The sequence below is a fragment of the Polaromonas sp. P4_F9 genome, from assembly GCF_056401235.1.
On the sequence record NZ_JBFUJT010000044.1, the window covers coordinates 1 to 42101 of the forward strand.

The 42101-nt window shown below is 57.6% G+C and carries 40 protein-coding genes and 2 pseudogenes; 35 read left to right on the forward strand and 7 right to left on the reverse strand.

The window, feature by feature from the left end:
- From AC1DUB_RS25540 to AC1DUB_RS25580, 9 genes are all read left to right on the forward strand, one after another.
- Positions 1–438: LysR substrate-binding domain-containing protein (locus tag AC1DUB_RS25540; RefSeq protein ID WP_477731933.1), on the forward strand; the 438-nt coding region annotated here is incomplete at its 5' end.
- 982 nt (positions 439–1420) lie between these two features.
- A complete protein-coding gene (locus tag AC1DUB_RS25545) occupies positions 1421–2548 on the forward strand; it encodes an NAD(P)/FAD-dependent oxidoreductase (RefSeq protein WP_477731934.1) in 1128 nt (375 codons plus the stop codon).
- Positions 2529–2825, forward strand: a complete 297-nt coding sequence (locus AC1DUB_RS25550; RefSeq protein WP_477731935.1) for a (2Fe-2S)-binding protein — start codon at positions 2529–2531, stop codon at positions 2823–2825. The genes AC1DUB_RS25545 and AC1DUB_RS25550 overlap by 20 nt, the downstream gene beginning before the upstream one ends.
- On the forward strand, positions 2822–4222 hold the full coding sequence (locus AC1DUB_RS25555) for an FAD-dependent oxidoreductase (protein WP_477731936.1): 1401 nt from the start codon (positions 2822–2824) through the stop codon (positions 4220–4222). The genes AC1DUB_RS25550 and AC1DUB_RS25555 overlap by 4 nt, the downstream gene beginning before the upstream one ends.
- A gap of 208 nt (positions 4223–4430) precedes the next feature.
- Positions 4431–5525, forward strand: a complete 1095-nt coding sequence (locus AC1DUB_RS25560) for an NAD/NADP octopine/nopaline dehydrogenase family protein (RefSeq protein WP_477731937.1) — start codon at positions 4431–4433, stop codon at positions 5523–5525.
- Complete coding sequence (locus tag AC1DUB_RS25565; protein WP_477731938.1) at positions 5516–6910, forward strand: L-serine ammonia-lyase; 1395 nt, start codon at positions 5516–5518, stop codon at positions 6908–6910. Before AC1DUB_RS25560 ends, AC1DUB_RS25565 begins: the two co-directional genes overlap by 10 nt.
- A gap of 103 nt (positions 6911–7013) precedes the next feature.
- Entirely contained in the window at positions 7014–7169 is a 156-nt protein-coding gene (locus tag AC1DUB_RS25570; protein ID WP_477731939.1) for a hypothetical protein, read from the forward strand.
- Positions 7170–7372: 203 nt separating this feature from the next.
- Complete coding sequence (locus AC1DUB_RS25575; protein ID WP_477731940.1) at positions 7373–7597, forward strand: DUF3363 domain-containing protein; 225 nt, start codon at positions 7373–7375, stop codon at positions 7595–7597.
- Positions 7598–7982: 385 nt separating this feature from the next.
- Positions 7983–8360: a LysR substrate-binding domain-containing protein gene (locus AC1DUB_RS25580; RefSeq protein ID WP_477731941.1), complete on the forward strand. Its 378-nt coding sequence runs from the start codon at positions 7983–7985 to the stop codon at positions 8358–8360.
- 170 nt (positions 8361–8530) lie between these two features.
- On the opposite strand, the gene AC1DUB_RS25585 is transcribed toward AC1DUB_RS25580, so the two are convergent.
- Entirely contained in the window at positions 8531–9022 is a 492-nt protein-coding gene (locus tag AC1DUB_RS25585; protein ID WP_477731942.1) for an Lcl C-terminal domain-containing protein, read from the reverse strand.
- A 376-nt stretch (positions 9023–9398) separates the two neighbouring features.
- Here AC1DUB_RS25585 and AC1DUB_RS25590 point away from each other — a divergent pair, with 376 nt between their 5' ends.
- From AC1DUB_RS25590 to AC1DUB_RS25635, 10 genes and pseudogenes are all read left to right on the forward strand, one after another.
- Positions 9399–10370, forward strand: a complete 972-nt coding sequence (locus AC1DUB_RS25590; RefSeq protein ID WP_477731943.1) for a Bug family tripartite tricarboxylate transporter substrate binding protein — start codon at positions 9399–9401, stop codon at positions 10368–10370.
- Positions 10371–10804: 434 nt separating this feature from the next.
- The gene (locus AC1DUB_RS25595; RefSeq protein ID WP_477731944.1) at positions 10805–11716 is read left to right on the forward strand and encodes a LysR family transcriptional regulator; all 912 of its coding nucleotides are present in this window, start codon (positions 10805–10807) and stop codon (positions 11714–11716) included.
- A 243-nt stretch (positions 11717–11959) separates the two neighbouring features.
- A complete protein-coding gene (locus tag AC1DUB_RS25600; RefSeq protein WP_477731945.1) occupies positions 11960–13159 on the forward strand; it encodes a M24 family metallopeptidase in 1200 nt (399 codons plus the stop codon).
- Between the two features lie 292 nt (positions 13160–13451).
- A complete protein-coding gene (locus AC1DUB_RS25605; RefSeq protein ID WP_477731946.1) occupies positions 13452–13838 on the forward strand; it encodes a (2Fe-2S)-binding protein in 387 nt (128 codons plus the stop codon).
- Complete coding sequence (locus tag AC1DUB_RS25610) at positions 13835–15235, forward strand: FAD-dependent oxidoreductase (RefSeq protein ID WP_477731947.1); 1401 nt, start codon at positions 13835–13837, stop codon at positions 15233–15235. The genes AC1DUB_RS25605 and AC1DUB_RS25610 overlap by 4 nt, the downstream gene beginning before the upstream one ends.
- The gene (locus tag AC1DUB_RS25615; protein ID WP_477731948.1) at positions 15232–16392 is read left to right on the forward strand and encodes an NAD(P)/FAD-dependent oxidoreductase; all 1161 of its coding nucleotides are present in this window, start codon (positions 15232–15234) and stop codon (positions 16390–16392) included. The genes AC1DUB_RS25610 and AC1DUB_RS25615 overlap by 4 nt, the downstream gene beginning before the upstream one ends.
- Positions 16393–16555: 163 nt before the next feature.
- The gene (locus tag AC1DUB_RS25620) at positions 16556–17626 is read left to right on the forward strand and encodes an NAD/NADP octopine/nopaline dehydrogenase family protein (protein ID WP_477731949.1); all 1071 of its coding nucleotides are present in this window, start codon (positions 16556–16558) and stop codon (positions 17624–17626) included.
- Between the two features lie 2 nt (positions 17627–17628).
- The gene (locus AC1DUB_RS25625; protein WP_477731950.1) at positions 17629–18588 is read left to right on the forward strand and encodes a glutaminase; all 960 of its coding nucleotides are present in this window, start codon (positions 17629–17631) and stop codon (positions 18586–18588) included.
- A 650-nt stretch (positions 18589–19238) separates the two neighbouring features.
- Positions 19239–19622, forward strand: a complete 384-nt coding sequence (panD, locus tag AC1DUB_RS25630; protein WP_477731951.1) for an aspartate 1-decarboxylase — start codon at positions 19239–19241, stop codon at positions 19620–19622.
- Positions 19623–19746: 124 nt separating this feature from the next.
- Positions 19747–19860, forward strand: a pseudogene (locus AC1DUB_RS25635) (DUF3363 domain-containing protein); the annotation flags it as partial.
- 84 nt (positions 19861–19944) lie between these two features.
- On the opposite strand, the gene AC1DUB_RS25640 reads toward AC1DUB_RS25635, so the two are convergent.
- Positions 19945–20082 carry a hypothetical protein gene (locus AC1DUB_RS25640; protein WP_477731972.1) on the reverse strand — a complete coding sequence of 46 codons (138 nt, stop codon included), beginning with the start codon at positions 20080–20082 and terminating at the stop codon, positions 19945–19947.
- Between AC1DUB_RS25640 and AC1DUB_RS25645 the strand changes: the two are divergent.
- Positions 20018–20263, forward strand: a pseudogene (locus AC1DUB_RS25645) (DUF3363 domain-containing protein); the annotation flags it as partial. The gene AC1DUB_RS25640 and the pseudogene AC1DUB_RS25645 sit on opposite strands and share 65 nt — an antisense overlap.
- A gap of 122 nt (positions 20264–20385) precedes the next feature.
- On the opposite strand, the gene AC1DUB_RS25650 reads toward AC1DUB_RS25645, so the two are convergent.
- Positions 20386–21297, reverse strand: a complete 912-nt coding sequence (locus AC1DUB_RS25650; protein ID WP_477731952.1) for a LysR substrate-binding domain-containing protein — start codon at positions 21295–21297, stop codon at positions 20386–20388.
- A gap of 450 nt (positions 21298–21747) precedes the next feature.
- Here AC1DUB_RS25650 and AC1DUB_RS25655 point away from each other — a divergent pair, with 450 nt between their 5' ends.
- The 8 genes from AC1DUB_RS25655 to AC1DUB_RS25690 all read left to right on the forward strand — a co-directional run bounded on the left by AC1DUB_RS25655 (position 21748) and on the right by AC1DUB_RS25690 (position 28946).
- Positions 21748–22965: a M24 family metallopeptidase gene (locus tag AC1DUB_RS25655; protein ID WP_477731953.1), complete on the forward strand. Its 1218-nt coding sequence runs from the start codon at positions 21748–21750 to the stop codon at positions 22963–22965.
- A gap of 129 nt (positions 22966–23094) precedes the next feature.
- The gene (locus AC1DUB_RS25660) at positions 23095–24120 is read left to right on the forward strand and encodes a Bug family tripartite tricarboxylate transporter substrate binding protein (protein ID WP_477731954.1); all 1026 of its coding nucleotides are present in this window, start codon (positions 23095–23097) and stop codon (positions 24118–24120) included.
- A gap of 13 nt (positions 24121–24133) precedes the next feature.
- A complete protein-coding gene (locus AC1DUB_RS25665) occupies positions 24134–24421 on the forward strand; it encodes an FmdB family zinc ribbon protein (RefSeq protein ID WP_477731955.1) in 288 nt (95 codons plus the stop codon).
- 45 nt (positions 24422–24466) lie between these two features.
- On the forward strand, positions 24467–24838 hold the full coding sequence (locus AC1DUB_RS25670; protein ID WP_477731956.1) for a (2Fe-2S)-binding protein: 372 nt from the start codon (positions 24467–24469) through the stop codon (positions 24836–24838).
- Positions 24839–24875: 37 nt separating this feature from the next.
- Complete coding sequence (locus AC1DUB_RS25675; RefSeq protein ID WP_477731957.1) at positions 24876–26243, forward strand: FAD/NAD(P)-dependent oxidoreductase; 1368 nt, start codon at positions 24876–24878, stop codon at positions 26241–26243.
- Entirely contained in the window at positions 26233–27402 is a 1170-nt protein-coding gene (locus AC1DUB_RS25680; RefSeq protein ID WP_477731958.1) for an NAD(P)/FAD-dependent oxidoreductase, read from the forward strand. The genes AC1DUB_RS25675 and AC1DUB_RS25680 overlap by 11 nt, the downstream gene beginning before the upstream one ends.
- Positions 27403–27539: 137 nt before the next feature.
- Positions 27540–27902 carry a RidA family protein gene (locus tag AC1DUB_RS25685; RefSeq protein ID WP_477731959.1) on the forward strand — a complete coding sequence of 121 codons (363 nt, stop codon included), beginning with the start codon at positions 27540–27542 and terminating at the stop codon, positions 27900–27902.
- 87 nt (positions 27903–27989) lie between these two features.
- A complete protein-coding gene (locus AC1DUB_RS25690) occupies positions 27990–28946 on the forward strand; it encodes a glutaminase (RefSeq protein ID WP_477731960.1) in 957 nt (318 codons plus the stop codon).
- Positions 28947–29415: 469 nt separating this feature from the next.
- On the opposite strand, the gene AC1DUB_RS25695 is transcribed toward AC1DUB_RS25690, so the two are convergent.
- Positions 29416–30837, reverse strand: a complete 1422-nt coding sequence (locus tag AC1DUB_RS25695; RefSeq protein WP_477731961.1) for an amidase — start codon at positions 30835–30837, stop codon at positions 29416–29418.
- Positions 30838–31179: 342 nt separating this feature from the next.
- Here AC1DUB_RS25695 and AC1DUB_RS25700 point away from each other — a divergent pair, with 342 nt between their 5' ends.
- The 7 genes from AC1DUB_RS25700 to AC1DUB_RS25730 all read left to right on the forward strand — a co-directional run bounded on the left by AC1DUB_RS25700 (position 31180) and on the right by AC1DUB_RS25730 (position 40540).
- Positions 31180–32229: a LacI family DNA-binding transcriptional regulator gene (locus tag AC1DUB_RS25700; RefSeq protein ID WP_477731962.1), complete on the forward strand. Its 1050-nt coding sequence runs from the start codon at positions 31180–31182 to the stop codon at positions 32227–32229.
- 555 nt (positions 32230–32784) lie between these two features.
- Positions 32785–33990 (forward strand): M24 family metallopeptidase, encoded by a 1206-nt coding sequence (locus AC1DUB_RS25705; RefSeq protein WP_477731963.1) that lies wholly within the window; start codon positions 32785–32787, stop codon positions 33988–33990.
- An 11-nt stretch (positions 33991–34001) separates the two neighbouring features.
- A complete protein-coding gene (locus tag AC1DUB_RS25710) occupies positions 34002–35090 on the forward strand; it encodes an ABC transporter ATP-binding protein (RefSeq protein ID WP_477731964.1) in 1089 nt (362 codons plus the stop codon).
- A 28-nt stretch (positions 35091–35118) separates the two neighbouring features.
- Positions 35119–36168 (forward strand): ABC transporter substrate-binding protein, encoded by a 1050-nt coding sequence (locus AC1DUB_RS25715; protein ID WP_477731965.1) that lies wholly within the window; start codon positions 35119–35121, stop codon positions 36166–36168.
- Positions 36169–36194: 26 nt separating this feature from the next.
- The gene (locus AC1DUB_RS25720; RefSeq protein ID WP_477731966.1) at positions 36195–37970 is read left to right on the forward strand and encodes an ABC transporter permease subunit; all 1776 of its coding nucleotides are present in this window, start codon (positions 36195–36197) and stop codon (positions 37968–37970) included.
- Between the two features lie 182 nt (positions 37971–38152).
- Positions 38153–39316, forward strand: a complete 1164-nt coding sequence (locus AC1DUB_RS25725; protein ID WP_477731967.1) for a mandelate racemase/muconate lactonizing enzyme family protein — start codon at positions 38153–38155, stop codon at positions 39314–39316.
- 216 nt (positions 39317–39532) lie between these two features.
- The gene (locus AC1DUB_RS25730; protein ID WP_477731968.1) at positions 39533–40540 is read left to right on the forward strand and encodes a D-2-hydroxyacid dehydrogenase; all 1008 of its coding nucleotides are present in this window, start codon (positions 39533–39535) and stop codon (positions 40538–40540) included.
- Between the two features lie 151 nt (positions 40541–40691).
- On the opposite strand, the gene AC1DUB_RS25735 is transcribed toward AC1DUB_RS25730, so the two are convergent.
- From AC1DUB_RS25735 to AC1DUB_RS25745, 3 genes are all read right to left on the reverse strand, one after another.
- Positions 40692–41282 carry a hypothetical protein gene (locus AC1DUB_RS25735; RefSeq protein ID WP_477731969.1) on the reverse strand — a complete coding sequence of 197 codons (591 nt, stop codon included), beginning with the start codon at positions 41280–41282 and terminating at the stop codon, positions 40692–40694.
- Positions 41283–41442: 160 nt separating this feature from the next.
- Positions 41443–41703 carry a hypothetical protein gene (locus tag AC1DUB_RS25740; protein ID WP_477731970.1) on the reverse strand — a complete coding sequence of 87 codons (261 nt, stop codon included), beginning with the start codon at positions 41701–41703 and terminating at the stop codon, positions 41443–41445.
- Between the two features lie 53 nt (positions 41704–41756).
- Positions 41757–42101: hypothetical protein (locus AC1DUB_RS25745; protein WP_477731971.1), on the reverse strand; the 345-nt coding region annotated here is incomplete at its 5' end.

A 42101-nucleotide genomic window follows, 5' to 3' on the forward strand; every position in this document is an offset into this window, starting at 1 on the left:
CCATTGGTCTCTGTCGTGCAGCTTGAGACGATACCCTGCGTCGTGGTGTTGCCCAGTGGTCATCCGCTCACCTCCCGCGCTTTTCTGGAGCCCAAAGACTTCACGGAACAAGCCTTTGTGTCCGTCTCGCCGACAATCATGCACCTTCGAATCGACGCTATGTTCGCAGCACATCAGGTGGTTCCAAGAATCGTGGCGCAGACTCCGCAATGCACCGTTGCATGCGCAATGGTCAGCGCCGGGCTGGGGTTGTCGATTGTGGATCCATTCTCCGCCGAGGACGCGATGGCAACCGGTGTAGTGGTAAAGCCCCTCAGACCGTCAATTCCGTATGAGTTCGCGTACGTGCTCCCGGCAAAGAGGGACCCGTTTGCGATGGTCACAGAAACGATGAAGGCGTTAAAGGAGGAGGTGGCGCACATGCGGGCTGCCCAATGACTGTAGTGCATCCGGATCGGGAGCGGCAGGCATTTGGTTTCTCCGTCATCGCGCCAACTGCATGTGAACTGTACTAAAACCTCGATTGCCCGCAACATATGCAGAGATTGTGGAGCGATCACCCATTTGCCACGCATGAACATGGAGGTTCGGCTTCGGGCTGGGTTTGACGCGACTCGTGACCCTGTTGATCGAAACTACCGGAGAGCATGCGGCGGTCATCGCTTGGTTGCAGCACCAGACTGCACTTGGTTAGCGCGCTCATCCGTGCGGACGCTCGATTGATCGCGCAGCGACAAGTCTCGTTGAATCACGGTTTTCTTCTTGGCAGCTGCGACGCGGGGTATCGTCGCATGAACTTGGCCGAAGGGCGCTCCAGTATGCGGCGAAAGCGCGCCTGTCCAGAGCCGATATGGAAGTTGATACCCTTCCGTTCCATGGAGCTATCCGAGTGCGTCGAACTGCTCGCTGGCGCAAGTAGTCGTACCACGTCGGACCGTAATAACGCTCTGTCCACGGTTGAGGATCGGCGATATCACGTCAACAGGCCAACTTAGCGCCGAACTTGGCGACAGCATTGAATGGTGGGCCACCCCTGCTAAGCGGTCATCGAGCGGCTGCGACGTCGGCATTCGGTACCAGGGAATTCGCCCGTGCGGTAGCTCGCTTAAAGCAATCGTTCTTGAGCACATCTAGCTCATCGCGTTGGTCTGTCTCGAAATGACCGACCTTGTGGCTACACCAACTCGCGCCATGCGAGGACTGAGCATAAGGTCCAAGCATATGTACCTCCAATAATGCGATTGGACAGGTGCGCAGTATCGCCAGTACGCTTGACCTATGATTCAATTCGCAAAATATCTGATGCCAAACAAGAGCAAGAATTCTCACGCATCACATTTTCTCAACGGCCGCGCAATGGACGTTTACATCTCCGCGATCACGTACTCAGGCGGTGGGTGCGTTGCAGGTGGGTTCCGGTATGCAGCATGACTATGACGTGATTGTGGTCGGGGCTGGCATGGTCGGAGCCGCGGTCGGGTATGGACTAACCGGAATGAACCGACGGGTGCTGATGTTGGATGGCGCCGACACGGATTTCCGAGCGGCTAAAGCGAATTTCGGCTTGGTCTGGGTCCAAGGTAAGGGGTTGGGGGATCCCGCCTATCAAAGGCTGTCTATCCAGGCCGCGCAGGCTTGGCCGGAACTCGCAAGGAACTTGCAGGCAGACAGCGGCATTGAGCTCGCATACGAGCGCGCTGGCGGCTTGGTCTTCTGTCTCGGAGAGGGAGAATTCTCGGCACGAGCCGCTTTAGTGAACAGATGGAACGCTCAGACTCCGGAATACCCGCCACTGGCGCGCATGCTGGACCGCAACGAACTCCGCCGGCGCTTTCCCTCAATGCGGCTCGGTGATGAGGTTGTCGGAGCGAGCTTCGGGGAGCTGGATGGTGCAGTCAATCCTCTGCGCCTGTTGGCAGCGTTGCAAACCGCATACCTGCGACGAGGAGGGCACCTAAGAAGCAACCATCAGGTCACCGCTATTGACCAGCTGCGGGGCGGTGGCTTTGAGGTGACTGCCGGCTCCTACCGGGCGCGTGGCGAGCGCGTAGTTGTCGCTGCGGGTCTGGGCTCAGCCAAGCTGGGGCCAATGGTCGGTCTTCACGTGCCTATGCGACCGCAGCGCGGTCAACTGATTGTGACCGAGCGTCTGGCGCCGCTTCTGCCGTTGCCGAACAGCGGTCTTCGCCAGACCGCTGAGGGCACTGTCATGATTGGCGCAACACAAGAGGAGGTTGGATACGACCTGACTACGACCTCTGTTGCCGCATCGCGTTTGGCTCGCCGGGCAGTGCGCATCCTGCCGGATCTGGCAAAAGCAAAGGTGGTTCGCCAGTGGTCGTGTTTGCGAATCATGACGCCGGATGGAAGTCCAGTGTTTGCAAGCTCTGATACCCATCCCGGCGCGGACATTGTCACTTGCCATTCTGGTGTGACCCTGGCGTCCATCTTCGCGGGTGAATATGCCCAGGCGCTGGTCTCCGGTTCACTATCCAGCAATCTCAAATTTTTTCACCACGAGCGGTTTAATGTTCAAAAAGTTGCATGAGCCTGGCAAATCGACGCTGACGATTTACATCGACGCCAAACCCGTAGAGGCGGAATCGGGGGAGACCGTTGCGGCAGTTCTTTTGCGGCAACAGAGCCTGGCTAGCCGTACCACCCCTGTACGTGAAACCCCACGTACTCCATTCTGCATGATGGGTGTGTGCTTTGACTGTCTGGTCATCGTGGATGGTGTGGCGTCGACGCAATCTTGTTTGGTTGCGGTGCAGCCAGGCATGAGGGTCGAACGGCAGTTCGGCCGTCGGAGCGTGCTGTCATGACTCGAAAATTTGACGCAATAGTTGTCGGAGCCGGTCCCGCGGGCATGAGCGCTGCTATTCGCATGAGTGGACTCGGCCTTTCGGTAATGGTGTTGGATGAGCAGCCCGCTCCTGGCGGTCAAATCTGGCGTGCGGTGGAGGCCGTAGCAACAACGAGGTTGGGGGCCCTGCTTGGCGACGAATATCGAGCAGGTGCAGAGTTGGTTGCGCGATTCCGAGCCTGCGGAGCAGGCTACGAGTCAAATACTCAAGTCTGGCAGATTGAACCCGGATGGAGCGTCTTCACGAAGCGCGACGGTCAGGTTGAAACGATGCATGCCAACCATATCGTTATCGCCACGGGCGCGCAGGAAAGACCCGCTCCCTTTCAGGGATGGGAATTGCCTGGCGTCCTTACAGTAGGCGCAGCTCAAATCTTGCTGAAGACGTCACGCCAAGTGCCTTCAGAACCGGTCTGGGTCGTGGGCAGCGGACCTTTGCCACTTCTCTACATGGCGCAACTGCTTCGTGCTGGCGGCAAAATCGCAGGTTGGCTGGACACCTCCCCCCGGGACGAATGGCGACGTGCGCTGCCATGGGCCGGTAGAGCGCTTCTGGAGTGGGCCGAGATTCGCAAAGGCTTGGTGTGGATGCGTGAAATTCGGCGTGCAGGCGTTCGGCGAATCCGTGGCGTAACGTCCCTTCGCGCACATGGCGATGGGCGCCTTCAGGAACTAGAGTTTACGCAGGTCGGTGCCGATACGCGGCGTGTAAAGGCCAGTGTGCTGCTTTCTCATGAGGGCGTTGTTCCGTCTATCCACATGACGCACGCATTGGGCTGCGCTCACCAATGGAATGCTCAGCAAGCGTGTCTTGCTCCAGTTCTAGACGAGTGGGGGCAAACCACTGTACAAGGCGTCTATGTCGCGGGCGATGGTGCTGGGATCGGCGGCGCCAAAGCCGCTTGCGTCCGTGGCGAACTGGTCGGCCTGGGAATCGGGTGGCGCGCTGACCGGATCTCGTTGAAAAAGGTGGCTGACGAAGCGAGGCCACTTCGTATTCAACTTGACAAACTTCTGCGACTGCGTCCTATGCTGGACGCGTTGTATCCGCCGCGTGCAGAGATCGCTTGTCCATCCGACGACACCATCGTATGCAGGTGCGAGGAACTTACGGCCGGCGATATCCGAAGAGCGTCCACCATCGGCGCGCCAGGGCTAAATCAGATAAAGGCGATGACCCGAGCTGGAATGGGCCCTTGCCAAGGGCGACAGTGTGGCTACACCGTGGCGAATATTGTGGCCTCAGCCCAGAGCCGTCCCGTATCTGAGGTTGGGTTTTACAGAGTCCGCCCGCCTTTAAAGCCGGTGACATTGGGTGAGCTGGCGTCGATGCGCATCGAGGAAGAAAAGGCGTGACGCCTGCAATTTATGCGTTCGCGCCCCGACACACTACCCGGGCTCGCATCTAAAGTATCGCGGCGGCAAATCCGCGATCATCTTCGTGGCCCCGCCTGCCTGCCAAAAGGGGGGGGCAAACCAAGACTGCATCTCCCCGATCTTGAAGGCACGGGAACGATGCAGAAGGCACTAGCGAATATGGCAACTATGCCGAAAGGAAGTTAACTTGCGCCAAGAAAAGGTTGGAATCGTTGGGTCCGGTGGCATCGGACTCGCCTACGCAGCATGGATAGCAAAATTTGGTCACAGCGTGACAGTTTGGTCTCCTCGAGGGAGCGCGGACGCTTTGCGTAGGGAACCGCTGAGTGCATCGGGGCTTCTAGATGTGACGATGAATGTTGCCTGCGTGGAGAGCGCGAAGGAACTCGTATCGACCACTGAAGTGATCTTGATTGCAGTGCCGATCAATGGTCACAAGACGGTCATGGACGAGCTTTTGCCACATTTGAATTCCGGTCAAATGGTGATCGTGAGTTCAATGGGGTCTCTGTCGTCGCTCTATTTATTCGAGGCGGCCATTTCTCGCGGTCTTAACATTCGCGTAGCAAGTTTCGGTACGACCGTTCTGACTGCACGTCGAAAGCACGCAGCCCACGTCAATGTCACGTCCAGGCGAGCAATTGTTCCTGTGTCATGCCTGCCTCCGTGCGCACTTCCATGCGCACTCGAAGTTTGCAAAACTCTCTTTGGAGACGTATTTACTGCTGAGCAGAACTCGCTGGTGAGCACGCTGGCCAACTCCAATCCCATCTCGCACGTACCGCTGGCACTGCTCAATTGGACACGCATCGAGCGTGGGGAGAGCTGGCCCCAGTATCACTACATGACTCCTCACGTCTCCATGGTCATTGAGAAGCTGGACGCTGAGCGCGTAGCCATAGCAAACGCGTTCGGAATCAGCGTGCCAAGTGTCAGCGAACATCTATCACGATCGTTCAATGTCAATGAGCCGAGCTTGGCGGATATTGCTGCTGAGCTGCACAAGCGCCGTGGCGGGCCTGCCGGTCCGACGGATGTGGAGACGCGCTATCTATCTGAGGATGTTCCGTTTGGACTTGTGTTTCTCCGAGCGCTAGGCGACATCGCCGGAGTTTCCGTCCCCGTAACGACCGCGCTGATTGCCATGTCAAGTTTTGTTGTTGGCGAGGACTTTTCCGCTGGAAACGACCTGATCTCGAAATTGGGATTGTCGTCCGAATCGGTGGATGGATTGCTGGCCCGAGTAAATGATGCAGCGAGTTTGGAGTCTGTGTGGCAGTAAGCGTGTTCGACTTGTTCAAGATAGGCATCGGTCCTTCCAGTTCACACACGGTAGGTCCGATGCGTGCGGCGCGAATGTTTGCGCAACGTCTAGCTAGTCAAGACATGTTGGAGGCCACTGCGGCCGTAAAGTGCGAGCTTTTCGGGTCACTTGGGGCGACTGGCAAAGGGCACGGCAGTGGAACTGCCGTACTGCTCGGTTTGCTTGGCATGGAGCCCGATACGATTGATCCTGATGACATCCCAGGAATACTTGAGCGGATCAGAGTCACCAAGCAAATCGACTTGCTTGGAGCGCACCCGGTTGCTTTCGATGAAAAGCGCGACGTACTCTTCTATCTTTCTAAGGCGCTGCCGTTTCATGCAAATGGCATGACGTTCTCAGCGTTTCATGTATCGGGCGCGCTCCTGTGCTCGTATACATACTACTCAGTGGGTGGCGGATTTGTCGTGAGCGAAGAAGTGGCCGATGATGGGTCTCGACACAAGACCATCGCGCGGGATGCCGCCGTGCTTTCACACCCTTTCCACAGCGGTGATGAATTGCTGACCATCGCGAGCACAAACCATTGCAGCATCGCAGAGATCATGCGACGGAACGAACGGTACTGGCGGACTGACGCCGAGATTGATCGCGGTCTACTTAACATCTGGTCCGTAATGCAAGATTGTGTCGCGCGTGGCTGCCGTGCTGACGGTACACTGCCTGGCCCCTTTAAAGTTCGTCGCAGGGCGGCCATATTACAGCAGACGTTGTCGGCGGCGCCTAAAGCTGGTGCGAAACTAGACCCGCTGAGCGCGATGGACTGGATCAACTTGTATGCACTGGCAGTCAACGAAGAAAATGCGTCTGGTGGTCGTGTCGTCACAGCGCCGACAAATGGCGCCGCGGGCATCATTCCTGCAGTATTGCATTACTACGCCGGGTTCATGCCCGGTGCCAGTGACGCCGGCGTAATTGACTTTCTGCTCACGGCAGGCGCGATCGGTCTCCTCTACAAGGAAAACGCTTCTATCTCGGGGGCCGAAGTGGGATGCCAAGGTGAAGTGGGAGTGGCATGCTCGATGGCCGCGGCTGCGCTATGCGCCGTGATGGGCGGGACGCCTGAACAGATTGAGAACGCCGCCGAGATCGGCATGGAACATCATCTTGGGCTCACATGCGATCCAGTTGGCGGCTTGGTACAGATCCCATGCATTGAGAGAAATGCAATTGCGTCAGTCAAGGCCGTCAACGCCGCACGCATGGCACTGCATGGCGACGGGACGCACCACGTGAGCCTGGACAAAGTGATCAAGACTATGCGCGAGACGGGTGCCGACATGATGACCAAGTACAAAGAGACGTCTCGCGGCGGTCTCGCGGTGAACGTTGTTGAGTGTTGATTGCGGACGGCGCGTCAACCGAGAAAAGTTACATATTTGTTGAGCTGAGGCACGCAGAGGCCGCAAACCACGTTGGAAGGGAATACTAAAAATGGGAGTTCAAATGAACGACGTGAATTTTTCTGTCATTCTCCACGTCGAGCCGAAGCTCGAGCGTGACGGAGGTGTCTTCCAGTTCGAGAAATGCATATATGTGCGCGAAAACGGCGTCGAGTTCCTGACGCCTCTTTGTCCTGAGAAGATGCTGATAATCAATTGAGCAGCATGCGCATCGTCCGTTCGAGCCGGCGCGCCAACCTGAATGATTCACGTTTCGACTCCCATGCGAGAGGCAGTTCCATTCCGCTACTAGCCACTGACCATCGTGCGGGAACCGACTGGTTCTCGCTCCTCGATGCAAAGGCACTGAGTGGTTCGAGGCGGTGTTGAAGCGGGTCCTGGAAAAGCTCGTGGGGAGGAAGAATGTGCTGCGTTTTTCACGAGCGACTTGGCAAAGTTGAGGCTCCAACATGCCCGCTGACGCAGCCATTGAAGAAAGGCGCGACAGAGTCGTCAGTTGCGAGCGACCGTTACGCCGTCCTCGACGATGGCAAGAGTTTCAGCCTTGTACCTTGGCGCAGTGTAATTGAGCACCGGGTAGGACAAGAGATGTCAGCTATGGTGAACGGCCGGACTGCCACTTGGTAGGTTGGCCGGAGTCATGGAGTAGCCATTTGACATCGTGCGACAAGGTCGCTTGTGATAGGGGTGCTAAGCCCAAGTTCAAAGCTCACTAGGTGGGCAAGACTTCCTGTTCGATACCTGGCCTTCCTATATCCGTACTCCTCTCACCGATGGCGAGGGGTTAGATAGGTGGCGGCAGCGTTGGAGTGAGAGATCCGGCGAGACTGCCCCAATGCTGTTCGAAAGTTTCAAAGGACCCAGTGTCGGTCTTGCATCCGGTCGGCGCCGGCGAAGGCAAAAGTTGCTCGCATCTACGTGCGAATGGAATTTGATTGCTTTCCCAACGTTGGGTGTCCCGAACTTCAGGACACCCGGTCTCTGCCCGCTATCGAGTCGCCTGAGCCATCCCATGGTTGGACAGAAAGATCTGAAACTTGCCGATCTGATTCATGAGGAATGGATTTTTCCACTCAATGAGTCTTACACGCATAACGCTGTGGAGAGAATGTTCTATAGCGAGGGGCTTCCGCTTCCGCCGAATCACGTGAAATCGCTGTCGATGCTAACCAATATTGGTTTGTTGCTCGAGGGCAACTTAATTGCTTTAATGCCGCGGGCGGCCGCGTTACAGTTCGTAGAAGCGGGTTTATTCGTCTCTTTAGATCTACCCAACACGGTTAATTTTGGAGATGTTGGCTTCTCGATACGCGCGGACAAAGACGTAAATCCAGCCTGTAAGAACTTCATCAAGTGTCTGAGGGCTGCTGCAGCCGAAATGTTTGGTTAGTAAATCTGGCGCGGTGAGCCAAATCCGTGAATCTTCGGTTCAATCACAGTCTGATCATGCGCTGAGCATTGTGAATGCTTGGGATAAGAATGAGGCACTCGTAGCTCCTTGAAGGCGCAGTTGGCGCAGACTTTCGATTCGTCCGATCGCCGATGCTGACTCGCGGTCGCCTATCTGCCCGTCCGCACCAGTCGTACCGCTCCTGGCGCGACCCGTGGACTTTCGCCCGCCGTACCATCGCTAAAGCCAATATACGTGAAATATCCTTGCGCGGTACTGCTCGCCGTCCAGAAGCGCGCGACAGGTGTACTGGGGAAGACGCCGGGATCGATCGCAGCCTTTCCATCCTGAGCATTACGCACCGAAACGATACTTGAGAGCTCTTTCAATATCGGAAGCCTCCACTCCCCACCGCTTGCCTTTGCGCGTACCGCGGCATCAGGCTGGTTAAAAAAAAGCGCCTGACCAATGCAAACCTTAACCTTCCACGTCATTCCCTCAGCGCATCGCTTCCATATCAACCCCGTCTTGTTGTCCGTAATCTCCTGGCCGTCAGCAGACGCGATGTAGCGCTCCTGCGCTTGAACGCCTTGGACAAAACTAGCTGACAGGAAAACAGCTGCGCTTACGGCAACCGAAAGATACCTAAAAGGTGAGGGCATGATTTTTTCCTTTACGCGGGAGCTTCTGTGGTTGCGCTGAATGCAGTAAGCACAGCAAATCCAGATTGTGTAAATACTTGAGGATCTGCGTTAGGCCATAACCTACGGCGGAGAGCACACCGCTTTCGTTTCTGGTCACCGCCGGAAGCAATTGTGGTCGCATGGAATGCGCAGGACGTATGACATCTATGGATGAATCCTCCCGCAATAGACATAGGTTATATGTTCATTACTCCGTAATATTTACCAGGCGCAACAACAGTTCAAACTGGCGAGGCGACTCCTCAATCGCATCCACTCGCGTGATCTCATGAGAGACATGCCGGACAAGCTGACGGAACAACACTACCCTTAATCATTCTCAAAAGGAATTCATATGCAACCTATCCGTGTAATCCTCCTCGCCATGGGAGTCGTACTTTCCACAGGACTGAGCGCAACCGCTCAAGAGGCGTATCCCAAACAGGTAGTTAAGCTCGTAGTGCCTTTTGCTGCAGGGGGCGCGACAGACCTGCTTGGTCGCGTAGTGGCAGAACGCCTCGGTGCTGTGTGGAATCAGTCTGTGATTATTGACAATCGCGCTGGCGCGAGCGGCGCCATCGGATCGGACTTCGTTGCAAAATCAAAAAATGACGGGTATACCCTCCTATTGGGCACGGCATCGACTCATGCAGTCGCGGAGACGCTGAATCCCAGGTTGCCCTATAACATTACGCGTGACTTCGTTGCTATTTCTGAGGTGGCCACAAGTCCCTTGGTGCTACTTGTTCATCCCAGCGTCCCTGTGAAGTCACTGAGTGAACTTATTGCATTTGCAAAGGCAAAACCAGGAGATCTCGCGTACAACGGAACCCCAGGGGCGGCGCCATTTATGGCAATGGAACTACTAGCAGCACGCGCCGGAACAAAGATGTTGCCAATTGCGTATAAAGGCAGCTCGCCCGCGATGATCGATTTGGTAGCCGGGCAATTGCAAACGGGCTTTAATGACGTTTCGCCTTCTCTTCCATTCATTCGAGAGGGAAAATTGCGCGCACTAGCCGTAAGTAGCGCAAAAAGAATCCCATTGCTGCCCGAAGTTCCCACTGTAGCGGAATCGGGCTATCCGGGGTATGACGCCGATGTCTGGCTTGGGCTTTTCGCGCCTGCCGGCACTCCGCCGCACATTGTGAACAAGATCAGCGCAGATTTGCGAAAAGGGCTGTTTGAGCCGGGTGCTCGTAAAAAAATCGAAGAGAGCGGATTCACCATAGTTACGAGCGATCCGAGCCAATTCGCGATCCGGGTCCGGAATGACATTCAAAAATGGCGCAAAGTTATCGTCGATGCAAATATCAAGGTCGAGTAGTTAGCAGAGACGCCTTGCCGGTGAAAGGAATTGTTAGTCGGGCAAATGATTTGCGTAAGGTCTCTTGTCTTGCGTATTTTTGGGGAGATTTGACCAACTTGCCCGCTTCTAGTGTCTTACCACTAGAAGACAAAGGATGGCTTCGTTCCCTTGCCTCCACGCGAACAAAACGCGCCATTGAGCCCGGAGCTGCTGATTTTGAGTAGAGGTCAGCAGCGAATGCGCTGTCATGCGTAAGTCTGGTAATCCCCCGGGCATCTGTGGGACGCGAGTAAACGTGCATCGCCAGAAACCTGCGGCCTACATAATCTAGAAGTCCTGACCAAAAAACGGTTAGGTCGAAGAGGCGAAGTTTGCAGGAGACTAGCACCGAGATTTCGTCAGTCAGGCTTTATGCACGAACGCCAACAATCGCCCGACAACGGAGGTCTTTTATGCAGAGACAAGCGCTCACATTGCAAATGCTCGAGGTATTCCGCGCTGCCGTTATGAATGGTGGAATCAGCGCAGCCGCTGACGCCTTAGGAACCTCCCAGTCGTCGGTGAGCAGATTGATTTCTGAGCTGCAGCGAGTGGTTGGCTTTCAACTTTTCGTCAAGCACGGACGAACTGTAAGGCCGACCGAAGAAGCGCTTGCTCTTATGACAAAGGTTCAACAGTCTTTTCTAGGACTTGAGGACATCGGCAGGTTTGCCGAGCAGATGAGAAAACAGCGTATGGGACGGCTTTCAATCTGCGCGATACCCGCCATTGCCCACTCGATCATCCCTGAAGCAATCGAATTTTTGCGTCTCAAGTATCCGAATGTTTTGGTGACATTGGACATCGCGTCATCAATCGAAGTCGTGAGAAGCGTCCTAAATCGGAAGGCAGACGTTGGCTTCGCCGCCCACGGGCTTGCGGTCGGCGAGGTGGAAAACGTAGCTGAATTCACAGCGGACTGCATGTGCATAGCTGCGCCTGGAGGGTTACCTAGTGAATGGAAACACGTAGAGCTACAGCAGTTGAGCGGACGGCCTTTTGTGGCCCTGACGGGCACGCTTCAGAAGCGGCTGGAAACGATGTTGAAGGACGCAAATGTCGAAATCGAAATTATGGCTGAGGCATCACAATCACTTTCATGCAGTGAGCTTGTAATGCGTGGAGGTGGGATTTCCGTCGTTGATCCATTCACGGGAAATCTTCATCGCGCTCGTGGCGGCATGGCGCTGCCCCTTAGCCCCGCGCTAGCCTACAGGGTGCAGGCTGTGGCAATGGGCGACACCCGACTCAGCGCGCAAGCCAAAGACTTGGTGAACTACCTTGAGTCAGCAGCTCTTGCGACCAGGAATGCATGCGCCGAGTGAATGAATCAGACTGCCATGAGGTATGGATTTATATGGTTCATTTACATACCATGGCTGTATCGATTCCATAACCGACTTCCGTAGTTAGCTCTGTTCCGGCCAGATCAATCACGCACTTCTTGCGCCTACAGCCGCTAATGACGGTCAGTGACGGCGACACGCAACTGGATTTGTGGCCATCCGTTGGCGCATGAGCAAGGCGGAATTAACGGTGTGGCTTAACTAATCGCAAAAGGAGACGCAATGTACGTGTTTGATCATCAAAAGCGCATCAAGCGCTATCAGGACAGCCTCCAAGCTGAAGGCATTGGCTGTTCCATCGTGATGCTCCCCGCAAACGTCAGGTACCTGACTGGCTTCTGGGGGTATGCGGCCAGAGCCGAATATTTCGAACCAAGAAGACTGCTGTGTTTCGTTGTGCCTCAACAGGGTCAGCCCTTGCTAGTAGTGCCAAAAATTGAGCGTACGTTCGCAGAGGCAGCTACTGATGGTCTAGCTCTTCATATTGAGCATCATGTTGAAGTAAGCGTACCTGGGGAGCGTAAAGACGCATGGGGGATCGTCCGCGAGTTTCTCGTTCGGTTGGGTGCCCAGAACGGACCCGTTAGCGTTGAGAAGGCCCATCTCACTGCCAAGGCATTTCGAGCACTGGAGGAGGGCCTTGAAGGATTTCGCCTAGTCGAAAGTAGTGAAGCAATCGAGCGACATCGGGCCATCAAAGACCCTGTTGAGATCAGGCTCCATCGCGCGTCTGGACACCTCGCCGCGCAAATGTTTGAAATTGAAGTAGCGGCCATCAAGGAGGGCGGATATCGCGAGTACGAGGTTGCCATGAAAGGGTGGGCGCATAACGTGAAAGCCTGTGCCGCCTGCATCCAGTCCGAGACACCCAACAAGCACTACGTCGACTCTCCAATCGGCATGAGCGCACAGCTACTGACTTCAGGCTCGCGACTTAACCGTGCCCACGGAACCGCTTCGACAAGAATGATTGAGCCCTCTGATCTTGTGGCGATCGACTTGTGCCGAGTGCCGTTCCTTTTGGGTGTTCGCACTGGATTCGGGCGGGTTGTTGCGCAGCGCCTGTTGACCTCCACAGAAGAGGATATCGATGCGATCGTCAAGAAGTCGTACGACGCGGCTCTACTTCTGTGCCGTCCAGGTGTCGTTGCTTCGGATGTCAACCAAGCTGTCACCGATACGCTCGTCAGTGCCGGTCTGGGCCCGTACATTGTCCACGGGTGCGGGCGGACTTTCGGCGTAGAAACGGAGATGAAACTCTCAGAAGACAACAAGCAAACGCTTGAGGCAGACATGATTGTGTCGATCGAACCTTCCATCTACATGGATGGGTACCAATCGCGTATTGAGAGCACATTCCGTATCACGCACGAAAAGCCTGAACTACTAACGCCAATTCACGAGGGCGTGATTCGCATTTAAGAGAACCCCGTTGATCGAGCATCATGCACCATCTATTGCGCTGCGCCGGTGTGTCGACGTACCAGGTTAAAGCGCGGCCGGCAAGCGATGGGTCGACCAGTGCTTGCGCCTAGCAAATCCAACACATCCTATTTCGAAATGGGTTCGGCGACCCAATCGCGCAGGGTGTGTAAATGGCCCAATGTGAGTCGTGATGAGGTCTCACTAGTAGCTTTCGCGTTCCCATCGCTGCACTGCTACCTCTGCTCTCAACCTCGATCCCACCAATGTAACTTGAACCAACACCCCCATTATGGATAACTCTCTGTTTCGAAAGCTTGATGACCTAGGCGGCGCGCCACTTGGGCTGAGCCTAACGATTGACGGGCAAGCAGTGCGCGCCGAAACGGGCGACAGTGTCGCTTCTGCGCTGTTGCGTCTTGACCCGCCTCTTTCGCGGACAACTCCAGTCAAGGGTAGTTCGCGCGCACCCTACTGCATGATGGGGGTGTGCTTTGAATGCTTGGCAATTGTTGATGGTGTGGCATCAACGCAAACTTGCCTCGTCGAGGTGCAGCAAGGCATGTGCGTAGAGCGTCAGCACGGGCGTCGGCAGGTCACTTGGTCCTCCGCCCAGGATGCGGCGCCCAACGACTTCGATATTCAGGTCGAACCTTCGATGCGAGCGGTGATTCCATGAATCGCGTTTTCGACCTGGTGATTATTGGTGCCGGCCCAGCGGGGATGAATGCAGCGTTGCAGGCTTGTGCACTAGGTCTCACCGTTCTGGTGGTGGATGATCAATCTACACCGGGCGGCCAGATCTGGCGTTCGATTGAGACGAGAGTCGGCACTCCCGTCGGTGCGTTACTTGGCGCCGAATATTCCGCCGGACTTTCGGTAGCGCAGGCATTCCGCGCTTGCGGTGCGATCTATGAGCCAGGCACCCAGGTCTGGCAAATAGAACCCGGCTGGCAGATCTACATGAGTCGAACRCACCGAGCGGAATGCGTTCAAGCCGCCAATGTCCTTCTGGCAACGGGAGCGCAGGAGCGACCGAACCCATTTCCTGGTTGGACGCTGCCTGGCGTGCTTACCGTGGGCGCAGCGCAGATTCTTTTGAAGAACGCCCGAGAGATCCCACAAACAGCTGTCTGGATTGCCGGGAGCGGGCCCCTCGTTTTACTCTACATGGTGCAGTTACTGCGCGCCGGCGGTAGCATTGCTGGTTGGCTTGATACAGCACCTGTGGATGGTTGGCGTCGCGCCATTCCACATGCATGGGCGGCTCTCCGTGCTTGGAGAGACATTCTCAAAGGACTCGGGTGGACTCGCACGTTACGGCGCGCTGGCTTCCCAATTGTTCGCGGCGTCACTCAACTGCGTGCGCACGGCGCCGATCGTTTATGGCACCTGTCATATCAGACCTCGAGCGGTCAGTCGCGACAGGTTGCTGCTGACCTCTTACTGATCCATGAAGGTGTAATACCATCAATCCACATAACGCAGGCCCTGGGGTGCGACCACACTTGGAATCCCGCCCAGCAATGCTTCGCACCGACCGTTGACGGGTGGGGGGAAACGAGCAAGCCCGGAGTTTTTGTGGCCGGAGACGGCGCGGGAATCGGTGGGGCGCGAGTCGCCTGTATACGTGGCTCATTGGCCGCACTCGGCATTGCCATCCGCGCAGGAAAACTGGACGAAGGTGCAGCGAACCTACTTGCGGAGCCAATGCGGCGGCAGTTGGCGAGCGAACTGGCAATCCGACCACTGCTCGACGCCATGTATCCTCCCCGTGCGGAATTGTTTTCGCCACCCGATGACACTGTTGTATGTCGGTGCGAAGAGCTCACCGCCGGCGAAATTCGTATTGCCGCAAAGACAAGCCGACCCGATGCAAACCAAACCAAATCACTAACTCGAGCGGGAATGGGCCCTTGCCAAGGCAGGCAGTGTGGCTACACCATTGCTCACATTCTGGCCGCATCGCATGGCAGGCCGGTTGAGGAAATCGGGATCTACCGAGCGCGACCGCCACTCAAGCCGCTGACTCTCGCTGAGCTGGCCTCCTTGGACAGCGTGGGTGATTCCGCATGACCAAGCGTGCCTTCGACGTTGCAGTCATCGGTGGTGGTTTACACGGCTTATCCGCAGCTATGCATTTGTGCCGCGCCGGCAAGCGCGTCATCGTTCTCGAGCGAGCTTGGGTTGGCAGGCACGCATCAGGTGCCACGGCCGCCGGGGTGCGGACACTCAATCGTGATTTGTCAGAGCTGGACCTTGCTCTTGAGTCAATGGAAATGTGGCACAGGATAGCCTTGCTAGTTGGCGATAACTGTGGCTTCCAGGCCTTCGGCCAGATATGTGTGGCGGAACAGTCGGAAAACTTGTTGAAGCTCCAACAACGCGTTAGGACCCTGACCGGCATGGGCTACCAGCATGAAGAAATCATCGACAGACATGAGTTACGCAGGCTTGTTCCGGCAATTAGCAGGCACTGCATCGGCGCATCTATTTCACGCGGTGACGGGGCGGCAGATCCTCATCGGACTCTCGCGGCATTTAGGCGCAGCGCTGAAGTGGCGGGCGCCGTTATACGCGAGGGGTGTGGTGTGCGGGACATCGAGCGAGCCGGCCAGGATTGGGCTCTTCAGTTGGAGGGACCGGCTGTTACCGGCCAACACGCTTCAATCGTCGTTCCGCTCGTCGTGAATGCGGCGGGCGCCTGGGCCGGTCGCATTGCGGCGATGGTAGGAGACGAGATTCCGCTTGGCACCAAAGCCTCCATGATGATCGTCACCGAGCGGCTTGCCCCGTTGGTCAGGCCGGTGGTGTCAGTCATGGGGCGCTCCCTGTCTTTCAAGCAGTCGGATCAGGGAACTCTTGTGATCGGCGGGGGCTTGCAAGGCGTCCCTGACTTGGATGGTGAGTCCACCGGCGTCCGGCTGGGTGTTCTTTCGAAAGGCGCGCGCGCGGCGACTGACCTCTTCCCCTGTGTACGCGATGTACGGATGGTGCGTGTCTGGTCTGGGTTGGAGGCAAAAACCGCTGACCTTCTTCCCGTCGTAGGGCCTGCAGTGAATGCCCCCGGGGTATTTCATGCCTTTGGGTACTCGGGCCATGGCTTTGAACTGGTGCCCGTCGTCGGCGCAACGCTGGCTGATCTGATTGTGACCGGCTCAACGCGGCGTGCCATCGGTGCGTTGAACGCACAAAGATTAATGATCGCTTCCTCAAGCGCGCTCGCGGTTTGATGCGCGGCATGGTTCTACTCCTGCTGTGCTCCTGTCCCTCTCGCTCAACGCGAACGTGTTGATATGTGTGTAAGTAAGTGGCGGATGTCACCCCTCTCCGTCACATGACATCGACGAGAAGCGTGTCCCACCAGAACTTGAAGACCCAGAAAGGAATTGCTTGGTGCGAGTCAGTATCTTAGGAGCAGGTGCCATTGCATATGCCACGGCGGCATTGCTGGAAAAGGCAGGACATGAAGTGTGGATTTGGTCGCCATCTGGCAAGCGAACGGTTAACCTGGCGGCGGGTCACCCGCTTGTGGCCAGCGGCGCGATCACTGGCAGCTATAGGCCTAGCATCGCATCTTCCGTTGCCGAAGCCGTTGTTACAGCTGATGTGGTCATATTCGCCCTCCCCGGAAATGGGCACAAGCTCGCATTCGACGCCGCAGTGCCCCACATAAAAAAGTGTCAGCCCATAATTATCAGCTCGCATCTTTCGTTCGGCGCCTTGTACTTAAACAAGTGGCTTGGGGCGCGAGGCATCCAAGCGCCGATCATTGCGCTTGCATCAACCATCTCCACCGGAAGACAGCTGAGTTCAACCGCGGTGCACGTTGGAGCCATACGACTGAAGGTCGACATGGCGACGCTCCCGGCCAGCTCCATGGATCAGGGCCACGCTCTTTGCTCGCGTCTATTTGGTGACCGGTTTGTGAAGCGGGATGGTCTACTCGCGATCGCCCTAAGCAATCTGAACCCTCAAAGTCATCTCGGGATCGCGTTGCTAAACCTAACACGTATGGAACATGCCGAGGAGTGGAGTCAGGCTGGCAACACTACGCCTGCTGTGGGGCGTCTGATCGAGGCGCTGGACGTCGAACGGCTTGCCATCGCCAGGGCCTTTGACCTCGAGGTAAGGACGGTTCAGGAGCATGTCTCGCTTTCGTATAACCTCCCCATGGGCAGCGTCGCCGCAATGAGTCAGGAAAGGCACCGCCAAGGATTGGGAGTGTCCGGACCTAAGACCGTGGAGAGCCGCTATGTTCTGGAAGATGTGCCGTTCGGCCTCCTGCCTACCGTACTTCTTGGACAGCTCACTGACCACAAGGCCACCTTACACGAATCCGGTATGGCAATTCTTTCCGCTGCGTATGGACGAAATTTTGCGGAGGAAAATGACTTATTGCCGGAGCTTGACCTAGAGCGACTGTCAGCCCCGGAATTGCAGCGCCTTACGCGCATCGGATTCTAGACATGGTGGCTACCGATGTCACGAGCCTGTTGTCCCAAATAGCCAAGCAGGTGCGGCCCCTTCTGTCGCAGGGTCAGCTCCCCATATACATTCCGGAGTTGGGGAGAGTGAACAAAATGCAATTCGGTATGGCGTTTGTTTCACTCGATGGTCAGGAGGCATTTTGTGGCGACGCTGACGTTTCGTTCTCGATTCAGAGCATCTCCAAACTCTTTGCTCTCGTGCTGGCTCTCGAGCGCGTGGGAGATGATTTGTGGAACCGGGTGGCGAAGGAGCCGTCCGGGAAGCCATTCAATGAACTGGTTCAAGTCGACCAGGAAGCGGGTGCGGCGCGGAACCCCTTCATCAATGCAGGTGCGCTCGTCATCACTGATGTTCTCTGCTCTAGGTTCGCCCAACCTGAACTCGCGCTGCTCCAAACCCTGAGACAACGCGCAGGTGATGAGCGTGTGGACATTGATCATGCTGTGATGCAATCGGAGCGGGAAACCTGTCACCGCAACGCCGCCATCGCCTATCTGCTTAAGAGCTACGGTCGTATCGACAACTCCGTCGATTTGGTGCTTGATACCTACTGTCGGCAGTGCGCTCTAACCATGAGTTGTCGCCAGATTGCCCGAAGCGCGCTGCCATTGGCAACAGTCGAGGGTCTTTCATCTCACGGTACCCGTGACGGGCTGTCCGCCGCGCAGCGCCATACCGTCACCGCCTTGATGCTGACATGCGGAACGTACAACGCTGCAGGCGATTTTGCTGCACGCATTGGATTGCCCATGAAAAGCGGCGTCGGGGGCGGCATTGTGGCCGTCGTCCCTGGCATTGGCACTTTGTGCGCATGGTCGCCCGGTCTCGACGAAAACGGCAATAGCCTCGCCGCCGGCCGTGCAATCGAACTCTTCGCACAACATACTGGGTTGTCAGTACTAGCCACGCCTGCCAAATGGGGATCTTCGAGACTGTGATATCCGCTTGGCGTCGCGACTGAACAGCTTAAGCCCCCCGTTTTTGGCTAGGGCACAAAGATGCTCGTGACCAAGCTGGAAGAAAATTATCAAGGAGGAAAAACTATGATCTGCCTCGATGTCGATGCTATATGGCCAATTTTTCTCGTCCCCCATGATTCTTACCGTGCAATGATTCGCAGTTCAACGGTCAGCGTCCGGCCATCCCATCTTGAATTGAGATCCAGGTGAGCCGAGGATGGCGTCCACCGTATGCGCGCGGCGAACCCATGTTGGTATGCGCACCTTGGGGCAAATCCGCATGCAGGGCCAGTGAGGCATGAAAAAGCTGCAGGAGAGCACCACACCGATAGCAACAGCTCAAAGAAGCACTGAAGTCCAAAAATACGAAACGGAAGCGCAAAAATAAACCGCTTCGAATTACCTGCGCTGGCGCAGCAGGTAATTCGGCAGTCTCCTAAGCCTATTAAAGATCAACCTATGGCCTTACTACTTCAATGTCTGCGGGAGCTTCGAGTCCGTCAAGGCGACAATGACACACTTTTCCAGGAGTTTCCTGTTCTGACTCGAGGGTGGGGTACATGCGCTTCTTTTGCCGACCAGGCTCCGGCTTGCCAGACTGAAGCATTGACTAACAAGCCCGACCCATCATGTTCCGCACGCTGCTCAAATCCAAGATCCACCGCGTCGCAGTAACCCACTGCGAACTGCACTATGGAGGGGGCTCTTGCACCATCGATGAAGACTTGCTCGACGCGGCCAATATCGACGAGTACGAGCATATCCATATCTGGAACACCAACAACGGCGAGCGCTTTGTCACCTACGCCATCAAGGGTGAGCGCGGCTTCGGCATGATCTCGCTGAACGGCTCGGCCGCACGTCGCGCATCTACTGGCGATTTGGTCATCATTGCTGCCTTTGCTCGGGTCCGCAACGACCAGGTGGCAGGGCATGAGCCTCGGCTGGTGTTTGTCGACGACAAGAATCGGCAAACCGAGTTACCTCACCAGGGTCCTAACCAGCGCTTGTGATGATGCAGGCCGGCCGCCTGCCGGCCAGCTTCCTGATCCAGCGCAGTCTGGCTGGGGTTGGTGCCGTGTTTGGCTGCCCCTAATCTGGCCGTCGTAGCAGCGCGTGGGCGAGGGCACCTAGGCTGTGCCGCCGGATTTGCTGCGAAGGGCTCAGCAGCATGATGCGCAAAGGGTCGCTGGGCCCGTCGTCGAGCTGCGCTCACACATGCCGATCGAGCAGCAGGTCAGGGCGATGGGCGCAACGTGGCTAGTGGCCTGTAACGGAGAAAAGAGAGTGAACTTTTCCCGTGTAGAGTGCTTCCGATTCAATCGTTACAGTCCACTAGATAGGGACCTCGTGGTTGCCAACGCCAAAGGCCAGCAGCCAGCGGTCCAGGGCTTCGGCGCGCAGGTGCGTGGGGCTGTGGCACAGCGCCTGGACTTCCTGGTGGCTGGCGGAACGCCAAGGCCAGCGGGTCATCCTCGTTCGCAACCTGCTGACAACTCTGCGGGACCGCGACCTCTCTGCTGCAGGCAAGACCATGCAGCAGCAGACAGGCCTCACCTATCGATCGACGCAGGACGGCGAACATGTTGGTGGCGTATATCGTCGCAGCGTTGACCTCGCAAGCGGCCGCTACGCACTTTTGGATGGCTTTAGTCTGGTTCCGTGGCGGAGGGTCAGAGCATCACGGCGGTTGTTCGGGGCGGCGGTGTCACTTGGACGCTCGGGTGGGAACGGGGACACGGTATTCCTTAATCTCGCGTGGCCCCTACCCGTCGGCTATCTCATCACCAACCGAGGATCTAGCTGGGCGATCGCAAACTTACGCACATGCGCGATAAATGGCTCGACCAGCTTGGGCGGCATAGCCTGTAAAGGGGTCAGCACCGAGAATTCCAGTGGAACCGATGGCTCGAAGGGAATGAAGCGCAAGTCGCCTCCCTTGTATTCCATCGCCGTGATTGCATCGACCAGTGTGATGCCTTGGCCTGCGGCCACCAAAGAGCAAAGCGCGGCCGCAGTCTGAGTCTCTACCTGGGCTGGCTTGTACTTCACGCCGTGAGCCGCGAACATGGCGTCGATCAGCAGCCGCGTACCCAGATGGGTAGGGTGCGCAAGAAAGACCTCACCCTCAATGTCCGCTGGAATGACAACCTCACGGCTCGACAGACGATGGCCCACGGGAACGACGCACATGTGCGCGATCGATAGCAGGCTGTCTCCATGTGTCCCGGTATTGCTGATCGAGAGGTTGACGATCCCCACGTCACAGCGCTGGCTAATCACCATGTCCACGATAGTGCGCGAATCGTATATCCCCAGCGTGACTTTGATCTCACCGGATTCCTTCAGGAAATCTGCGATCGCTCTCGGCATGAAGGACAGCGCGATCGAAGGCGGCGCAGCAACATGCAGCCTCCCTCGCTGCTGTGTCTTGATTGCGTGCGCCGTGCGCGCAATGGCCTCTACACCGATCAATGATCGATTTACCTCTTCGTACAGCAGGTGAGCTTCGGCCGTGGGATGCAAGCGCCTTTTGCTGCGCATGAAAAGCGGAAAACCTACGCTCTCTTCTAAGTCGGCGAGCAGACGGGTAACTGCCGGCTGTGAGATGCACAGCATGCTGGCTGCACGCGTCACCGTCTGGCAGAGCATTACCGCGCGAAAGGCTTCAAGTTGTCGAAGGCGCAAGTGCAGACCCCTTTGAGACCATACTCTAATGTTATAGATTTATATAGAAACTGTATATCCGAAACGTCCAATTTAACACTCATACAGAGAGAGTTGTCGCATGGTATCGCCTATTTGTCGTCATAACCAAATATGTGATACCTGTGCTCGGATACGCCAACCCACTTTAGCAATTTCGCAAATTACCGCCTGCCAACAGCAAACGCGGCGTGCAACACATCGACGAACAGTCGGTGAAATGGATAACGCTTACGTAACGACCGCCATGTTCACTACCTGCAGAACGGGGGCGTTCGCCCATTACGGGCCGATCGCGCTGCTGTGCGCCGGCGCTCTAGAGCAGATTCGTAGCGCTGATCGAAATTCATAACATTTAGACATGGACATTTCGAATATTTTTGATTGGACGCCGCCCGCGCTCAATCACAAAATCGAACAAGCATATAAGTTTTGAAAAGGCTCAAAGTGAATCCCCTTACGTACAAGTCGCGAATTTCTGCCGTGCAGAGGCAGCTGGAGAAAGATGGCCTGGATGGGTTAGTGGTGATCAAGCCCGAGCACGTCCGATATCTCTCTGGCTTTTGGGGCTACAGCACAAGAACAGAGTACGCGATGCCTCGAAGGCTGATCGCGGTAATTGTTCCCCGGCACGGCGATGTCGTCCTGATCACGCCAAAGATCGAGCTTAACTTTGCGAAGCGTCGCAGCTGGATCCAGGATGTCCGCCACCACGTGGAATGGGCTCCCTCGACAAGCGAGGTATTCGGAGGCTTGGCGCTTCTCGATCGCGTGCTCACTGAAAAAGGCCTGCACCGCGGTCGCCTTGGCCTCGAGCTCGGCTTCATCTCAGCACGGCTGTTCGGCATGCTTTCCGGACAGTTCGCGGGCATCGAATTTAGCGACGCGAGTTACGTTATCGAAGCGCTGCGGATGATCAAGTCGCCGGAGGAAATCGAGATTATGCGGACCAGCGGTCGCATGGCTGTCGCGCAACTTGAGGTCGAACTGAATGCTATCCACGCTGGAGTGCGTGAGTATGAGGTCGCCTTAAAAGGTCGGGAGGAGGCGACGAGGTTGTCTGCAGAATGGATGATCGCCAATGAATCCGGCGAAATGCCGCTGGACCACCCAATCAGCGAGGCCGTACAAATCATCACCTCGGGTGAACGGCTTGATATGGTGCATGCCCCTGCGTCAACGCGATTACTTTCTGAGGGCGATGTCGTCCTTCTTGATTTTTGCAGAGTTCCCCAACTGCACAACTATCGAATTGGCTTTGCTCGGAATGCCGCCTTGCGGCCGCTCACGCAGGCTGAAAGAGATATCTACGAAATCGTAAACCAGTCGTACGACGCCGCTCTCGAAGTTCTGAAGCCAGGGATCGCTGCCGAACAGCCAGACTTGATCGCTCGCGAAATTCTTGATCGAGCTGGTCTTGGCGAAACTTTCGTGCACCGTACGGGACGTGGCGTTGGGCTTGATGCTGTGGAGAGGCCGGAGATCGGAGCAGGAGACAAAACACCGCTGGCTCCTGGCATGGTCGTCACGGTCGAACCCAGCATCTATTACCAAGGGTTTGCCATCCATGTCGAAGACACCTACCTCATCACGGAATCTGGCCACGAATTGCTGACTCGTACGCCCCGTGATGTACGAGATTTGAGTTGACCATGCGAAATCCTGGCCCGCAGCGGGACATTCACAGCCAAATTGGCTCGCACTGGCACGCCGTCGTGTCGATCGCATTCCCCGCATTCCACCTTTCTTCACCCCGCCACAACACTTAGGAGACTAAAAATGTATGACAAGCAGCGTCACCAATCCGCATTCAACCAGAAAGACAATTACATGAAGCCTATCCGTGCAACTCTTCTCGTCATGGGACTTACCCTGTTTTCGGCGGTGAGCGCTTTGGCTCAAGAGGCGTTCCCAAATAAGCCAGTGAAACTTGTCGTGCCATTTGCCGCAGGAGGTGGGACGGACATGCTGGCGCGCATCGTGGCCGATCGTCTCGGCGCGGTTTGGAATCAGTCGGTCGTCGTCGACAATCGCGCCGGCGCCAGCGGCACCATCGGTTCCGATAGTGTCGCGAAATCCAAAAACGACGGGTATACGATCCTGTTGGGCACGGCCTCCACCCACGCCGTCGCGCCAACCTACAGGCCCACCTTGCCATACGACGTCGAACGCGACTTCGTCGCGGTATCCGAGGTGGCCACCCAGCCTCTGGTGCTGGTGGTACCCGCTAGCCTTCCGGCGAAATCACTTAGCCAGTTTGTCGCGTACGCGAAATCAAAAAATGGCGACATTCCCTACGACGGCACCCAAGGCACGGCGCCGCACATGGCGATGGAACTTCTGGCCGCGCGTGCCGGCGTCAAGATGGTGTTGCCAATCTCTTACAAGGGCAGCAGCGTCTCGTTGATCGACATCGTAGCTGGGCAATTGGACGGTGGTTTCAACGATTTGCCAGCGGCCATTCCCTTTGTTAAGGATGGAAAGCTGCGCGCTCTGGCCATCACAAGCCCGAAACGGAATGCGTTGATCCCCGAGGTTCCGACGGTCGCAGAATCCGGCTATCCGGGCTATGACGCTGACGTCTGGCTTGGCTTGTTCGCGCCGGCAGGAACGCCGCCTGCGATCGTCAAAAAGATTGCTGCAGACCTCAAGACGGCGTTGAATGATCCGGGCGCCATTAAGAGGCTTGAGACCGGAGGCTTCTCCGTGGTGGCGAGCAGTCCAAGTGAATTTACCATCCGCGTCCGAAACGACATCCAGAAGTGGCGCAAGATCCTCACTGATGCCGGCATCAAGATGCAGTAAATCGAAAAGCCTGATGCCACTGTATGAATATGCTTGCACGGCCTGTGGGCCGTTCAGCGCGCTACGGCCCCTCACCGAGTTCAACGATCCAGGGATCTGTCCGCGGTGTGGTTCCGTGTCACCCAAGGCATTGAGCTCGCCTGCGTACCTTGGCGCAAGCAAGCGTCAAAGCGCCTATGACGCCATCGCCAGCCATCCGTCGCGGGATGGTTTGCCAAAAATGGCGAAGGTGCAGGCAGCAAGGCATGGCATGCAATGTCCGTGCTGCAGTCCACTCAACGGGGTTCAAAAAAGCCCCTGACCAACCTTGCCAAATGGCTTCCTGATTTCCGACTACCGACCCGTTATGCCCACTGAACCCCTGTTCCAACCGATGGATGGCACCACCAAGACCGTAGCGGTTACCTTCAATGGCCAGCCGCTACAAGTGCCCGCGGCCTCTAGCGTGGCAGCCGCATTGATGGCCGCCGGCGTCAAGCGCTTTCGTAACTCTCCGGTGTCAGGCAGCGGCCGCGCGCCGTACTGCATGATGGGCGTGTGCTTCGAGTGCCTGCTGACGATCGACGATACACCCAACCGCCAAAGCTGCTTGGTGCCGCTGCAGGCCGGCATGGCCATCTGCACGCAGGACAGTTTGCCTGAAATGTTTGATTCTTCCGACGATGTGGAATTTGCACTGGCGCAGGCCCAAGCCGCGGGAGTCCACCATGGCACTTGAGAGAGAATTTCAGGCTACGCCCGCCAGGCCAGTCGACATGGTGGACATTGCCATCGTCGGCGCCGGCCCGGCCGGCATGGCGGCAGCGATCGCCGCACGCCGGCACGGCGCCAGCGTGGCCTTGCTCGACGAACAGTTCGCCGCTGGCGGCCAGATCTACCGCGGCATTTCCAGCGCGCCAGCCGACCGCCTGCAAGTGCTCGGCCCCGACTACACCGCCGGCGCGGTGTTGGCCAACGCGTTCGCCGCCAGCGGCGCACGCCACGTCACCGGCGCGGCGGTCTGGCAGGTCACGGCTCAGCGCCACGTGCACTACCTCCGGAACGGCGCCATGCGCAGCGTGCAGGCGCAGCAGGTACTGCTGTGTACCGGCGCGATGGAGCGGCCCTTTCCCATCCCCGGCTGGACGCTGCCCGGCGTGCTGACCGCGGGCGCCGCGCAGATCCTGCTCAAAGGCTCGGGCATGGCACCCCGCCAGCCTGTAGTGCTGGCCGGTTGCGGCCCGCTGCTTTACCTGCTGGGATGGCAATACGTGCAAGCCGGCGTGCCGATCGCGGCCATCGTCGACACCACGGGCGCCGCCGACTACCGCCACGCGGTGCGGTACGCGGGCGGCGCGCTGGCCGGCTGGCGCTACCTGAAGAAGGGCCTGTCGCTCATGGCCACGCTCAAGAGGGCTGGCGTGCCGTTCCACACTGGCGCCACCGGGCTGCACGTGCTCGGCGACACCGAGGCCGCCGGCCTGGGCTTCACCATCGGCGGCACGCGGCGCGAGGTGCGGAGCCCGCTCGTGCTGCTGCACCAGGGCGTGGTGCCCAACACCCAGTTCACCTGGTCGCTGCGAGCGGGGCACGCGTGGGACGATGCCCAACTGTGCTGGTCGCCCATCACCGACGTCTGGGGCGAGCTGGACGTGCCTGGCATTTTCGTCGCCGGCGACGGCCGTGGCATCGGCGGCGCGCGCGTGGCCGCGCTGCAGGGCGAACTCGCAGGCCTGGCCGCCGCCGCGCAAGCCGGCAAGCTCACTGACGAGGTACGCGACCATCTGGCCGCGCCGCTGCGCGCCGAGATGCGCCAGCACCTGTTCATCCGGCCCTTCTTGGACGCACTGTACCGGCCTAAGCCAGCCAACCGCATCCCGTCCGATGCCACTCTAGTGTGCCGTTGCGAGGAGGTCACAGCCGGCGACCTGCGCGGCTACGTGAAGATCGGCTGCACCGGCCCCAACCAGGCGAAGAGCTTCGGCCGCTGCGGGATGGGGCCGTGCCAGGGTCGACAGTGCGGGCTGACGGTGACCGAGGTCATCGCCGAAGCGCGCGGCGTTTCGCCCGCCGAGGTCGGCTACTTCCGCATCCGACCGCCGATTAAGCCAGTCACCTTGGGGGAGATGGCCCATGAAGCGTGACGCGAGGCTTCCATACGGCAGCGACGTCATCGTCATCGGTGGCGGTTTCCACGGCACCTCCAGCGCTTTCCACCTGGCGCGCCGCGGCGCTAAGGTCACGCTGCTGGAGGCGGAGTATTGCGCGCGCCATGCCTCGGGCGTCAACGCCGGTGGTGTACGCACGCTGGGCCGCCATCTGTCCGAGGTGCCGCTGGCGCGCGAATCGCTGCGCCTGTGGCACACCTTGCGCGAGCTGATAGACGACGACGGCACCTTCGTGCCAAGCGGCCAGCTGCAGATCGCCGAAACCCCCGAAGAACTGGACAAGCAGCGCGCGCGGGCGGCGGAGTTGAACGCGCTGGGTTTCACGCATGAGGTGGTCATCGATGCGCAACAAGTGCGCGAAATTGCGCCGCGCCTGGCTGACCATGTGGTCGGCGGCATATGGGTCCACGACGACGGGCATGCCGTGCCGTATCGCGCAGTCACCGCTTTTCGCCACGCCGCTCAAAAGCTGGGCGCAACGTTCCATGAGGCCACGCCCGCGCAGTCGATCGAGCGTGTCGGTGACCATTGGCACGTCACCACGCCGCAAGGCGTGTTCTCGGCACCGTGGCTGGTTAACGCGGCCGGGGCCTGGTCCGGCGAGTTCGCGGCGCAGGTGGGCGACACCGTGCCCCTGCGGCCGGGCGGGTTAATGCTAATGATCACGCAGCGCGTGCCGCAGTTCATCGGCCCTGTGCTGGGCGCGGCCGGCCGGCCGCTGTCCTTCAAGCAGTTTGCCAACGGCACGGTGCTCATCGGCGGCGGCCTGTCCTGCGACGCCGACATGGTACGCCGCCACGGCGAGGTCGACTTTCCTAAGCTGTCTTCGAGCGCCCGCACGGTGACCGACCTGTTCCCGCACCTGGCCGGCATCAACGTGGTCCGCGCTTGGGCCGGCGTCGAGGCCTTTATGCCCGACGATATTCCCGTCATCAGCCTGAGTCGCCGAGCGCCGCAACTGGTCCACGTCTTCGGTTTCTCGGCCCATGGCTTTGCGCTTGGCCCCATCGGCGGACAGATCGTCGCTGAACTGATATTCGATGGCCAGAGCTCGTTGCCGATCTCGCCGTTCACGGTGGACAGGTTCGCACCGGTCACGGCTCTTGACCGGCCTCACCGCGCCTTATCTTCCTGACCGTCTCTTCATTTGCAATACCGACACTTAGCCGCAGTACTACGACGAAACCAAAGGCCCTATGGCTAGTCTTGCGGACATCCTCACAGCACTAGCGAGCAGAGCAAACATCAAACCTCCAAACCTCGGGAAACAAGATGAGCAATATCGAGCGCAAGCACACCAACGCACGCATGAGCAAGATCRTGCGCCACGGCGGCTTGGTCTATCTGTGCGGCCAAACAGCCAACGGAAGTGCCAGCGCCGATGCAGATATAGCGGCCCAAACCCACGAGACTCTGGCGAGAGTCGACGCACTGTTGGCAGAAGCGGGTAGTGACAGAGCGCGGATACTTTCGGCCACCATCTATCTACGAGACATAAGTGACTTCGCCGCGATGAATCGCGTGTGGGAGTCCTGGCTTTCTCCTGGCATAGCACCAGCGAGAACGACGGTGGAGGCACGGCTCGCGTCGGAAAACCTGTTGTTTGAGGTGACCATCACTTCTGCGGAAGCGTGAGCCCGACATGCCGAAACTTGAAGCGATAAAACATCGCGCATGGCAAATGTCTAAGCAGTGCATTCTGGTTTGTTGACTGGTAGCGACATGTCGATCAAAGAAGCTCCAGGTCTCTTGAACTACATTGCTGCGCAGGTGCAGCCGCTCCTTCCGCGTGGCCAACTGCCCAAATACATTCCCCAATTAGGAAGAGTCAACCAGATTCAGTTTGGGATGGCGTTGCGCACGCTGGACGGCCAAGAGGCATTTGCAGGTGACGCCGACGTGCCGTTTTCGATTCAAAGCATTTCTAAGCTATTTGCGCTGATGCTGGCGCTAGAACGAGTGGGTGACGAGCTGTGGCGCCGAGTGGGGAAGGAGCCTTCTGGGACGCCATTCAATGAACTGGTGCAGGTGGATCAGGAGGCTGGGGCCACCCGTAACCCGTTCGTTAACGCAGGCGCGCTTGTCGTCACCGACATACTGTGCTCCAGCTTTGCGCAACCTGAACTCGCGTTGCTCCAAACCTTGAGGCAAAGTGCGGGCGATGAGCGGATAGACATTGATCAACTTGTAATGCGCTCGGAACGCGGGAGCTGTCACCGCAATGCCGCCATTGCTCACCTTCTAAAAGGCTATGGGCGAATCGAGAACTCTGTCGACGCTGTGTTAGATACCTATTGCCGACAGTGCGCTCTAACCATGAGCGCCCGTCAAATAGCCCGATGCGCACTGCCCCTCTCGATCACTGGAGGAGCCTCAGCGCTTCGAGTAAGCGAGAAATTAGACCCCATGCAACGGCACAACGTGATTGCCTTGATGCTCACGTGCGGAACCTACAACGCTGCTGGCGACTTTGCCGCTCGGGTCGGATTGCCCATGAAAAGTGGCGTTGGAGGAGGTATTGTCGCCGTCATCCCCGGAGTCGGCAGCGTGTGCGCATGGTCACCTGGTCTTGATGATGCCGGGAATAGCATAGCCGCCGCACGAGCATTAGAACTGTTCGCGAAACATACTGGTTTTTCGGTGCTTGGATCACATGGAACGATGCTATCTGCACTGTGATGTCCGTCAAATCTGCGTCCTAACTGAAAGGGCGCGAAGAGGCTTGGCACCTCGGAGCGGAATGGATACGAGGGGGAATTGGACGATGACGCGGAAAGCTTTTTTATCGGTGCACTTTTCCGCTCGAATTTCCTGTCTTCGTACGAATACATGAACTACCTCCTGGTAGTCCAAGTTTTTGTCCGCACCCCCGAGTTTTTCCATCGAATCTTGACCCACACTCTTTGTGAGCAGAAGGTGCTCACGATCTGGATAAACGACAAGTTTCCCGAAGCCCTCTAGGCAGTTGAATTTCCTGGTCAATAGATGGCATACATAGTGCCCATGGGCTCGCGGTCTTGTCTATCAGTAACGCGAGCTTGAGGCTGCGCGACGATGGCTGGCGAACTTGCCAAGTCGCCACTTTTTTGACCTTGATAACTTGATACGCTGCCTTAGAGAGCTTATCAGGGGGCAAGCCAGATGTTCATCAGGTGGTCTTCGCCGTCGCCCGATCCAGGCGCTCGTAACTGGGAGGGGGCACGAACAATCCACCGCGCTGAATTTCAAGCGCGCGTCCGATTCGAAAAGCTAGGGGGTCGGCGTAGCGACGGACCATGATCTGAACAGCGGTGGGGAGGCCCTCGGCGTCACCCATAGGTATGCTCAGGGAGGGGAGGTCCATCAGATTGGCGAGACGAGTGAAAAGGCCAAACGGAGCGTTGGTATTGTGTATTCCCTCTATGGGTTTCGCTGTGATGGGCGAAGAGGGAAGCAGGACGGCATTCGCCCCGGCAAAGTAGCGGTGAAACTCCGTTTGCATCAGCCGTCGCTGCTCCAGGTAGCCGAGGTAATCCGTGATACTCATCGTTCTGCCGCGCGACATCCGCGTCGCGATCTCCGGGTCCACGAGGCTGTTCTCCTTCTCGATTAGATGTCGGTAACGACTCCAGGCCTCCACCGTCGTGATGTTGGCCGTGAGGGTCGCATATGTTTCGAGGGGATGAGGTAGCGGCGTCTCGTCGAGGACGGCACCCATGGCTTCCAGATCAGCGAGCGTCTCCTTGAATCGGTCGAGGATGCCGGGTTCCGCAGCCTTTAGGTTCTCCATGGTCGGGTAGCGCAGCGTCAGCCCTGCGACACCCTTGTCTAGGTCGACGAGCGAATCCGCCCGCGGTACCCCGAACGTCGCCGGATCGTCCGGATCCTCCCCTTGCAACGCCGCCTGGATGAGCGCCGCGTCCTCGACCGAACGAGTCATTGGCCCTACGGTGTCGAAGACGAGGGCGAGCGGCTGCACCCCGCCCCGCCCGACCAGTCCGAGCGATGTCTTCATCCCGACGATCCCGCACAGCGCCGACGGGCTGCGCACCGAGCCGCCTGTATCGGTGCCCAGCGCCACGGGCACCAGCCCGGCCGCCACCGCCACACCCGATCCGCTGGACGACCCGCCCGGGACGCGCTGAACTAGAGAATCGCGCGGGTTGACCGGGGTGCCGCAGCTAGGGTTCGTTCCCCAGCTGCCGTACGCGAACTCGACCGTATGCGTCTTGCCGAGCAAGACCATGCCCTCAGCTAGCAATCGCCGGACCGCGGTGGCCGATTGCGAAGCGGCCGCAGGGGTGGACGCCTTCGATCCGGCCAACGTGGCATGGCCCTCGACGTCGAACAGATCCTTGACCGCGAACGGAACGCCGTCAAGGGGGCCCTTCGCCTGGTTGCGGGACCGTCGTCCGTCCGAGTCGCGTGCCGCTAGAAGGGCGGCGTCCCCGTAGACCTCGACGAAAGCGCTCAATATGGGGTCGTAGGTGCGGATGCGAGCGAGCAACTCAGTCACGAGCGCCACCGACGTGAACTCGCCCCGGGCCAATGCTCGTCCGAGATCGGTGGCGGAAAGGAATGCAATGTCCATGTCAGCTCCTTTTACGAGATGGTTTTGGGCTCGAAAATCCCAGATGCGCGGCATCAACGACCGCCAACACTGCCCTAGCGTGCAAAAATATAAGGCTCATTGTCCATAATCCAATCGATTGTATTAATAAACAACCGATTGTATTCTGTCTTTTGAAGTACATTGGTGGGAACCTGAAGAACTAGCTCTGGGATTAGATGGGCGGCTGCCTGACTACCCTTTGGACCCTCGCTTTTCGGAAAGTCACTGAGGGATCACAAAACTCCTGCTTCGGGCAGTTTCACGAAACAGCACCTTACAAGCGAGCACACTACCATCTTGGACCCATTCAACGAACGGAACATGCCCACTTTATCGATCGACGATACGACGGAACGGCCAACCGGCAGACGACCAAGGATGGCCGATATAGCGCGCTTAGCAGGAGTCGACATCTCGACCGTCAGCCGCGCCTTGGCAGGAAGCCCGCGCGTCACCAAGGAGACCCGGGCGCTGATCGATCAGATTGTGCGCGACACCGGGTACGTGCTGAACGAAGCAGCCCGCAATCTGCGGGATGGCCGCGCTAATCAGGTGCTTGTCATCGTTTCAGACATCGCTGCACCGTTTTATTCTGATGTTGTTCAGGGCATCGTCGAGACGCTAGCGGAACGTGGAATCAATGTTCTGTTGGGCGTTACGCTGCGTCAGGCCAAGCGCGAGGCAAAATTGGGGAAGCAACTGCTGACCGGCGTGGTGGATGGCATCATCACGGTCACCGGGAGTGTACCCAAGCCGATCCTCAACATGCAGGGCTTCGATCGCAAAGTCGTCGCGATATCGCGACCGGTACCGCACGAGGGCGTTACGTGCGTGACAATCGATAACTACGCTGCCGCCAAGGAGGTGATGGCACACCTCTATTCTTTGGGGCATCGGCGTATCGTCCACATCGGCGGACCGAATCACTCCGAGACATACCGTGACCGTAGTGCAGCGTACGTCGATTTCATGCGCGATCATTGCCTCGTCGAACTGACGAACATACGCTCAACCGACTCTTTCAATGATGATGCTGAGTCTGGTTTCGAGATCATGAAATCCATGCTCAACGATGGCTCACGCCCCACGGCTGTCTTCTGTGCCACCGACGAGCTTGCGATAAGCGCTATGGCAGCTGCTCGACAAGCCAATCAAAACATACCAGGTGACGTGTCGTTCTTTGGGTTTGACGACCTGAAATTGGCGGGGCTGATGCATCCCCCGCTGTCGACAGTGTCCGTCCCGCGCTTCGAGATGGGGAGAAGGGGAGCGGAAGAGCTTTTCCGCCAGATCTACAAGGGTGAGATGTCGTCGACCAAAATTGTGCTCGAGCATCGACTGGTACTGCGGGACAGTGTGGCGAAGATCTGATGATCCGATTGGCACATCTGTGGTGGCGCCCACACTTGCCGCTGACGATCGCAAATTAAGGTAGCAACTAGTTCTATCGCCAGGTCGTTGCAGGGGCTGCTGAAGTGCCAGATTAAGGCGACATCGGTGACTATGTTCACGAGCTTTTGACGGGCGTACCTGCGAAGTTTGAGCGTTGTGGATCCCTGCCGAGCGGAGAGAGGCTATCCGCTCCGCGCTTCGAACTATGTGCTATCTGACCTAAGGTGCGATAGCAGCAAGCGAATTGACACATGTTGGGTACTTGGCGCTGTGATCGGCGCTTGGCAGAGGGCCTCGCTAGGGCACCTCTGACTGACGGCGGCTGCAAGGTTGTGCGTCGGCTGGGTCGACGGATTGCGCAGTCCGGCACCTCTATGCGCAGCCGAGCAGCGCGCGGCTGCACTCAATGCATCCGAGTCCTGCAAGCCGTCCCAAAATCGCTGTTTCAAAAAATTCCCTATTAGTTATTGACAATACAATCGATTGGATTTCTAATACAAACGATTGGATAGATACTTCACTCTGAGAAAGCCCATGACTGAGAACCCAGTGACCTTCAGGCTCACCTTTCCCTCCGATGCGGATTACAGCGATCGCATTGAACGCGCCCAAACTGCGATGAAGAAGCATGACATCGATGTTCTCGCATTAGCAGGTATCGACATGCATCGCTTTTTCACCGGCTTGCACGGCCTGCCGATCAGCAGACCGATCTGGCTGGTCCTCCCGCAGGACGGCAAGGCTGGGTTCGTCTCGCCCGGCAGCGAAGTCAAGGAAATACGGGCCCGATGCAGTACGCCGGTGGYTGCCAAATGGGTCGAATGGAAAGAGCCCGTGCCGGCCCCCATGACGCATCAGGATGCCCTCGCCAAACATCTCGAAAAGATAGCTCCAGACGCCCGCATGATCGGCGTCGACTTCAATGGAACGAATGGCGGAAACATCGAGCTGGTCACTCAGACCCTTGGCGTCGAACGCGTCAAGGACGTCACGCCGATGATGCGCGAGTTGCTCGCCATAAAGGATGCGGCGGCGATCGGCGTCATTCGGCTCAGTTGCGACGTCATTGCCCACCAGTTCAACGCCAGCTGTGCCAGCATCGCGCCTGGCGTTCCCGAATGGGAAGTGTCGCTTGCTTCTTTTGTGGCCGGTACCAGGCGGGCTGCAGAACTATGGAACGGGGATGAGGAGCAGTCACCATTGGCGCTGGGCCTGCATATGACGGGAAGCGGGCCTGAGCGCACGGCCCGTTGCCATGCCGCTGGCGCCGGCCGCAAAATGCGGAATGGCGACATCGTGCAGATATGCCGTTGTAGCACGGGCTTCTTCGGGCATTTGATCGGTTTTGACCGGCCGGTCCAGGTTGGTTCAAAAGAGCCGTCTCAAGAAATGAGCAGGGTCGTTGATTTCGCGCGTGAGGCGCAAGAGGCCGCGTTGGCGATGGTTCGCCCAGGTGTGACGGCTGGTGAAGTACATGCCGCCGCAATGGAAGTGATCGAGCGCGGCGGTTGGGAGAACCCCGTCCTGCACCGCACCGGGCGTTCGATTGGTTACTCCGGTTGGGACGGGCACGAGCTCAAAGCCGATTCGCCGACCGTGCTTCAGCCGGGCATGGTCTTCACCGTCGAGCCGGGAATCTATGTAGATGGCGTCGGCGGCGCGCGCTTTGGCGACACGGTTCTCGTAACCGAAACCGGATGCGAAGTGCTCACCCCGTTCGACCTCGGGAGGGACCTCTGATGAAAGCTCTGATGAAAGACCAGTTGCTCCCTGCCGTTTCCTTTCAGGGCGTCACTCGGCGGTACGGACTCGTCAATGCGGTGAGCGACGTGAGCCTTGACATCTCGCCAGGGGAATTTTTCGCGCTGCTTGGCTCGAGCGGATCTGGCAAGACGACGCTTCTTATGCTCCTTGCAGGGTTCGACAAACCGACCGAAGGCCGCGTCCTGATGTCGGGCACGTCTGTCTCCGACGTGCCGCCGCATCGGCGGCAGATCGGGGTGGTCTTCCAGAACTACGCGCTTTTCCCGCATCTGACGGCCGCCGAAAACGTCGCCTATCCACTCAGGATGCGCGGCGTCGGGCGTGCCGAGCGTGAGGCGCGAGTGAAGTCGGCACTCGGTCTCGTCAACCTGACTGATCGCGGGTCATCGTATCCATCGCAGATGTCAGGTGGGCAGCAGCAACGTGTGGCGCTCGCCCGAGCTCTCGTCTTCGGCCCCGACCTCCTGCTTATGGACGAACCGCTGGGTGCCCTTGATCGGAGGCTCCGTGATCAAATGCAGCAAGAACTGAAGCGTATCCAAGGCGAGCTCGGTATCACGGTCATCTATGTTACGCATGACCAATCGGAAGCCATGGCCATGGCAAACCGTATCGGGATCATGTCCGAAGGGCGGCTTCTCCAGGTTGCGGATCCGGCAACCATCTACGCCGCGCCGGCCAATCATTTCGTCGCACGTTTCCTCGGCGATTGCTCGATTCTGCGCGTCACCGCGACGGATGGCGGCCGCGGATACGAGATCTGTGGCGTGCGTCAGCCGTTGCTGTCTCCAGCAACGGCGCCTTTCGATATTGTGGTGAGGCCAGAGAACGTCTCAGTCCATCCCGTAGTGGAAGCCGTATCAAGCGATATTTCCGGCGTCCCCGCGACGATCCGTGACGTCACATATCTCGGCGCCGGCTGGCGCGTAATGCTGGAGCTTCCTGACGGGCAATCCCTGYTGGCCAGCATCGTGCGTGGAGATCACATGAACGTATACCTAGCGCCCGGAGAACCCGTCGTCGCGCGATGGGCGCCGACATTCGTCGCCGCTCTTCCGGCTGAAAAATCTTCCTGAAACAGAGTCTTTTTAAAGGAGTGCCACCATGAAGCGAGCGAAACTGTATTTGAGAATTTCAGTCGGCTTACTTGCTGCGACCAGCGCAGTCTTCTTCCACCAGGCGGCATCGGCGGCCGGTCCCGCCCAGGTCGTGGTCGCCTCTTACGGAGGCTCCTTCCAAGACGCCCAGACAAAGGCATTTTTCGATCCATACGCCAGAGCAACGGGTGCCAAAGTCATCGGCACGACCGGTACTGGTCATGCCAAGATTAAAGCGATGGTCACGAGCGGCAACGTCACTTGGGACGTGGTCTCGGCCGACGCCGCGGCCTTCGAGAACGAGGTGAAGGATGATCTTCTTCAGCCGCTCGATTACTCGGTGATCAAGGCCGATGGCATCCCGGCCGGCTTCCGCACAAAATACGGCATCGGCTACATGAAGTTCGCACAGAATCTGGCGTGGAACAAAGACAAGTTTCCACATGGACTTACCCCGGCGCAGTTCTTCGACCCAACGGTGAAAGCGCGTCGCGTGATGTTGGCGGTGCCGTACTACAACCTCGAATTTGCGCTGCTGGCTGACGGTGTGAAGCCGGCCGAACTTTATCCGCTGGACGTGGCCCGCGCCCTCAGAGTTATCGACCGGATCAAGCATCAGATTGTCGGCTTCAAGCCGCCCTCGGATGTCCAAGCGCTCATCCAGCAGGGCGAGGTCGACGTCGCCTTCGCCCCGGGCGGTCGCGTCCAAAATGCCATAAAGGCCGGTGCCAACTGGGCTTATGGGTGGACCGCAGCGATCACGGTGGTCGAATATTGGGCGGTGGTCAAGGGTGCTCCGAATGCAGCGGAGGCGATGAAATTCATCAATTTCGCCGTCCAGCCAAAGCCGCAGGCGGAACTTCCTCGCCATATCTTTTATGGCCCGACCAATGTCGACGCGCTGAAGCTTATTGACGGTGCAGCGCTCTCAGCCGTCGCCAAAGATCTGCCGGGCAATCCGGCTAACGAGAAGTTCGGCGCAATTCTCAATTCGAAATGGTGGAACGAGAACCTCGAGTCTGTGACGACCCGATGGAACACGTACGTCATGCGCTAACAACACGTAAATAGGAGAACGCGAAGATGAAACGCAGTAGTAGGTTTGTAAATTGGGTCGTAAATTGGGAACGGTTCTTACTGCTGACTCCAATAGCCATCTTGCTTCTCCTCGCCTTCGCTCTACCGTTGGTGGCGATCGTACCGGAGGCGTTCGGCGGCGATGCCGCCGGGCGCTTCATGCGGATTTTTKGCAATCCGGTTTACCGAGCGGTGATCTGGACAACGGTGCGCATCAGCCTGGAAGCCACAGCGATAACCCTCATTATCTCGTTCCCCTTGGCATGGATATTGAGCCGGGCGACTGGGGTGAAGGCACTGCTTCTTGGGCTGTTGGTTCTGATTCCCTTCCTGACCAGCGTGATGGTTCGGACGTTCGCCTGGCTAGCGATCCTCGGACAGCGTGGTCTTATCAACGCGACGCTTCTCAGCCTAGGGTTGATTTCAGAGCCGCTGCCGCTGCTGTTCAGCGAGCTAGCCGTTGTGCTCGCCCTCGTGCAATGCTCGATTCCGATGATGGTTTTCGCTCTCTTTACCGTCCTCAAGCGTATTGACGGACGCATTCTCCTGGCTGCTCATACGCTCGGTGCCAACCCGCTGCGCATCTGGTCCGGCGTACTTATTCCGCTTGCAATCCGCGGCATCCAATCCGGCGTCACCATCATCTTCCTCTTCACCATGGCGAGCTTCATTGCACCGACCTTTCTCGGTAGCCAGCGCCAGCAGATGCTCGCCCAGGTAGTTCAGTCGGAAATCGACGTCGGAGCCGACTGGGCTTTGGCCGCGGCACTCGGCATCACGCTTGCCCTTATAGCGACAATCATCGTCGCGGCACTCTCCGCGGTAGCGCGGTACTTGTCGCGTTGGCAGCGTCCGGGTTTGTTGCCGGTGACTTTGCCGCAAGCGCATGTGGAGCAGGTGGACAAGTCGCTTCTTCGCAGACCGGTAAAGCTGCCACCCTCCCGTCTCCACATTCCTGCGATTTTTCGCGGCGGCGTGCGGTTTGTCGAACCGATCTATCTGTTTTTCATATCTGTCTTCATCCTGCTTCCGCTGGTCGTGCTCATTCCTGTGTCGTTCAGTTCGGCAGAGGTTCTCATCTTTCCGCCACCCGGCTACTCCTTGCGATGGTTCGAAACGATCTTTCATAGCCAGGAATGGACTGCGGCGGCACTGACCAGCCTTCGCATCGGCGCCGCCGTCTGCGTCGCGACCCTCGTCATGGCCACCCTGACGGTTCTTGGCATTGGTCGCAATTTCCGTTACCAGGGTACTGCCGAAGCGCTGTTGATGTCGCCCTTGACCGTCCCAAGCGTCGTTTTCGCGCTAGGTGCTTATCTGGCCTTCTCGCGTGTGGGACTCGTAGATACCGAGACAGGGATCATCTTTGCTCATACTGTTTTGATTTTCCCAATTGTTTACCAGGTCGCGTCGGCAACATTTAGTTCCATCGATCCTTGGCTGTCCCTTGCAGCGGCAAGCCTTGGGGCGAATCCTTGGCGCATCTTTCGAACGATCGTTTTCCCCTTGCTTCTTCCAGGCCTCGCAATCGGAGCTTTGCTTGCGATGCTTCTCTCGTTCGATGAATCTGTCTCTTCGATCTTTCTCAGCAACCTGTCGGTGAAGACCTTGCCGAGAAAGTTGTGGGAAGGCATCCGCTTCAATACAAGTCCCGAGTCTGCAGCCGTCTCCGTGGTGCTGATGGGTGTGACATGCGCCGTGGTCGTTGTCGGCATGATGGTTGTTCTCCGGCGCCGGAAGAACGCTCTGTTACCCGTGCAAGCGCGCCCTGAACCGGCTTGACGGCATCAGCTGTCTTCGTTAGCGCACCGCACCAGTGAAGAACACCGATCCTCGATTCAGACAGGTCCACGGCTGAGCAAGATGCGTCGTTGCCGATAACCGATTGTGGGCAATCGGTAATTTGAACGTGACGGCTGAATTCCAACCACTTACGAGCGCAGGTTCCGCTCTTTGGAGAAATTATGAAAATACGTAGCGTTAAGGTTTATTTGGTCAACAGCGGTCGCCTGCATCCCGTCATCGTGCGGATCGACACCGACGAAGGCATTTCTGGCATCGGAGAGGCCGCAATTGCATACGGTCTCGGCGGCACGGCGGCAGCCGGAATGATCAAGGATCTGGCGACCCGAATTTTGATCGGGCGGGATCCGCACGCGATCGAAGCGCTGTGGTCTGAGATGTACGACCATTCTTTTTGGGCCAAAGGTGGCGGGGGTCCCATCGTGTTTGCGGGCATCAGCGCCATTGAGCAGGCACTTTGGGATATCAAGGGCAAAGCACTCAATGTCCCTGTGTACCAGTTACTTGGCGGCAAAGTACGCGATTCGGTTCGCGTTTATGCAAACGGCTGGAGCACTGAGACGACTACAGCAGCGGAATTCGCGCGTGCTGCTGAGAGGCCACTGAAGGACGGCTACACGGTTCTGAAGTGCTACCCGTTGGCAATGTTTGATCCACGGGGAACTGTCCGCCACCCAACGAACCGTGCTCTTGACCGCGACCAAACTCGCCTGGCATTTGACAGGGTAAAGGCCCTTCGCGATTTCGTTGGCCCAGACATCGAGATCATGCTGGACCTTAGCGGGGCGCTCACAACGGACGAAACCATCCGGCTTTGCCAGCGCTACGAAGAACTGGACATCCACTTCATTGAAGAGCCGGCCGATCCGTTTGATTTGGGCGCGCTTAAGAAGATCTCGGAGAAAGTCAATATCCCTATCGCTGTCGGCGAACGTCTTTATACGCGGCACGGCTTCCGCAAGCTCATGGAATCACATGCAGCTGACACTGTGCAGCCGGATGTGGGTAACACCGGCGGCATCATGGAGACCAAGAAAATTGCAGCTATGGCAGAAGCGTACAACCTGCGCGTTGCCCCCCATAACTGCGCCAGCCCGGTCTGCTCCGCAGTCAGCGTTCAGCTTGCAGCGAACCTTTCCAACTTCTCCATCCTGGAGATGTACCCCTATTGGAACCGGTATCCGGGTCATATCCAGTTCACTGACGTAGTGCCGGAGTATCAAATCAAGAACGGCTACCTCGAAGTACCCGATAAACCGGGGCTGGGCATTGAGCTAATCGAAGAAAAAATTGACACCTATCTTTGGGCCGAAATTAAAGCTTAGTTTTGGAGCTCGGGGCTGAACGTGCGAGCCGGAAGCAGCGATTGCTCCCATCAGTCGATCAACGGCTCTGTTAATCACGCAGGCAAAAATGGTTCTAGGGCTTTGAATTGGGCACAGGTCACTCCTTCTGAAAGAGGACTCCTCACAAAAGACGCACTGGGCGATACCTGGTGTTATTGAAACCGGATCGGTGGTTGGCCGAGAGCACACATTTAGATGATCCAAATGAAAAGTTCTATTGTGAAGATGCCGCTGCGCATCTATGTCGAAAACATACGAGACGGAGACCCTGCATATTGCGTTACCGAGGAGGCCATTCGACATGCTCTGGCGGGAATTGCCGAACCGTCGCTGGTAGTTGAGCGACTTCGTGGCGAGCCGGATATAGGCGTCTTGAGCCAGTGCAACGTACTTATTGGGGCTGCCTTTGATACCAGTTTGCTTCGCGAACATGGCAAAGGCTTGCGCCTAGTCCACTCCACTAGCGCAGGTGTTGAACGCCTGTTGCCACTCGATTGGCTCCCGGCAGATTGCGTGCTTGTCAACAGCAGCGGAGTCCATGCCGACAAGGCTGGCGAGTTTGGGTTGCTGGCTCTGCTGATGCTGAATGACAGGATTCCCCAACACGCAACCAATCAGCGCGAGCATGTTTGGAGCCGTACGCTTTCTCCTCCGATTAAAGGAAAGCGTGTGCTGATCTATGGTGTCGGAGCGCTTGGCGGCGCGGTCGCGGAGAAGGCAAAACTCTTGGGGCTTGAGGTATGGGGAATTCGACGTACAGCCGAAGCTCATCCTTTCGTCGACCGTATGTTCTTACCGGAAGATTTTGACGAGATCGTCTGGCAGGCGGACTTTGTTGTGGTTACGGCACCTCTGACCGACCTGACAAGAGGTGCAATCGGCACTGCGCAGATCAGTCGGATGAAGCCAGGCGCAGGCCTCATCAACATGGCACGGGCGGCCATAGTTGACTATGATGCTTTAGCGTGCGCTTTGTGCGAGGGACGGGTATCCGGGGCGATCCTTGACGTTTTCGACCGCGAGCCGCTACCTCCGGAGTCGCCATGGTGGGACGTGCCCAATTTAACGGTCAGTCCCCATGTCTCATCAGATAGCCCAGTTGACTATGTCACGAAGTCTCTTGCTATCTTCGGCGAGAACGTTCGGAGAGTGAATGCGGGCGAGGACCTTCTGAATGTGGTTGACGGCAACTCTGGCTATTAGTTAATTCATACACGAAGAGAAAAGGTAGCCCTACCTCCGAGAATAGGGTGTTTTGGTAAGTAGGAAACTGATTAGTTGGCCCGGGCGGGTAGGGTAGGGGGCCATCTGCTCATCGGTGAAGATTGCTTTTCGTGTAAAGCCCGCAGGCCGCTCACATGCAACCCGTCGCACCGTTAGGCCATGTGCAGCAGTAGACCCACTCCCAGCACATTGGCACCGGGTAGCCTGGTATGGCGCTGCCGCAAACCACCAGTTTTTTCACCCAGCGGCAACTGGGCAGCGTGGGTCCGAATCCACCAAAGCCACCAAAGCCACCAAAACTGGATCGGGACGTGGTCATCATTGGTGTACTTTGAACGAACGCCTCTGGCGACGGAGCATCGCCCTGGAGTTGAACTGCGTGGAAGGCACCGCCAACTGGCATATCCGATGATGGATTTGGCGTGGCCTGTGCTAGCAACGCCAGCAGGACTTGACCCTCGGGATCCTTTGGCGCGTTCAGGGTAATCCTTACCATTGGGTGTACGTGATCTCGACAACCACGCTGGCCAATGTGCTCAGCGTGCTTGACCATTCCGGTAGGCAAGTCGACCCACACATCGCAGCCGGATGGTGAAAAGCTAATGTTTCCACTTGTTCCAGATGGCTTCACCATGCCGGTCAGCAATGCTTGCGGTTGATTCAGGGTACCCTCCTGGAGAGCCTTCTCCAGAGCCTCACCCGAAAATAATTGATCATTCATAAGAACCTCCTGTCGGACGCCTGTTGAGGTTGCTGTTATGTGCTGTAACCCCCCCCACTACCGCAACCCTTGTGTAGCAGGAGGCTTATCCGCTTCGCACTCATCGTTGATCGATTCAGACTGTGCTAACAAGCCCCAATTAAGTCAAGGCGCGGCCGGCCTACAGCCCGCACGACGCCGCGTGTTCCTCCTGGAATGCGTTGAGCTGCGACAGGTCAGTCTTCAGTTCGCTCTCCAGCTCCTGTATGTCCCCCTTGACCTCCTGGATTTGAGCCTTATCCGGGGTTGGTTGGGTCTCCAATTTCTTCAGGCGCTCACTCAGGGCCCGAACCCGGCCTTGCTTGGCCTTGATCTCTCGCTCAATGTGTTTGATGGCTCTTTCCATCAAATCGCAGACAGTGCGCATAGGTTGAGTAGCCATGTGTAGTGCTCCTTTTCGGTGATGCGTGGGTGATGCAGTCGCCATGCCCTCTGTCAAGCGTGTGTTGCTTTGCGAAGTTTGGTGGCTTCGACTTTTTTGGGCGTGTCAGAAAACTTCGGTCGCAACTCCAGTCGGTCGAGGCGCTTTCTGTCCTCCGCCAGGGCGCGCTCCAGTTCCTTGATCTTGCGCCTCAACTCCTCGCAGCATTTTGATTCCGGGCGCCGAATGGGCGTGGCCTTGATATGGCCAAACAGCTCCCAATCCCCTTCGCTGTCCCACCTTCGGCTGAAGGGGATGGCAACGCCGCCCGACTCTTCGAGCTGCTTGTGGGAAAACTTGAACAGCGCACTTCCGACCTGGTCGTCCATGTTGCCGAAGGCCGCAATCCAGTCCAGGAC

What these genes read in the sequence shown, in the direction of transcription:
- AC1DUB_RS25665 (WP_477731955.1), top strand. Translation starts at nt 24,134, where the DNA reads ATGCCACTGTATGAATATGCTTGCACGGCCTGTGGGCCGTTCAGCGCG.
- AC1DUB_RS25725 (WP_477731967.1), top strand. Translation starts at nt 38,153, where the DNA reads ATGAAAATACGTAGCGTTAAGGTTTATTTGGTCAACAGCGGTCGCCTG.
- AC1DUB_RS25660 (WP_477731954.1), top strand. Translation starts at nt 23,095, where the DNA reads ATGTATGACAAGCAGCGTCACCAATCCGCATTCAACCAGAAAGACAAT.
- AC1DUB_RS25585 (WP_477731942.1), bottom strand. Translation starts at nt 9,022, where the DNA reads ATGCCCTCACCTTTTAGGTATCTTTCGGTTGCCGTAAGCGCAGCTGTT.
- AC1DUB_RS25575 (WP_477731940.1), top strand. Translation starts at nt 7,373, where the DNA reads ATGTGCTGCGTTTTTCACGAGCGACTTGGCAAAGTTGAGGCTCCAACA.
- AC1DUB_RS25695 (WP_477731961.1), bottom strand. Translation starts at nt 30,837, where the DNA reads ATGGACATTGCATTCCTTTCCGCCACCGATCTCGGACGAGCATTGGCC.
- AC1DUB_RS25580 (WP_477731941.1), top strand. Translation starts at nt 7,983, where the DNA reads ATGGTTGGACAGAAAGATCTGAAACTTGCCGATCTGATTCATGAGGAA.
- AC1DUB_RS25730 (WP_477731968.1), top strand. Translation starts at nt 39,533, where the DNA reads ATGATCCAAATGAAAAGTTCTATTGTGAAGATGCCGCTGCGCATCTAT.
- AC1DUB_RS25570 (WP_477731939.1), top strand. Translation starts at nt 7,014, where the DNA reads ATGAACGACGTGAATTTTTCTGTCATTCTCCACGTCGAGCCGAAGCTC.
- AC1DUB_RS25625 (WP_477731950.1), top strand. Translation starts at nt 17,629, where the DNA reads ATGGTGGCTACCGATGTCACGAGCCTGTTGTCCCAAATAGCCAAGCAG.
- AC1DUB_RS25735 (WP_477731969.1), bottom strand. Translation starts at nt 41,282, where the DNA reads ATGAATGATCAATTATTTTCGGGTGAGGCTCTGGAGAAGGCTCTCCAG.
- AC1DUB_RS25590 (WP_477731943.1), top strand. Translation starts at nt 9,399, where the DNA reads ATGCAACCTATCCGTGTAATCCTCCTCGCCATGGGAGTCGTACTTTCC.
- AC1DUB_RS25640 (WP_477731972.1), bottom strand. Translation starts at nt 20,082, where the DNA reads ATGACCCGCTGGCCTTGGCGTTCCGCCAGCCACCAGGAAGTCCAGGCG.
- AC1DUB_RS25740 (WP_477731970.1), bottom strand. Translation starts at nt 41,703, where the DNA reads ATGGCTACTCAACCTATGCGCACTGTCTGCGATTTGATGGAAAGAGCC.
- AC1DUB_RS25670 (WP_477731956.1), top strand. Translation starts at nt 24,467, where the DNA reads ATGCCCACTGAACCCCTGTTCCAACCGATGGATGGCACCACCAAGACC.
- AC1DUB_RS25600 (WP_477731945.1), top strand. Translation starts at nt 11,960, where the DNA reads ATGTACGTGTTTGATCATCAAAAGCGCATCAAGCGCTATCAGGACAGC.
- AC1DUB_RS25595 (WP_477731944.1), top strand. Translation starts at nt 10,805, where the DNA reads ATGCAGAGACAAGCGCTCACATTGCAAATGCTCGAGGTATTCCGCGCT.
- AC1DUB_RS25700 (WP_477731962.1), top strand. Translation starts at nt 31,180, where the DNA reads ATGCCCACTTTATCGATCGACGATACGACGGAACGGCCAACCGGCAGA.
- AC1DUB_RS25545 (WP_477731934.1), top strand. Translation starts at nt 1,421, where the DNA reads ATGCAGCATGACTATGACGTGATTGTGGTCGGGGCTGGCATGGTCGGA.
- AC1DUB_RS25555 (WP_477731936.1), top strand. Translation starts at nt 2,822, where the DNA reads ATGACTCGAAAATTTGACGCAATAGTTGTCGGAGCCGGTCCCGCGGGC.
- AC1DUB_RS25680 (WP_477731958.1), top strand. Translation starts at nt 26,233, where the DNA reads ATGAAGCGTGACGCGAGGCTTCCATACGGCAGCGACGTCATCGTCATC.
- AC1DUB_RS25550 (WP_477731935.1), top strand. Translation starts at nt 2,529, where the DNA reads ATGTTCAAAAAGTTGCATGAGCCTGGCAAATCGACGCTGACGATTTAC.
- AC1DUB_RS25690 (WP_477731960.1), top strand. Translation starts at nt 27,990, where the DNA reads ATGTCGATCAAAGAAGCTCCAGGTCTCTTGAACTACATTGCTGCGCAG.
- AC1DUB_RS25675 (WP_477731957.1), top strand. Translation starts at nt 24,876, where the DNA reads ATGGTGGACATTGCCATCGTCGGCGCCGGCCCGGCCGGCATGGCGGCA.
- AC1DUB_RS25605 (WP_477731946.1), top strand. Translation starts at nt 13,452, where the DNA reads ATGGATAACTCTCTGTTTCGAAAGCTTGATGACCTAGGCGGCGCGCCA.
- AC1DUB_RS25715 (WP_477731965.1), top strand. Translation starts at nt 35,119, where the DNA reads ATGAAGCGAGCGAAACTGTATTTGAGAATTTCAGTCGGCTTACTTGCT.
- panD (WP_477731951.1), top strand. Translation starts at nt 19,239, where the DNA reads ATGTTCCGCACGCTGCTCAAATCCAAGATCCACCGCGTCGCAGTAACC.
- AC1DUB_RS25615 (WP_477731948.1), top strand. Translation starts at nt 15,232, where the DNA reads ATGACCAAGCGTGCCTTCGACGTTGCAGTCATCGGTGGTGGTTTACAC.